This window comes from Serratia sp. CY44782 (genome assembly GCF_052168715.1).
Classification (GTDB): domain Bacteria; phylum Pseudomonadota; class Gammaproteobacteria; order Enterobacterales; family Enterobacteriaceae; genus Serratia; species Serratia nevei.
The window spans coordinates 169640-227060 of record NZ_JBJNME010000009.1; the positions used below are offsets into that span (position 1 = coordinate 169640).

Annotated in this window: 50 protein-coding genes, 1 tRNA gene and 2 pseudogenes (2 of these 53 cut by a window edge); 18 read left to right on the forward strand and 35 right to left on the reverse strand. The window is 59.3% G+C overall.

Annotated features, from left to right (window positions below; genetic code table 11):
* Positions 1-665 carry the 3' portion of a DUF6216 family protein gene (locus ACJ8HT_RS18305; RefSeq protein ID WP_159318811.1) on the forward strand. It extends 73 nt beyond the left edge of the window, so only the last 665 of its 738 coding nucleotides appear in the window; the start codon falls outside the window, past its left edge; the stop codon is at positions 663-665.
* A gap of 35 nt (positions 666-700) precedes the next feature.
* Here the strand turns inward: ACJ8HT_RS18305 and ACJ8HT_RS18310 are convergent.
* The 8 genes and pseudogenes from ACJ8HT_RS18310 to ACJ8HT_RS18345 all read right to left on the reverse strand — a co-directional run.
* A pseudogene (locus ACJ8HT_RS18310) lies at positions 701-946 on the reverse strand (hydroxyacid dehydrogenase); the annotation flags it as partial.
* A 327-nt stretch (positions 947-1273) separates the two neighbouring features.
* Positions 1274-2797, reverse strand: a complete 1524-nt coding sequence (locus ACJ8HT_RS18315; protein ID WP_197653145.1) for an SIR2 family protein — start codon at positions 2795-2797, stop codon at positions 1274-1276.
* A 321-nt stretch (positions 2798-3118) separates the two neighbouring features.
* Positions 3119-5434: a primase-helicase zinc-binding domain-containing protein gene (locus tag ACJ8HT_RS18320; protein ID WP_197653146.1), complete on the reverse strand. Its 2316-nt coding sequence runs from the start codon at positions 5432-5434 to the stop codon at positions 3119-3121.
* A 14-nt stretch (positions 5435-5448) separates the two neighbouring features.
* Positions 5449-5790 carry a DUF5375 family protein gene (locus tag ACJ8HT_RS18325; protein WP_197653147.1) on the reverse strand — a complete coding sequence of 114 codons (342 nt, stop codon included), beginning with the start codon at positions 5788-5790 and terminating at the stop codon, positions 5449-5451.
* Entirely contained in the window at positions 5777-6043 is a 267-nt protein-coding gene (locus ACJ8HT_RS18330; protein ID WP_085286554.1) for a hypothetical protein, read from the reverse strand. The genes ACJ8HT_RS18325 and ACJ8HT_RS18330 overlap by 14 nt, the downstream gene beginning before the upstream one ends.
* Entirely contained in the window at positions 6040-6567 is a 528-nt protein-coding gene (locus ACJ8HT_RS18335) for a host cell division inhibitor Icd-like protein (RefSeq protein ID WP_197653148.1), read from the reverse strand. The genes ACJ8HT_RS18330 and ACJ8HT_RS18335 overlap by 4 nt, the downstream gene beginning before the upstream one ends.
* Positions 6568-6580: 13 nt before the next feature.
* Positions 6581-6829 (reverse strand): hypothetical protein, encoded by a 249-nt coding sequence (locus tag ACJ8HT_RS18340; protein WP_197653149.1) that lies wholly within the window; start codon positions 6827-6829, stop codon positions 6581-6583.
* Positions 6826-7083: a helix-turn-helix transcriptional regulator gene (locus tag ACJ8HT_RS18345; RefSeq protein ID WP_197653150.1), complete on the reverse strand. Its 258-nt coding sequence runs from the start codon at positions 7081-7083 to the stop codon at positions 6826-6828. Before ACJ8HT_RS18345 ends, ACJ8HT_RS18340 begins: the two co-directional genes overlap by 4 nt.
* A 510-nt stretch (positions 7084-7593) precedes the next feature.
* Here ACJ8HT_RS18345 and ACJ8HT_RS18350 point away from each other — a divergent pair.
* Both ACJ8HT_RS18350 and ACJ8HT_RS18355 read left to right on the forward strand, forming a co-directional pair.
* Positions 7594-8310, forward strand: coding sequence for a hypothetical protein (locus ACJ8HT_RS18350; protein ID WP_197653151.1), 717 nt, complete (start codon positions 7594-7596; stop codon positions 8308-8310).
* On the forward strand, positions 8307-8558 hold the full coding sequence (locus ACJ8HT_RS18355; protein ID WP_085286549.1) for an ogr/Delta-like zinc finger family protein: 252 nt from the start codon (positions 8307-8309) through the stop codon (positions 8556-8558). Before ACJ8HT_RS18350 ends, ACJ8HT_RS18355 begins: the two co-directional genes overlap by 4 nt.
* Positions 8559-8810: 252 nt before the next feature.
* On the opposite strand, the gene ACJ8HT_RS18360 is transcribed toward ACJ8HT_RS18355, so the two are convergent.
* From ACJ8HT_RS18360 to ACJ8HT_RS18380, 5 genes and pseudogenes are all read right to left on the reverse strand, one after another.
* The gene (locus tag ACJ8HT_RS18360) at positions 8811-10193 is read right to left on the reverse strand and encodes a hypothetical protein (protein WP_197653152.1); all 1383 of its coding nucleotides are present in this window, start codon (positions 10191-10193) and stop codon (positions 8811-8813) included.
* A gap of 9 nt (positions 10194-10202) precedes the next feature.
* A pseudogene (locus ACJ8HT_RS18365) lies at positions 10203-11367 on the reverse strand (tyrosine-type recombinase/integrase).
* A gap of 161 nt (positions 11368-11528) precedes the next feature.
* Positions 11529-11623, reverse strand: a tRNA-Sec gene (locus ACJ8HT_RS18370).
* A 98-nt stretch (positions 11624-11721) separates the two neighbouring features.
* Positions 11722-13065: an esterase-like activity of phytase family protein gene (locus ACJ8HT_RS18375; RefSeq protein WP_197653153.1), complete on the reverse strand. Its 1344-nt coding sequence runs from the start codon at positions 13063-13065 to the stop codon at positions 11722-11724.
* A gap of 75 nt (positions 13066-13140) precedes the next feature.
* Positions 13141-14340: a cyanate transporter gene (locus ACJ8HT_RS18380; RefSeq protein WP_194571908.1), complete on the reverse strand. Its 1200-nt coding sequence runs from the start codon at positions 14338-14340 to the stop codon at positions 13141-13143.
* Positions 14341-14466: 126 nt separating this feature from the next.
* Between ACJ8HT_RS18380 and ACJ8HT_RS18385 the strand changes: the two genes are divergently transcribed.
* On the forward strand, positions 14467-15321 hold the full coding sequence (locus ACJ8HT_RS18385) for a LysR family transcriptional regulator (protein ID WP_194571907.1): 855 nt from the start codon (positions 14467-14469) through the stop codon (positions 15319-15321).
* A 6-nt stretch (positions 15322-15327) separates the two neighbouring features.
* Here the strand turns inward: ACJ8HT_RS18385 and xylR are convergent, their stop codons facing one another.
* Positions 15328-16506 (reverse strand): D-xylose utilization transcriptional activator XylR, encoded by a 1179-nt coding sequence (xylR, locus tag ACJ8HT_RS18390; RefSeq protein WP_049274343.1) that lies wholly within the window; start codon positions 16504-16506, stop codon positions 15328-15330.
* Positions 16507-16716: 210 nt separating this feature from the next.
* On the opposite strand from xylR, the gene ACJ8HT_RS18395 reads away from it, so the two are divergent.
* The 7 genes from ACJ8HT_RS18395 (at position 16717) to ACJ8HT_RS18425 (ending at position 25264) form a co-directional block, all read left to right on the forward strand.
* The gene (locus ACJ8HT_RS18395; RefSeq protein ID WP_197653154.1) at positions 16717-17895 is read left to right on the forward strand and encodes a MalY/PatB family protein; all 1179 of its coding nucleotides are present in this window, start codon (positions 16717-16719) and stop codon (positions 17893-17895) included.
* A gap of 5 nt (positions 17896-17900) precedes the next feature.
* The gene (gene nhaC, locus ACJ8HT_RS18400) at positions 17901-19352 is read left to right on the forward strand and encodes a Na+/H+ antiporter NhaC (protein WP_049274339.1); all 1452 of its coding nucleotides are present in this window, start codon (positions 17901-17903) and stop codon (positions 19350-19352) included.
* Between the two features lie 12 nt (positions 19353-19364).
* Positions 19365-20681: a xylose isomerase gene (xylA, locus tag ACJ8HT_RS18405; RefSeq protein WP_049202583.1), complete on the forward strand. Its 1317-nt coding sequence runs from the start codon at positions 19365-19367 to the stop codon at positions 20679-20681.
* 46 nt (positions 20682-20727) lie between these two features.
* Positions 20728-22179, forward strand: a complete 1452-nt coding sequence (gene xylB, locus ACJ8HT_RS18410) for a xylulokinase (protein WP_197653155.1) — start codon at positions 20728-20730, stop codon at positions 22177-22179.
* A gap of 118 nt (positions 22180-22297) precedes the next feature.
* The gene (locus tag ACJ8HT_RS18415; protein WP_197653156.1) at positions 22298-23686 is read left to right on the forward strand and encodes an amidohydrolase; all 1389 of its coding nucleotides are present in this window, start codon (positions 22298-22300) and stop codon (positions 23684-23686) included.
* 100 nt (positions 23687-23786) lie between these two features.
* On the forward strand, positions 23787-24338 hold the full coding sequence (locus ACJ8HT_RS18420) for a cysteine hydrolase family protein (RefSeq protein WP_197653157.1): 552 nt from the start codon (positions 23787-23789) through the stop codon (positions 24336-24338).
* A 2-nt stretch (positions 24339-24340) separates the two neighbouring features.
* Positions 24341-25264, forward strand: a complete 924-nt coding sequence (locus tag ACJ8HT_RS18425; RefSeq protein ID WP_072626480.1) for a GlxA family transcriptional regulator — start codon at positions 24341-24343, stop codon at positions 25262-25264.
* On the opposite strand, the gene ACJ8HT_RS18430 is transcribed toward ACJ8HT_RS18425, so the two are convergent.
* On the reverse strand, positions 25259-26251 hold the full coding sequence (locus ACJ8HT_RS18430; RefSeq protein ID WP_197653158.1) for an acyltransferase: 993 nt from the start codon (positions 26249-26251) through the stop codon (positions 25259-25261). The two genes, ACJ8HT_RS18425 and ACJ8HT_RS18430, sit on opposite strands and share 6 nt — an antisense overlap.
* Positions 26252-26468: 217 nt before the next feature.
* Between ACJ8HT_RS18430 and ACJ8HT_RS18435 the strand changes: the two genes are divergently transcribed.
* Positions 26469-27716: an MFS transporter gene (locus tag ACJ8HT_RS18435; RefSeq protein ID WP_197653159.1), complete on the forward strand. Its 1248-nt coding sequence runs from the start codon at positions 26469-26471 to the stop codon at positions 27714-27716.
* 53 nt (positions 27717-27769) lie between these two features.
* Here ACJ8HT_RS18435 and ACJ8HT_RS18440 read toward each other — a convergent pair whose 3' ends face one another.
* Positions 27770-28396: a LysE family translocator gene (locus tag ACJ8HT_RS18440; RefSeq protein WP_197653160.1), complete on the reverse strand. Its 627-nt coding sequence runs from the start codon at positions 28394-28396 to the stop codon at positions 27770-27772.
* A 121-nt stretch (positions 28397-28517) separates the two neighbouring features.
* Here ACJ8HT_RS18440 and ACJ8HT_RS18445 point away from each other — a divergent pair, with 121 nt between their 5' ends.
* A complete protein-coding gene (locus ACJ8HT_RS18445) occupies positions 28518-29429 on the forward strand; it encodes a LysR family transcriptional regulator (protein WP_197653161.1) in 912 nt (303 codons plus the stop codon).
* Positions 29430-29440: 11 nt separating this feature from the next.
* On the opposite strand, the gene ACJ8HT_RS18450 is transcribed toward ACJ8HT_RS18445, so the two are convergent.
* From ACJ8HT_RS18450 to fdnG, 10 genes are all read right to left on the reverse strand, one after another.
* Positions 29441-29716 carry a type II toxin-antitoxin system RelE/ParE family toxin gene (locus tag ACJ8HT_RS18450; protein ID WP_197653162.1) on the reverse strand — a complete coding sequence of 92 codons (276 nt, stop codon included), beginning with the start codon at positions 29714-29716 and terminating at the stop codon, positions 29441-29443.
* Positions 29716-29976: a CopG family ribbon-helix-helix protein gene (locus ACJ8HT_RS18455; RefSeq protein WP_047025978.1), complete on the reverse strand. Its 261-nt coding sequence runs from the start codon at positions 29974-29976 to the stop codon at positions 29716-29718. The genes ACJ8HT_RS18450 and ACJ8HT_RS18455 overlap by 1 nt, the downstream gene beginning before the upstream one ends.
* 82 nt (positions 29977-30058) lie before the next feature.
* Positions 30059-31900, reverse strand: coding sequence for a selenocysteine-specific translation elongation factor (selB, locus tag ACJ8HT_RS18460; protein ID WP_197653163.1), 1842 nt, complete (start codon positions 31898-31900; stop codon positions 30059-30061).
* Positions 31897-33291: an L-seryl-tRNA(Sec) selenium transferase gene (gene selA / locus ACJ8HT_RS18465; RefSeq protein WP_197653164.1), complete on the reverse strand. Its 1395-nt coding sequence runs from the start codon at positions 33289-33291 to the stop codon at positions 31897-31899. Before selA ends, selB begins: the two co-directional genes overlap by 4 nt.
* A 67-nt stretch (positions 33292-33358) precedes the next feature.
* Positions 33359-33964 (reverse strand): glutathione S-transferase, encoded by a 606-nt coding sequence (locus tag ACJ8HT_RS18470; RefSeq protein WP_038875954.1) that lies wholly within the window; start codon positions 33962-33964, stop codon positions 33359-33361.
* Positions 33965-34004: 40 nt separating this feature from the next.
* Positions 34005-34655: a DcrB-related protein gene (locus tag ACJ8HT_RS18475; RefSeq protein WP_049202570.1), complete on the reverse strand. Its 651-nt coding sequence runs from the start codon at positions 34653-34655 to the stop codon at positions 34005-34007.
* Positions 34656-34769: 114 nt separating this feature from the next.
* Entirely contained in the window at positions 34770-35699 is a 930-nt protein-coding gene (fdhE, locus tag ACJ8HT_RS18480; protein WP_038875958.1) for a formate dehydrogenase accessory protein FdhE, read from the reverse strand.
* On the reverse strand, positions 35699-36334 hold the full coding sequence (gene fdoI, locus ACJ8HT_RS18485; RefSeq protein ID WP_004934017.1) for a formate dehydrogenase cytochrome b556 subunit: 636 nt from the start codon (positions 36332-36334) through the stop codon (positions 35699-35701). The genes fdhE and fdoI overlap by 1 nt, the downstream gene beginning before the upstream one ends.
* Entirely contained in the window at positions 36331-37233 is a 903-nt protein-coding gene (fdxH, locus tag ACJ8HT_RS18490; RefSeq protein WP_033649532.1) for a formate dehydrogenase subunit beta, read from the reverse strand. The genes fdoI and fdxH overlap by 4 nt, the downstream gene beginning before the upstream one ends.
* 12 nt (positions 37234-37245) lie before the next feature.
* A complete protein-coding gene (gene fdnG / locus ACJ8HT_RS18495) occupies positions 37246-40293 on the reverse strand; it encodes a formate dehydrogenase-N subunit alpha (protein WP_100396610.1) in 3048 nt (1015 codons plus the stop codon).
* Positions 40294-40711: 418 nt separating this feature from the next.
* Between fdnG and sodA the strand changes: the two genes are divergently transcribed.
* The 4 genes from sodA (at position 40712) to ACJ8HT_RS18515 (ending at position 45038) form a co-directional block, all read left to right on the forward strand.
* Entirely contained in the window at positions 40712-41332 is a 621-nt protein-coding gene (gene sodA / locus ACJ8HT_RS18500; protein WP_004934003.1) for a superoxide dismutase [Mn], read from the forward strand.
* 125 nt (positions 41333-41457) lie between these two features.
* Positions 41458-43386, forward strand: a complete 1929-nt coding sequence (locus ACJ8HT_RS18505) for a methyl-accepting chemotaxis protein (RefSeq protein WP_060424318.1) — start codon at positions 41458-41460, stop codon at positions 43384-43386.
* A gap of 99 nt (positions 43387-43485) precedes the next feature.
* Positions 43486-44157 carry a 6-hydroxyaminopurine reductase gene (yiiM, locus tag ACJ8HT_RS18510; RefSeq protein WP_025304787.1) on the forward strand — a complete coding sequence of 224 codons (672 nt, stop codon included), beginning with the start codon at positions 43486-43488 and terminating at the stop codon, positions 44155-44157.
* A 101-nt stretch (positions 44158-44258) separates the two neighbouring features.
* Positions 44259-45038 carry a class I SAM-dependent methyltransferase gene (locus ACJ8HT_RS18515; RefSeq protein WP_197653165.1) on the forward strand — a complete coding sequence of 260 codons (780 nt, stop codon included), beginning with the start codon at positions 44259-44261 and terminating at the stop codon, positions 45036-45038.
* 11 nt (positions 45039-45049) lie between these two features.
* On the opposite strand, the gene ACJ8HT_RS18520 is transcribed toward ACJ8HT_RS18515, so the two are convergent.
* Together ACJ8HT_RS18520 and ACJ8HT_RS18525 are read right to left on the reverse strand one after the other, a co-directional pair.
* Positions 45050-45412, reverse strand: a complete 363-nt coding sequence (locus ACJ8HT_RS18520; RefSeq protein ID WP_025304785.1) for a YibL family ribosome-associated protein — start codon at positions 45410-45412, stop codon at positions 45050-45052.
* A gap of 73 nt (positions 45413-45485) precedes the next feature.
* Positions 45486-46952: an aminotransferase-like domain-containing protein gene (locus ACJ8HT_RS18525; protein WP_064290633.1), complete on the reverse strand. Its 1467-nt coding sequence runs from the start codon at positions 46950-46952 to the stop codon at positions 45486-45488.
* A 142-nt stretch (positions 46953-47094) separates the two neighbouring features.
* Here ACJ8HT_RS18525 and ACJ8HT_RS18530 point away from each other — a divergent pair, with 142 nt between their 5' ends.
* A complete protein-coding gene (locus ACJ8HT_RS18530) occupies positions 47095-47703 on the forward strand; it encodes a LysE family translocator (protein WP_025304783.1) in 609 nt (202 codons plus the stop codon).
* On the opposite strand, the gene ACJ8HT_RS18535 is transcribed toward ACJ8HT_RS18530, so the two are convergent.
* The 7 genes from ACJ8HT_RS18535 to ACJ8HT_RS18565 all read right to left on the reverse strand — a co-directional run.
* On the reverse strand, positions 47700-48251 hold the full coding sequence (locus ACJ8HT_RS18535) for an MltR family transcriptional regulator (protein ID WP_016929575.1): 552 nt from the start codon (positions 48249-48251) through the stop codon (positions 47700-47702). The two genes, ACJ8HT_RS18530 and ACJ8HT_RS18535, sit on opposite strands and share 4 nt — an antisense overlap.
* 94 nt (positions 48252-48345) lie before the next feature.
* Positions 48346-49491, reverse strand: coding sequence for a mannitol-1-phosphate 5-dehydrogenase (locus ACJ8HT_RS18540; RefSeq protein WP_197653166.1), 1146 nt, complete (start codon positions 49489-49491; stop codon positions 48346-48348).
* A gap of 58 nt (positions 49492-49549) precedes the next feature.
* Positions 49550-51469 carry a PTS mannitol transporter subunit IICBA gene (locus ACJ8HT_RS18545; protein WP_194571995.1) on the reverse strand — a complete coding sequence of 640 codons (1920 nt, stop codon included), beginning with the start codon at positions 51467-51469 and terminating at the stop codon, positions 49550-49552.
* Positions 51470-52009: 540 nt separating this feature from the next.
* A complete protein-coding gene (locus ACJ8HT_RS18550) occupies positions 52010-52729 on the reverse strand; it encodes a DUF3053 domain-containing protein (RefSeq protein ID WP_016929578.1) in 720 nt (239 codons plus the stop codon).
* A gap of 319 nt (positions 52730-53048) precedes the next feature.
* Entirely contained in the window at positions 53049-55118 is a 2070-nt protein-coding gene (gene glyS / locus ACJ8HT_RS18555) for a glycine--tRNA ligase subunit beta (RefSeq protein WP_038875981.1), read from the reverse strand.
* A 9-nt stretch (positions 55119-55127) separates the two neighbouring features.
* The gene (glyQ, locus tag ACJ8HT_RS18560) at positions 55128-56045 is read right to left on the reverse strand and encodes a glycine--tRNA ligase subunit alpha (protein ID WP_004933966.1); all 918 of its coding nucleotides are present in this window, start codon (positions 56043-56045) and stop codon (positions 55128-55130) included.
* Between the two features lie 733 nt (positions 56046-56778).
* Positions 56779-57421, reverse strand: partial view of an autotransporter outer membrane beta-barrel domain-containing protein gene (locus ACJ8HT_RS18565; RefSeq protein WP_197653167.1) — the 3' end only. 1346 nt of this gene lie beyond the right edge of the window; 643 of the gene's 1989 nt are visible here — the last part of the coding sequence; the start codon falls outside the window, past its right edge; the stop codon is at positions 56779-56781.

Consider the following 57421-nt stretch of genomic DNA (forward strand, 5'->3'; position numbering starts at 1 on the left):
GCATCCTTGGAATATTAGGGAGTATATTCGCGGCAGGAATGATAATACTTAAATATTTAAACAAACCATTAAACGGCGAATCTGAATACTTGAGTAAAGCAGGCATCCCCAATTGGACAATTAGATTGTTCTCCATATCTATTCCTCTAAAAAAAACACCCCAGAACACGTTCATTGATAAAATACTGTCTGGCTTTATTATTTTTTCAGTGACCATTGGGCTTTTATTTGTTTTTCACATGCACATACAAACATTGCGCATTCAAAATGGGTGGACTCTTTTGACGTTAAAAACAACAAATGAAAGCTTCTTTATCACCAACCATTCCGCCAAGGAATCATCTTTGTTTTCCCGTCACCCTTGGTCTATTGACAAAAAACAATGCATTGGAAATAGCAATCAACTAAAAAGAATAAAAAACATCTCTCCAGAGTTGTCATCATTGATTTGCGAAATATTTAATGATGAAAAAAACCAGATTGAACTAAATAAATACATAGATGAAGTAAAAAAAGACAAGATAATTATATACCCAATACTGACCATCATAGAAATCATTCTTTTCTGGTTAATAATCAGTATTTCTCTTACTCTTTCCCTTAAGAGAAAAGTAAGGAACTACATCATCAAACAACAAGAAAGAGCGTATTACTATATCACATAATCGCTTAGATTAAATATTGCGACTTTTCTGGCGCCCCCCTCCTCTTGAACCTGTAAGTAAGACTTACAGGTTGCGTTTTGTTCAAGTTCCGCTTCTTCGTAGATCGCTTTGATGTGTTGCGTAATCGCCTGGGGAGTCACTTGATAAAGATTCGCGATGGTCGCCTGGGGCAACCACAGCGTTTCTTGCTCAAGACGACATTCAACGCGCACTTCGCCATCATCGCTGGCAAACATAACAAACTCACCTGCCGGTGATTGGGTTAAGTGTTTGTCTGCCATGTCACCTCCGCTTTAATCTGACTTACAACGCTGTAATTCGCTTAGTATGCCAGAGAAGCTCATCGAAGCTCATTACTCGAACAACGGTTATTTTCTCAAAAAAATGTCTGCGAGGTGATTCGCTTGGATAGGATTTTTTTGAACTCAAGAAAGTGTGGGAAACAATAATTTGGCGGAAGATCACAGGAGTCCACATTGAATCATAACTATATGATTTAAAATTGGTTAAATATTTTCACTATATTTAATTATACATTTTCATATACACATCTTACCTGCTGTGGGGTGTTAATGACTTGCTAACACCCCCTAATCAGCTACTTGAAGTCAAATAAATCCATATTTAAGCCAATCATAGAAAGAGATTAATTTTCTGAAGAAATATTTATTATTAGAAGATATAAGTCTATCATAATTTTCTCGGATGAATTGCGCAATAAACTCAGCATCAGGCTCAGGATGTAATGGGGCCAGTGATAAAAATGCGGATTCACTTGCTGCATCGTAAAAATCATTAAATGTCATACCCTGATACTTAACGAAGTCTCTGGCCTTTCTGCTCGCGAAGACATCTGGAAAATCTCTTTGGATATATTGGTCTAGCTTTAAGCCAGATTTCTTATAATCCTCTAATGTTCCTATATTCATTTTTGATAGATATTTGAATACTGGGATGAACTTGTAGTTATATTGTGTTACAGTGATTGTTAGGATTTTCTCAGGTGAGAAGTTCTTATTATTTAATGCGACGTCCTCGAATAAATCTTGCACGGTTATAGCCCTATAACCAGTATCTCCTAGCTTTCCAATAACACCTATCCCAAAGACGATCTCAATATCCTTTTTATCTTTTATGTTATCGTAGTCAACTACAGCTATCTTATTCTGTGGGTCTTGACTTTGGACTATTTCGTACACTTGTTCTTTACAAAATCTAAGCACACGTGCCGGTAATTTTCGTTCGAAATTATGAATGGCTTGATAAACCAATGAAAAATTCTTTGTCTTAACTATTTTGACTGGAACCTGAACGTCATTAAAATGAAGATATGACGTCTCGATTACGGCCCCTGTAGCAGGTTCATCTTTATCAATAAATATTAGATTACTTCTTAATTTTTCTAACTTTTCCGTGCCAATGCATAATGATATTGATTTAAGTAATGCGCGAATATTTTCATCTGTTATTGAATATCCAATGAATACAACAGGGTGCTCAACAAAAATTGTTATTAACTTAGAGGCCAGATAAGCATTTTTACTATTATAATCTCTATAGTCAGCGTCAGTAAGAATCATTGATTCAGGCTTTGAACCACATCCATGTATTTTATATATTTCACCAATGCTATAGGTGTTTGAAAAAAGTAGTTCCTCTTGACCAATGTACGTTGTGTAGTCAGGGAATAAATGTTCAATCAAAAGATCCCAGTTTGTAGTAATTATCCCGTCAACATCACAGGATTTTAGTATTTCAAGTTCATCGTTAAGATCAAGATCTTCTTTTCGATCTTCTGTTTTTTCTACTAGATACCTACTTATTTCTATTCTTAAAGGAGATGATTTATCTTTGACTATATTTGAATGCTTTTCTCTGCTTTCTTTATAGTTGTCGCTACTCCACCATAGGTCATGGAAATCTTCTGCGATTAATAATGCAGAACGTGCTATGTCACCGTTCGCGCTGCTTTTATAGTATTCATACGGCTTACCCATAACACAAAATTTATTGAGTAAACCTTGCCAGTCTTCAAGCCCCATATATCTTCTGGAAAAGCCTGAACCTAGAAACAAGAATGGTCCCGAAGCTCTGTTTATAAATAATTGGTTAAGTTCATTTTCAATATCCATGTGTATTCACCTTAAATATAAACAAAGACACACTAACTGACGAACATTATCTATGTTGAACGATTATCCTTAATTTGTACTTTTTTACAATGATATCCCTCTTAGCTTATGTAGCTTTTGGTCTGGATGATTTCTCAGAATGGGAAAAAAGATTTAAGTAAAAAGTGTTCACACTGTTCACTTTTGATTTTAATCATTTTAAATCAGGTAGTTATACGGTGAAGAGCTAAGGGCTGCGTGTACACTTGTGTTCATATGAAGTGATCACTCCGGGCTGAAACGTAAAAAAACCGGCCTGAGCCGGTTCGTTTACTGCGGGGTTTACTGACTACACGCGGGCAGCCAGTCGGCCTCGCTGTCCTCGTGCAGCGTGAGATTGGTCTGGACGCCGTTATTGGTCCTGCGCTTCAGCAGGGTGCGCTCATACTCTTTCAGCGTCTGCGGAACCGCCTGGCCGAACGCGGTCAGGCTCAGCGGGTGCTGATGGCCGCGTGACTCCATAAACGACAGGTAGGCATGATAGAGGTAACGCTTCGGGTTCAGCGGGCGGATATTGGCGTTACCCATAAACAGGCCGGTCGCGGTGCTTATCGGCATCAGGTAGGCGCAGAAATCAACCAGCGGGTCAGCCTGGCGTTTGATCTCCAGCGCCTCGCCGGACGACTGCTGCGCCTGTAACAGCGCGCGGGCCTCCTCCGGCTGACTGAAGCGCTGCATCAGGTGGCGCACGATAACGGCCAGTTCGGTGCTGATTTTGTCCAGCAGCTGCGGGTCACGCTCCTTTGCCGGTATCACCTCCGGGAACGTCAGGATTACCCGGCGGCGCGACACGCCGCCGCTGCGGTCGCTGAAGCGCATCGGGTTGTTGTTCACCGCCAGAATCACCGCCGGGATGTGTGCCGAGTAGGCGTCACGGTATTTCGGGTCGATTGCCACCGCATCGCCGCCGGTAATCGCCTTGATGCCCGCGCCGTCGCCGCTCCATTTCTCCTGGTCAGGCAGGATAATCAGCGAGAAGCCCACCACACTGGCGCGTTCGCGCGAAGATTCCAGCGTGTCGATTGTGGCGGACGTTGTGTTATCGCGGCCAGCGAGCAGCGTGGCGATCGAGGCTAATACGCTTTTTCCGCTTCCACCGGGGCCGGTCACCTCAAGAAACATCTGCCAGTCGTAGCGGTTTGCCAGCACCATAAATAACGCCGCGAGGATGCGCTCCTGCTTGTCGTGATTATGTCCGGCTGCCCGCGTTAACCAGTGCCAGAAAGCCGGGGCGTGGTCTGCGAGGTTCTCACCTGGACGCGGGGCGGTGTAGTCCACGCTGTTGACGGTGCGCAGCCAGTGCTCGCGGCGATGCGGGCTGAACGTGCCGGTAGCGGTATCAAACACGCCGTTACGGAAGCCAATCAGGCGGCGGGACGGTTCGCCCATTTGCGGCACCATCAGCTTGAGCGTGTCCAGCACGCTGCCGATACCGGCAGCGGAGAACGGGGCACGCACTTTCTGAAACAGCGCGGCGATTTCCCGGCGCAGCGTCTTCGTCTCTATCACCTGCCATGCGCCGTTCTCATAGCGGCAGATTTCCTCCCCGACCGGCGGCACGGCCAGCGCCTCTCCGTAATGGGCGACCAGCAGCTCAGCTTTCTGGCTGGCGCTCATTGCTTTCAGGTCAGCCTCGCTGACGGATTCAAACGGGCTGAGCGGCTGCGGCTGCGTGAAGTCGGTGAGCTGCGCCAGCGTGGCGAAATCGCCCTGCGCCTGCCACACGTCGTTCCAGTCACCCGCAACCGGCGGCAGGGCGGCTTTCCCGCCACAGGCTTTAGCCGCTTCCTCTGCCTTTAACTGGCCGGTGCCGTTGTCGTCACGGTCGGCAGCAATCAGCATCATCGCATCAGGATGTGAATCACGCAGCCGTTTCGCCAGCGCGGGCAGGTTGTTGGCGCTCAGCGCCACGTAAACCGCCTGGCCGGTCAGCCGGTGCACGGTCAGGCCGGTGGCATATCCTTCAGTGAGCCACAGCGTTTTGCCGTCCGGCTCGCCTGCCAGCCAGTAGGTGCCTTTTACCTGCCCGCCGGGCAGGGTGCGCTTGTCGCCTGCGGCGCTGATGAGCTGCACGTTAACGGCCGTGCCGTCTTCACCGGTCAGCGGGATAAGTACATCCCCGGCGGCAAAGCGGATGCCGCCACAGCGCAGCGCATCAGAAAGCGTCAGCGCCTGCGTGCCGTGCAGCCCTTTCGCTGAAAGGTAGGCGTTGTCCGTGCGGCTGACGGCGGCGGCGATGAGTACCTGCGCCCGTGCGGCGGCATCGGCCTGCGCGCGGGTTCGGTCGGTGGCTTCATCAGGCATCACCGGGGCGGACTCCGGCAGCGTGCCGAGCATCCCGGCCACCTTCACGGCAGCCTCTTTAGCACTGACGTCAAGCGCCTTTTCCACCAGGTTGAGGCCGTCACCGGCCCCGCACTGGTTACACAGCCAGGTTCCGCGACCGCCCTGATTGTCAAAGCGGAAGCGGTCTTTGCCGCCACAAACCGGGCAGGCACCGTGTCGCCCCCCGGCGTGCACGCTGATGCCGAGGGCGGGCAGAAGCTGCGGCCACAGTCCGGTGGCCGCCTTTACGGTGGCAGAGACGATATGTTTCATGTGCGCATCCTCCCTCAGTGCAGCGTGGTGCGGCTGGCGGTCGCAAGCTGGCTGCGGAACAGCTCATCCATCATGGTGACGCCGAGCTGCGTCAGGCGCGGCGGCGCGGTCAGCAGGTCAGGCTCGACCATATCGCCCAGCATGGTGCAGGCCATCTCCATGCCCGCATCGGGGCCGTGACGGCGCACATAGAAGCCTTCCAGCTCAAGGGCAATCGTCATCTGCAACTCATCGAGCGTGGCGGATACGGTAATGCCGAGGTTTTTGCAGGCATTCAGGTAGCCCTGCGCCAGCGCGCGGCGGTAAACGGCGGTGCGTACCTCAACGGGCAGGCACGAGTGATTATCGGTCATCATGGCGGGCCTCCGTGGCGAACATGCGGGATTCACAGGTTTCAACGACTTTACCGAGCTGGTCGGTGAGCAGGGCGACGACCGAGGCCAGCGCCGCGCCATCCGGCACGCAGCCGCGCGCGCTCAGGCAGTTCACCGTGTCGAACATATCGAGCACGGTCACGCCGACCGTGTGCGCGTGCAGCAGGCGCAGGTAGTCAGCGTGAGGAATGAGGTAGGTGTCACTGTTATTCAGGCGTTTTGCAAGGGTGTTCATGCGGCCACCGCCTTAACCGGCAGACGACCAGCAAAGGACAGGACGTAATCGCGGGCGAGGCTGGCGCGGGCGCTGCGCTCATCGCCTGCCACGGTGCGCAGCATACAGGGACGTGCGGCGGCATCGGTGCGGCGCACGGCGGCAAAAATAAAGGTGAATTCGGGGTGAGCGGCAGTAAGGGCCGTTGTCATGAGGACAATCTCCATCGAGTAGCGGTTAACGCCACCACCGGAGCTGCAAATCTCATGGGTGGTGGCCCGAACGGGGTTTGCAGTACCGGCCTCAATGGATACCGGCCAGCCCGAAGGCTGCCCCGCCCGGGCCACCATTATTTGACGGCGGCTGCGGTCTAAGAACCACAGCCCGAAAAATGGGTATGCCAGAGCAATGACACAAAAAAACACGCGTGGCGCGTGTGGTGTCGCCATTGAGTTACACGGGCTGCAAATCCCGGCTGCCGATTTTGCGGCAGCGCGAAAACTGTATAACGGTCGCTCGCCAGAGGAAAGCCTTTTTTCACACATCGGGGCGTTTTCCTCAGCAATCGGTCAGGACGTGATCGGATTGCGGCGGATTTGATCGGAATTCACCGTCCTCTTTCTTTGCGCTTCGCTTTGCAGGCTTCGCTTTCTGACTCAGAACGGAGATATGGCCGTGCATCCCGCTGGTAAAAGCCGGTGCCGGGGCGGGTTTGCCGCTGACGGCTGCCGTCAGGCTTTCCGCGACAAAGGCGGCTTCTGCGCGGGTGAGGGGGTAAGTTTTAGTGCCGAAATTCAGCGTAATCATGCTGCACCACCGGGGCGCTGGGCGATGCGGGCCTGCATCCAGCCGTCAATCTCTGACGCCAGCCAGGCGACGTTTTTACCGCCGAGGGAAATCTGTGAGGGGAACTGCTCACGGCTGATTAAGTCGTAAATGGTCGAGCGTGACAGGCCACAGGTGCTGATGACTTCCGGCAGGCGCATAAAGCGGTCGCGGGGGAAAACGGCATCGCGGATTACGGGGATGGCGGGGGCCGGTACGGATGAAACTGCGTGCATGGTGTTACCTCATTATGAGTCCGGTCGGAGCTGTCCGGTTACGGTGGTGTCTTCAGGTAACCCGCTATTGTGAGAATATTTTTACTCATGTAAACAAGATGAGATTGGTCAAAAAGCAAGCGCTTCGTTTTCTATTGGCCTCTATTAGCCTCTGTTAGCCTTTAAAGGGACATTTGATTTAAGTATCAATTAATAATTGTTAATTAATAGCTAAAAACAATGAAGGTTCGCTCGCCAGAAAAAGGCCTGTTTATGAAAGGTGTGAACACCGGTGAACACTCAGTGAAGACTTTAAACTAAAGTGTTCACTGCTTTACTTACTGTATTTATTATCTTTTTTATCTCAGTGAATACTAGTGAACAGTTATGTAAGAAATATAATCTGTTAAGGAGTCGTCCCGCACCGGTTCTGCCCTTGTCTGCTCATCGACAGGCGGGAAGCAATGAAATGCGTTGTCCTGTGGTACACGACAGAATGGCCTCATCCTTTACAGACGATGAGAGACCACCATGACCATCCCGGAACAGAAACCTGCCTCACTGGTGCGCTTCGAGAAAGCCCGCGCTGAACATACGGAAAGAATGAAGACCTATAACGGCATCTGCGCCGATATCGCCCGCTGTGAGAAAGAGCAGCAGGCGGCCATTGAGGCAGGAAAAGAGGCCGAGAGCCACTGGCGCACGCGCTTCCGTAACCTGCGCGGCAATCTCACTGACGAGCTGCGCGCCGAACATTCTCAGCGCATCGCCAGCCGCGAGCTGGCCGATGAGTTTGGCGGGCTGCTGAAAGAGCTGGCGCTCGATAAGCAGGAGGCGATGCTTAAATGCTGCGGCAGTGGCAAAGAGTACGTGGAATCACACCGCGAGGCGTTTACCGGATTTGCGGATGCGCACTGGCAGTCGGCCCTGCGTAACGTGAGTCCGTCACTGCTGTGGGCCATTAAGCTGCGTCTCCGTCGTGAAGAACTTTCCCCGACGTTTGCCGGTGATGATCGGGACCGGATTAAGGACGTGGCCGGTCTGGTCGGTGATGCGCTGACGCGGGCAGCGGCGGCTCTGCCGGACAGTGTATTGAAAGATGCTCCGCTGCTGGAGATTATCGGCCTGCATCGTCCGGCGCTGACGGGGATTGATATGAAGCTGTATGGCAACCCTGCTTACCGCATGAAGTTTGTAAAGGCATTACAGCAGGAACGTGCGGCATTGCAGGAGGACAGCCAGAAATGATGCACTGCCCTTACTGCAGAAGCGCGGCACACACCAAATCGAGCCGCTATATGTCCGAACAGGTGAAAGAGCGTTATCACCAGTGCACTAACCTGGACTGTTCCTGCACCTTCAAGACGAATGAGAGCATCACCAAAGTCATCACCGCCCCACCACAGCCGGAAACAAAACTGGCAGCACCGCCGGAGCCGGTAAAGGAACGCCAGACGCTGGGCCGTTACGGTTCTTCATTCCGCCAGGTTCATTAACCCCGCACAGCCGCTGCCTGACCAGCGGCTTTTTTGTGCCTGTCCTTTGTTTTTCTGAAGCCCTTTTTCTGGCCAGCCGCTTTGTAAAGAGCAGTGCATGCATAGCGTGCATGAATCTGCATGCAAAATCATGCACTGCTTTCCCCCGTTCAGGCCATACCGGGCGCGGCCCGGCTCGCATCATGCAACTGCATCAAAAGCGGTGCACAAAGCGGGCAGGCGAGGGGGGGATAGCATTGCGCGCAATTGCAGCTAAGATTGTTTATTATCTATTTCAGACTCAGTTTGGGCTACAGGTTGTGATACTGATGTAGTTTCCGTCTGCTGCCCATCCTCTACCCCTTCCGCCTCTAAAGTCGCTTGTGCCTGTACTTGTGCTTCAGCTTCAGCTTCAGCTTCCTTCGATTGAATGTCCTCTTCACTTATTGTCACATTGATAGTTTCGTCCTTACCAAATAGTTCATCATAAAGACTTTTGAATTCATCGCTACTCTTGAAATGCATAAATAATGGCCATTGATCAATGTGTTCTTTCTTAAGAACATCCATTTGATACGCCTGCTTCATATACATCGTGGACCTTTTATAATCCTCTTTAAGAATTCTTTCAGCCATTTGTAAAATTGGACTAGATGCAGACCAATCATAACTATCAAGAAGCTTATCTGAGGCATCTTTCTGGCCTCTTTCTATTAAAGCGATGCAATGGTTTACTAGTAGAGCTCGTCTCGTAACTTCACCGATTGAACTAAAAGGTTTTGATAGAAATAGTGGGGACAGTGAGTTTAATAGCTCATACTTTTTTCTGGATAGCAGTTCATAAGATATATCATGTATGCTATCACCTATTTTTTCTGAATCCTCTTTAAAAACTTTATTCCAAAGTACATGCGTAAGTTTGATCGCCAGCTCAGAAAATACATCTATTGCATGAAGTATATAACTATTTGTTGCATATAATCTATTGCCAATCTTCAGGTCATTGAGTTTGACACCGTTTTCAGAACAGTTTTTTATATATTGGGATGAAACTATACCCTTACAATGAACAAATAAGTTTCGCCGTTCGGTTATTTCAATAAAATCAGGGAGTAAAGGCAGGTCTTTTGTAAGGTCTATAGTAAACTTTCGTTCTAGGGCATTTAACTGTTCAAGATGGCTTTTTCTCAAAGTAGTTTCAATATCTTTTTCAATCACAAAATCCTTAATTGATTCCATGCTCCCAAATTCAATTATCTCCTTAAATGTAAACTCCTTCTCTAAACTATTAACTTTTTCTGGTTTATTCTTGTATATTTCTCGAATAAGATCTCCAATAAAGGCATCATATTCACTAACAATTGCCACCAAGAAATTAGTAGGGATAACAAGAAGTAACTTTCTTGATTTATCTCTTTCTTTACGAAGTTTTCTTAGCTCAGGTGTCTTACTCCTATGCATTAAAAAACTTGATATTTTTCCATCTTCCTTTCTTTCGATTTCTTTAGCATGAGCCTCAATAAAACTTTCACACTCAGCTTTCTTATTGTTGAATTCGTCAAGAAGATTCTTTTTTAAAGATGGTAAAGCATCCTCAATACTCTCAAGAATATCTAAAAAATATACAAGTTTTCCGTTGATTTCAAAGTCGCTCATTTATTATTCCTAGGGGTATAAGTAATCGCTGTATGATTGCATCATTTTTTTCTTTGTTCAAAATATTGCGCATGATTATAAACTCCTCTAATAGAGTTTTTATCAACATGTGCTAACTGCATCTCAATCCATGCACTATCAAAACCTTGTTCATGCAAAATTGTCGACATTGTATGCCTAAAACCGTGACCGGTAGCACGTCCTTTATAGCCAAGTAATTCGATCACCTGTGATACGCTTTCTTTTGAAAGCGGTTTACTACGGTTATTCCTGCCAATAAAAATGTAGGGATAATAGCCAGTAATAGGCTTAAGCTGCTTGAAAAGATCAATTACCTGAGTAGATAGAGGCACAATGTGAGGTCTGCGCATTTTCATACGTTGCGCTGGTATCTCCCATACACCTTTTTCTAGGTCTACTTCTTCCCACGTAGCAAAGCGCATCTCTTGCGTTCTTACACCAGTCAGCATGACTATCTTCGTAGCATTTTTGGTGATGATGCTACCGGTATACGCTTCGAGATCCCGAATAAAATGAGGCAATTCCTCGGCAGATAGAAATGGATGATGTTTTGCTTCGGAACGGCCAAAGCTATTGCCAAATCAGGTGCTGGGTTGTATTCAGCGCGGCCAGTGATAATTGCGTAGCGATAGACCTCACCGCACCTCTGACGCACCTTACGTGTTTTCTCTAATACACCACGCTTCTCTATTCGTCGTAGCACCTCAAGCAGTTCCAGAGGTTTTATCTCACTGATAGGCCGCTTACCAATGTAGGGGAAAACATCTTGCTCAAATGTCTTAATGATTTCTTCACGGTAGGCCACTGTCCAGCGATCGGCTTTATTTGAATGCCACTCCCGGCATATGGCTTCGAATGAGTTTTCTGTTGAGAGCTGCTGTGCCAGCTTTTGGGCTTTACGTTCTTCAACTGGGTCTATGCCGTTTGCTACCTGCTTACGAGCTGTATCGCGTTTCTCACGTGCTTCTGCGAGGGTCACAAGGTCATAGCTGCCAAATGACATTAGCCGTGCTTTGCCGGCAAAACGAAAGCGAAAGCGCCAGCCCTTTGAGCCGTCTGGATTGATGAGTAGTGATAGGCCTTGTCCATCGTTCAATGTGTAGGGCTTGTCTTGGGGCTTTGCGCGTTTAATTTGTATGTCTGTTAGTGGCATGTGTATAAGTCAAAAATGTGTATAAAAAATCTATACACATTACTATACATATTTTTTACGGATTCAGGGAGAACTTGTCGGACGGTTACGGATGTGTGGTTTACTAACTATATTGAAAATAAGGAATTTTTAGACGTTCTTGGATGGTGGCGGAGGAACTTTGGCGGAAGATCACAGGAGTCGAACCTGCCCAGGACCGCTGGCGGCCCCAACCGGATTTGAAGTCCGGCCGCCCCACCGGGGACGAGGATCTTCCTTGGAGAAGAGAAGAAGCAAGGCGCTGATTATAGCGCAGTTTGTTCGCTGCGCTAAGCGGGAAATGGCGGCCGCCGGCGATTCGGCGGCCGGGGAGCGCTACTTCAGGAAATCCTTCACGTCCAGCAGGATGAACTCGTTGTCATCCGCCATATTGGGCTGGCGGCTGGAGGAGAACGGGAAGTTGTTGTCGTTGCCGACGATGATGTGGTTGGCGTCCACCACGTCCACGTTCTCGATGGTGAAGAACGGGAAGGTCAGCACGCCGTCGTTCAGCGGCTTGCGCGCCAGCTTGTTCGGATCCTGAATGTTCATCAGGTCGATATAGGCCAGTTTCTCGACCGGTTTGCCGACGTTGGCGTCCGAGAAGGCGATTTTATACACCCGTTTGAACTTGGCTACCTGGCTGAAGCAGTTGTCGGTCGGCGCACCGGCGGCGCAGGCTTTATCCGGCGTGCCTTCGCCGTTGTCGCGCTCGATCACCAGCCCGTGGGTGGCGTCGACCATGTTGAAGTCGCCGATGGCGTTCTGGTTGTCTTCCAGCACGTACTGCCAGCTGCGGCCGGTCCAGGCCTGCTGTTTCACGTCGAACTCCAGCACCCGCAGGTAGCGTTTGCCGCCGACGTTCTCGAACTGCTCGCCGTCCCACAGCGCCCCTTCCAGCAGCGGGTACAGCTTGCTGCCGTCCGGCGAGGCGGCCATACCTTCAAAGCCTTTGGAGCGCGCCACCTGGAAGTTCTGCTTGCCATCCGGCGCGCCCGGCAGGGTCAGCGTCGGGTTGTCCGGCGATTTCACCACCTTGCCGTCCACCTGGGTGTCGAACACCGCCAGCACTTTACCGTTCAGGTCGGCCTTGATCAGGTAAGGCCCAAACTCTTCGCCGATCCATAAGGCATCGTCGGCAAACTGGAAGCTTTCCGGATCGAAATCGCTGCCGGTCAGATAACGCTTCTCGGTGCTCTCGTTGATGATATGGAACGGCACCTTTTTATCCGGATCGTGCAGGAACACCGTCTTCAGCGGCGCGACCGTGCCGTCTTTGAAATCGATCTTATAGTGATTGAGATACAGCATGGCGTCCGGCGAGTTGGCCTTGCTGCCGAAGCCGTTGTCGGTCAGCACCCAGTAGGTGCCGTCGGGCATGTGTTTGATGCCGGAGTGGCCCTGCAGCGGCTGGCCGTCGATCGGCAAGCCGAGGCCGGTCAGGCGATCGGCGGATTTGCCCGCCACGCTGCCCAGCTCGGTGACGCGTTTGCCGCTGGTGTACTTACCGCTCTGCTGCAGATCGCTCGGCGCGTCTTTCGGTGTGGAAACGGCGGATTTCACCGGCAGCAGCGCATGCCCGGCCAGCGTCGCCTGCACCGGCTGCGCGTCGGCCCACAGGTTGGCGCTCAGCGCCATGCAGCCGACCAGCAGCGCCAGCCGGGTTTTGGTGTTGTGCATGTCATTGTCCCTTTTCGTTGTTATCGCCCAGAAGTAAAAGCAACGTCACTATAGGGAGCGGCAATGACAGAAATATTATTCGGCGAACGCCCGCCGGTAGCTGTGCGGATGGAAGCGCCAGGTGATGGCGATCAGCACCACCACCAGCAGCGCGTGGATCTGCCAGTCCAGCACGAAGCCGCCGCTGTAGTCGCGCAGCAGGCCGGAAAGGTAGGGCGTCACGCCCGCCAGCAGGAAGCCGACGCCCTGCATAAAGGCCACCAGTCGCCCGGCCGCCGCCGGCTGGTGCAGGTGATCGAGCGCCAGCACCAGGCACAGCGGGAACGCGCCGCCCAGCCCCAGCCCGGAGAGCAGTACCCACAGCCACGGCAGCGTCTGCGGCAGGTAAATCAGGCCGATAAAGCCGATCAATTGCATCATCAGCGCCAGCAGCAGCAGCGGCCGCCGGTCATGATTGCGCGCCAGCGCCGGCAGCAGCAGCGCGCCCACGACCTGGCCGAAGGTCATCAGCGCCAACAGCGAACCGCTGGCCTGCGGCTGCCAACCGAGCTGCATGTAATACGGCGGCAGCCACGCAATCAGGCTGGTATAGCCGCCGTTGATCAGGCCGAAATAGGCGCCGAGCAGCCAGGCGCGCCGGTTGCGCAGCAGGCTTGGCCCGCGGTTTTCACCCGCCGCGCTCAGGCGAGACAGCCCGCGGCTGACCGGCCACCAGGCCAGCAACGCCACCAGCGCCGGCAATGCCCACCAGGCCAGCGCGCTGTGCCAGTCGTGCCCCACACTCATCAACCACGGGGTGATCGCCGCGCCCAACCCGCCGCCACCCATCAGCGCCGCCGACCACAGCCCGGCCACCAGCGCCATGCTTTTGAGGAAATGATGCTTGATGATGCCGGGCATGACCGCCTGGATCACCCCGATGCCGAGCCCACCCAGCACCGCGCTCATCAGCAGCTGCACGCTGCCGGGGGCCAGTTCGCGCCAGAGCGCGCCCAGCCCGATCGCCAACAAACTTAACGCCACGGCGCTGCGTTCGCTGAACAGCCGATTGATGGCGCCACCCGCCAACGCCATCAGGCCCATCATCAGCACCGGCAGCGTGGTCAGCAGCGCCGCGCCGCCAAAGCTCAGCCCGGTGGCCTGGCGTAGCGTCGGCAGCAACGGGCCGATCGAGGTCAACAGCGGCCGCATGTTCAGGCCGATCAACACCAGCGCCAGCAGCAGGGGGTTGAACCAGCGGCGCGAGGAGGATGAATTAACAGAATGATTTAACACGATATATTCCTGGTACTGCAAAATGAAGAGTGCGGCGTCACAGCGCGATCGCCGCAGCGTTGCGTTACTGTAGGCAACGCCGCTAGTATTGGGAAATTAAATAATAAAATAGCCAACAGTGGGAAAATGAATCGCTACCCGATGTTCAATCCGCAGCTGCTGCTCAGCTTCGTCGCCGTATGCGACAGCAACAGCTTCACCCGCGCCGCAGAGCGGGTGTTTTTGTCGCAGTCCACTGTTAGCCAGCAGGTGCGCCGGCTGGAAGAGATGCTGGGCAAGCCGCTGTTTGAGCGCTCCTCGCATCAGGTGCTGCTGACCGAAGAAGGCGTGAAGCTATTGAGCTACGCGCGCCGCATCATCGCGCTGAATGAAGAAGCCCACGACGCGCTGACCGGCATCTGGCGCGACGGCGTGCTGCGGATCGGCATGCCGGAGGATTTCGCCGTACCCACCACCGAGCTGCTGGCCGACTTCAGCCGCGAGCACCCGCACCTGCGGCTGGACGTCGCCAGCGGCCTGAGCGCCGATCTGCACAGCGCCTACGCGCGTGAAGAGCTGGATCTGATCCTGGTGAAGCAGCGCCGCCAGCAACCGCCGCGCGCCGCGCGGCCGGAACCACTGCTGTGGCTGGACAGCCTGGCCTTCCCGGCCATCGAGCAATCGCCGGTGCCGCTGGCGGTGTTCCCGCTGAGCGGCCTGTACCGCGACGAGCTGTGCCAGGCGCTCGACAACCTCGGCAAACGCTGGCGCATCGGCTACAGCAGCGCCAGCCTGGCGGCGCTGACCGCCGCTTCCGCCGCCGGGCTGGGCGTCACCCTGCTGCCGGCCGGCTGCCGTCTGCCCACGCACCGGGTACTGGGCGTGGCCGAAGGATTGCCGCCGATCGACAGCTTCGAACTGGCGCTCTACTACCGCGACGGTGCCCCCGCCGCCACGCTGGCGCTGGCCCAGCGGCTAACGGCGTTTTGCGGGTTAAAGTGAGCCAGGCTAGTACCCGCTCTCGCCATGGTTTTGCCGATACTCTTTGGGCGTCATGTCGTAGCCCTTTTTGAATACCGAATAGAAGTACTGCAGCGACGGATAGCCGCACATCTGGGAAATTTCGTTGATGGTCAGCGAAGTCGCCGTCAGCAGATTACGGGCGCGGTCCAGCTTTTCCTGATGGATCACATGATGGATGGTTTGGCCGGTCTCATCCCGGAAGCGTTTTTCCAGATTGGAACGCGAGATGCCCACCGCATCCAGCACCTGTTCTACCTTGATGCCCTTGCAGGCATGGTGGCGAATATAGTGCATTGCCTGAATCACCGCCGGATCGCGCAGCGAGCGAAAATCGGTGGAGCGGCGTTCAATCACCTTCACCGGCGGCACCAGAATGCGCTGCAGCGGCAGATCGCGCCGATCGAGCAACTGATGCAGCAGTTTGGCGGCGCGATAGCCCATCTGCCGGGTACCCTGAGCCACTGACGAGAGCGCAACCCGCGACAGGTAACGCGTCAGCTCTTCATTGTCGATGCCGATCACGCACAGCTTTTCCGGCACGGCGATGTCCAGATGCTCGCACACCTGCAACAGATGGCGTGCCCGCGCATCGGTCACCGCGATGATCCCAGTCTGCTGCGGCAACGTCTGCACCCAATCCGCCAGCCGGTTCTGGGCATACTGCCAGTTCTCCGGTGCGGTCGCCATTCCCTGATACACCACGCCCTGGTACTGTTCCGCCGCCACCCTCTGGCGAAAAGCGTACTCACGCTCCTGCGCCCAGCGTTTGCCGCCTTCAATCGGCATGCCGTAAAAGGCGAAACGATTGATGCCCTTCTCCTTGAGGTGTGTAAACGCCGTTTCTACCAACGCCTGGTTGTCGGTGGCGATATAGTGCACCGGCGGATAGTCCTGCTCGCGATGATAAGAACCGCCAACGCCGACGATCGGCACCTGCACGTTGTGCAACAGCCGCTCAATCTCGCGATCGTCAAAGTCGGCGATCACCCCGTCCCCCAGCCACTCTCGGATATTGTCGATGCGGCAGCGAAAGTCCTCTTCGATAAAGATGTCCCAGTCACACTGCGATGCCTGCAGATACTCGCCGACCCCTTCAACCACCTGACGGTCATACACTTTATTGGCGTTGAACAGCAACGTAATGCGGTAACGTTTCTCAGACATACCAGCCTCAATTCACCCATTCACCCGCGCCCATATCGCGCTCGGTTACAGCATGCCCCATTATTCCCCGATCATTGTCATTCTTATTTGTGAGCGTCATCACGTTAGGCATTTTTCATAATCGTAAAAACAAAATGCAGAATAAAAGTGGCGCTGAAATAGCGCTACCTTAGCCCCATCATTATGAAATGCGTTAAATAGGGCGATGTGATGAGTCATTTTAATTTCGATAAACGAATATCTCGCACGGGAACCTACAGCGCAAAGTGGAATGGTGAACAGCACGCGCGGCAATACGCCACCATTCCGCTTTCCGTTGCCGATATGGATATTCCTTTACCAGAAAGAATAATAAGCGAGCTTTCACTATGCACGCAAAAAGGCATCTACGGTTACACGCTGCTCAGCGATGACTGGCAAACCACCGTCGCACGCTGGATGGCACGCCATTACCGGTGGACGATAGATCCTCGCCATGCGGTATTTTGTCCGCGAGTGATACAGGCCGTATCGCTTTACATTCAAAACTTTACCGCACCCGGTGACGCTATCGTCAGCCTGACACCGGCTTATCATCCAATCAGCCACGCCGTGACGATAAACCAGCGAACGTTGCTCGAGAGCGAACTGGTTTATCACGATGGTCGGTACGCCATAGATTTTGCCGATCTTGAGGACAAATTCCGGCGAGCATGCTGCTTCATTCTCTTATCACCGCATAACCCTACCGGCACGGTATGGGATGCGGCGTCATTAGAAAAAATAGCCGCACTCGCTGAAAAACATCAGGTTTTTATTATTTCCGACGACGTTCATGCGGATTTCATTTTTAATTATCGTCAACACCAGGTCATTTCCACTTTCAGTCATTACGTCGAACAAAATTCATTCATCTGCACCTCTCCCGCCAAGACGTTTAATATGGCCGGCCTTGAGGTGGCAAATATTATTATTGCTAATGATAAGTATCGCGAAAAATTTTGTCATTGCCTCGAAGCTGCCGGGATCCACAATCCCGGCTATTACGCCGTACCGGCCTTTTTGGCCGCCTATCGCGACTGCGATGACTGGTTGCTGGCGCTGAAAAGCTATCTGGCGGCAAACCGGGCATTGGCGATAGAGACCTTACGCGCTGCGTTCCCAGCCTGGCAAATCACCCGCAGCGAAGGCACCTACATGCTTTGGGTCGATTATCGGCCGAGCGGGCTGACCGAACCGCAACTAAAACACTGGTTCCTGAACCTGGCCGGCGTCGAAATGAGTTGGGGCTCCGGCTTCGGCGCAGCGGGCAACGGCTTTTTCCGTATCAATATCGCTACGCCCCGGGCCACGCTGATCGAAGCATTACACCGAATTGTCAGTACTTTCCCCTACGCACACCAGGAGTAGTACCCATGAACAGCATAATAAAACCCAGAACGCCCACGTTGGTCGAATCCTTACTGCCAATCCTCACCATGGTGCTGTTGCTCGGCGTCGGCTATGCCGCTTTCGATCTGCCGCCTGAACCGCTGATGGTGCTTTCCACCGTGATTGCTGCCCTGTTGGTCAAACGTCTGGGGCACAGCTACAGCGATATTTTGGCCTCGATTTCCCAGAAGATCGCCAAAACCATGCCCGCCTTACTGATTCTGATCTGCGTTGGCCTGCTAATCGGCACCTGGATGGCCGGCGGCACCATTCCGCTGATGATTTATTATGGCCTGAAGCTCATCGATCCGGCGATGCTGTACGTTACCGCTCTGTTGGTCACCTCGGTGGTTTCCGTCTGTACCGGTACCTCCTGGGGCTCGGCCGGCACGGTCGGCGTTGCCTTTATGGGCGTTGCCATCGGTATGGAAGCCAACCTGGCGGCCACCGCCGGCGCCGTGGTGGCGGGCGCCTATTTCGGCGACAAACTATCGCCGCTGTCCGGCGACACCAACCTGGCCGCAATGGCCGCTCAGGTCGATTTGTACGAACACATCGGCCACCTGCTCTACACCACGCTGCCATCGCTGCTCCTTTCGGCAGCCGTCATGCTGTTCTACGGCATGCACGGCGATCTCAGCGGCGCGGCAATGCCAGATAAAGTGCAGGTCATTATTCACGGGCTCAGCACTATCTATCACTTCAACCTCCTGCTGCTGGTGCCGATCGCCATCGTGCTGTACGGCTCCTTCACCAAAAAACCCACCATCCCGGTGATGCTGGTGTCGGCATTGGTGGCCATGCTGAACGCCGTCTGGATCCAGGGATTCGCTTTCCATGACGTAGTGAAAAGCGCCGTCGACGGCTTCAACGTCGCCATGTTGCCCAATAAAGACGTCAGCCCGCTGTTGAGCAATCTGCTCAACCGCGGCGGCATGAACTCCATGATGAGCACGCTGCTGATCTGCTTCTGCGCGCTCTCCTTTGCCGGCACCCTGGCGCTCAGCGGGGCATTGGAGGTGATCGTGCATAACCTGCTGAAGCTGGTGCACTCCACCGGCACCATGATCCTCGCTACGCTGGCCTGCGGCTTGACGATGATCAGCGTCACCTGCAACGGCCAAATCTCGATTCTTATTCCGATTGAAATGCTGCGCAACGCTTACATTGAGCGCGGTCTGCATCCGAAAAACCTTAGCCGCACCGTTGAAGATTCCGCCACCATCTTTGAACCCATTCTGCCCTGGACGGCCGCCGGCGCTTACATGGCGGGCACCCTGGGTGTCGCCACGCTCAGTTATCTGCCCTGGGCCATTCTGTGCTGGAGCGGGATATTTTTCGCCACGCTGTGGGGATTTACCGGCTTCGGCATCGCCCGGCTGGCAAAAGAAGAACAGGTTCAGTTACTGGCCCAAACGGCCGATACGTTAAAATAAGGGAGACCCCGCATGTCCTACTTTGATCAACTTGACCAGGTCCGCTACGAAGGCGTCGACAGCAACAATCCGCTGGCCTTTCGCCATTACAACCCCGACGAGCTGGTGCTCGGCAAACGCATGGCCGATCATCTGCGCTTCGCCGCCTGCTACTGGCACACCTTCTGCTGGAATGGTGCGGACATGTTCGGCCTGGGCGCTTTCGATCGCCCCTGGCAGCAGCCGGGCGATGCGTTGGCGCTGGCGAAACGCAAAGCCGACGTGGCGTTCGAGTTCTTTCACAAGCTGAATGTGCCCTACTACTGCTTCCATGACGTCGACGTTGCGCCGGAAGGCGCTTCGCTACAGGACTATCTGAATAACTTTGCGGCAATGACCGACGTGCTGGCAGAAAAACAGCAAAGCAGCGGCGTGAAACTGCTGTGGGGCACCGCCAACTGCTTCAGCCACCCGCGCTATGGCGCAGGCGCCGCCACCAATCCGGATCCGGAAGTGTTTGCCTGGGCGGCGACGCAGGTCTTCACCGCCATGAACGCCACCCACCAACTGGGGGGAGAAAACTACGTGCTGTGGGGGGGACGTGAAGGCTATGAAACCTTGCTGAACACCGATCTGCGCCAGGAGCGCGAACAGATCGGCCGTTTTATGCAGATGGTGGTGGAGCATAAACATAAGATTGGTTTCCAGGGCACATTGCTGATCGAACCCAAGCCCCAGGAGCCTACCAAGCACCAATACGACTACGACGTCGCCACGGTCTACGGCTTCCTGAAGCAGTTCGGGCTGGAAAAGGAAATTAAGGTCAACATCGAAGCCAACCACGCCACGCTGGCCGGCCACTCGTTCCATCATGAGATCGCCACCGCCATCGCGCTGGGCATTTTCGGTTCGGTCGACGCCAACCGCGGCGATCCGCAACTCGGCTGGGACACCGACCAATTCCCGAACAGCGTGGAGGAAAACGCGCTGGTGATGTTCGAGATCCTCAAAGCCGGCGGCTTCACGACCGGCGGCCTGAACTTCGACGCCAAAGTGCGCCGCCAAAGCACCGACAAATACGATCTGTTCTATGGTCATATCGGCGCGATGGATACGATGGCGCTGGCATTGAAAGTGGCGGCTAAAATGATCGTCGACGGTCAGCTGCACCAGCAGGTTGCCCAGCGCTACGCCGGCTGGAACGGTGAATTGGGCCAACAAATCTTGCAGGGCAAGCTGTCGCTGGAAACGCTGGCGCAGTACGCTGAACGCCGCGCCTTGGCGCCACAACACGTCAGCGGCCGCCAGGAGCGCCTGGAAAACCTGATGAATCGCTATCTGTTCGGCTAACTGAAGCGCGCGGCGTGTCCTCGCCGCGCTTTAAAGGAACCCTATCATGTACATCGGCATCGATCTCGGCACTTCCGGCGTTAAGGCCATCCTGCTTGGCGAACAGGGCCAGCTGCTCGCCAGCCAGAGTGAGCCGCTGCCCATTTCACGCCCGCAGCCGCTGTGGTCGGAACAGGCACCACAGGCGTGGTGGCACGCCACCGACCGCGCCATGCTGGCGTTGGGCAAGCAACACAGCCTACAACAGGTCAAGGCCATCGGCTTGAGCGGCCAGATGCACGGCGCCACGTTATTGGACGAACGCGGGCAGATCCTGCGCCCGGCCATTCTGTGGAACGACGGCCGCAGCTTCACCCAGTGCCGGGAGCTGGAACAAGCCGTGCCCCATTCACGCCAGATCACCGGCAACCTGATGATGCCCGGTTTTACCGCACCGAAGCTGCTATGGGTGAAACAACACGAACCGCAGCTGTTCAGCCGCATCAAAAAAGTGCTGTTGCCCAAGGATTATCTGCGTTGGTGCCTCACCGGCGAGTTCGCCAGCGACATGTCCGATGCGGCCGGCACCCTGTGGCTGGACGTCGCGCGACGCGACTGGAACGACGAGCTGCTGGCCGCCTGCGGCCTGTGCCGCAGCCAGATGCCGCAGCTGTTTGAAGGCAACCAGATCACCGGTCAAATCCATACCGAGCTGGCAACACGCTGGGGAATGCCGCCGGTGCCGGTGGTGGCCGGCGGTGGCGACAACGCGGCCGGCGCCATTGGCGTTGGGTTGTATCAGGCCGGGCAGGCGATGCTGTCGCTCGGCACCTCCGGCGTGTACTTCGCGGTCAGCGACGGCTTTCTCAGCAATCCGGCCGGAGCGGTACACAGCTTCTGCCATGCGCTGCCGAACAGTTGGCATCTGATGTCGGTCACGCTCAGCGCCGCCTCCTGCCTCGATTGGGTCTGCCAACTGACCAACGTCGACAGCGTCGCCACGCTGCTGCACAACGTCGAACAGGCCGAACCGGCGGCGGCGCCGCTGTGGTTCCTGCCTTATCTGTCCGGCGAACGCACACCGCATAATAATCCCAACGCCAAAGGCGCGTTCTGGGGGCTCACTCACCAACACGGGCCAAACGATCTGGCGCGCGCGGTGCTGGAAGGCGTTGGCTTCGCGCTCGCCGACGGCATGGATGCGCTGCACGCCGGCGGTTTGCAACCCACCACCATTCGGCTGATCGGCGGTGGCGCACGCAGCCCGTTCTGGCGCCAGATGTTGGCGGACATCAGCGGCTACACGCTGGAATACCGTACCGGCGGCGATGTCGGCCCGGCGCTGGGTGCCGCGCGCCTGGCGCAGATCGCACTCAATCCACAGCGGCCGCTGGCCGAGCTGCTGCCAGAACTGCCGCTGGAGCAGCTGCATGTACCGGACGCCGAACGCCACCGGCAATACGCCGTACAACGCAGCACTTTCCGCGAGCTGTACCGCTGCCTGCTGCCGTTGATGTGATGGGGGTCATTACCAAATCGAATAGTCACCAGTGGCAAATGTCGCTGCCAACCGATCGGTTCCTCTCCTAAATTGGGGGATGTTTTCACCCCCTCACCTCTGGATTAAGGAACCGAACGTGGAAAGCCCTCAGCAACCGGGCCGCAGAGCCTTCCTCAGCCAAACCGGCAAACTTACCACCGCCTGCGCGGTGATCGGCCTGACGGGCGGCATGGCGCAGGCCGCGTCACCGGGCGACGGGCAGTGCGCGCCCGCACCGATGACACTGACCGATCGCCACTACTGCCTGAGCGAGGTGCGGCTGGAAGACGGCTTTGAATACGACGGCGAAACGGTGATCGGCACCCGCACCGCGCTGTACACACTCGAGATCAAAGACGGCAAGATCGCCGCCATTCACGCCGCCAACGCCCCCCTGCCCGCCGGTTTACCCCGTTATAAGGCGCAGGGTCAACTGCTGCTGCCGGCGTTCCGCGACATGCACATCCACCTGGACAAAACCTTCTACAGCGGCCCGTGGCAGGCGCCGCGCCCGCGCCAGGGCAAGACCATCATGGACATGATCGCGCTGGAGCAGACGCTGATCCCGAAACTGCTGCCCACCTCGCAGCAGCGGGCGGAAAACCTGATCGCCCTGCTGCAGTCCAAAGGCAGCACCGTGGCGCGCAGCCACTGCAATATCGATCCGGTCAGCGGCCTGAAAAGCCTGGAGCACCTGCAGCGCGCGCTGGAAAACCACCGGGCGGACTTCAGCTGTGAAATCGTCGCCTTCCCGCAGCACGGCCAGTTGCACTCCAAGGTCGATGCGCTGATGCGCGAAGCGATGCAGATGGGCGTGCAGTACGTCGGCGGGCTCGATCCGACCAACGTCGACGGCGCGATGGAGAAATCGCTGGACGCCATGTTCCAGATCGCCCTCGATACCGGCAAAGGCGTGGATATCCACCTGCATGAGACCAGCCCGGCCGGGGTCGCCGCCATTAACTACATGATCGCCACCGTGGAGCAAAACCCGGCGCTGCGCGGCAAGGTCACCATCAGCCACGCTTTCGCCCTGACCACGCTGACGCCGGGCGAACTGGCGGAAACCGCCACCCGGCTGGCGGCGCAGCAGATCACCATCGCCTCCACGGTGCCGATCGGCGGCCTGATGATGCCGCTGCCGCAGCTCAGCGAGAAAGGGGTGTTCGTGATGACCGGTACCGATAGCGTGATCGACCACTGGTCGCCGTTCGGCACCGGCGACATTCTGGAGAAGGCGAATCTGTATGCCCAGCTGTACCGCGGCTCCGACGAGTATCACCTGTCGCGCGCCATGGCCATCTCCACCGGCGGCGTGCTGCCGCTGGACGATAAGGGCCAGCGCGCCTGGCCGAAAGCCGGCGACGCCGCCGAGTTCGTGCTGGTCAACGCCAGCTGTTCCGCCGAGGCGGTCGCCCGCCTGCCGGCGCGCAGCGCCACCTTCCATCAGGGGCGTCTGGTGGCCGGCCAGGTGAGCAAAGCCTAAGGTCGGTCCGCTGTTGTCATCATGATGGCCGTTTTTGGCCTTCTGCCAGAGTAAGGCGCGGCGCAAGATGGTCGCTACACACACTGGCGGAGGGCCGAAAATGTCACAGAGCGCGTTATTGATCATCGATGTCCAGCAATCATTCCAGCATCGTCCATTCTGGCAGGAGGACGATCTGCCGGCGTTCCAACAGGCGCTGACGCGCCTGATCGCGGGCTGCCGGCAACGCGGCACGGCGCTGGTCGATGTGCTGCACGTTTCGCCGCAGGGGCCGTTCTCGCTGGCATCAGGCCACGTGCAGCGCCTGCCGTTCCTCACCCACCAGGCGGATATCACCGTGCATAAGCATGTGCACAATGCGCTGACCGAATCCGGCCTCGACGCCTGGCTGCGCGAGCGGGATATCAACCACCTGATCGTCTCCGGCATCCGTACCGAGCAGTGCTGCGAAACCACCACCCGGGTGGCGTCCGATCTCGGTTATCGGGTGACTTTCGTCACCGAGGCAACGCTGACCTTCCCAATGCGCCATCCCGACGGCGAAGTCTTTACCCCCGCGCAGCTGAAGCGGCATACTGAAACCGTACTGGTCGATCGTTTCGCCCGCATCGCCAGCGTGGATGAGGCGCTGGCGCAACTCGCACAGGAGTAACCATGTCGCAGGCCGTCTATTTTCTGCTGTTGCCCAACGTGCTGTCGCTGGACGTCAGCGGCCCGGCGGAAACCCTGCGCCTCGCGGGGCAGTTCAGCCTGCGTTATCTCAGCCCGGCGCCGCAGATCGTCTGCTCCATCGGCATGACGCTGAGCGGCCTGCAGCCGTTGCCCGAACGCCTGGAAGACGGCGCCATCCTGGTGCTGCCGGGCGTCGGCGATTCGCAGCGCTATTTCGCCGGGGAAGAAGCCGAGCAGGCGCGTCGCTGGCTGGCGACGCTGCGGCCCGATCTGCAGCGGCAGCGCATCACCCTGGTGTGCATCTGCTCCGGCGCGCTGCTGGCGGCGCAGGCCGGGCTGCTCGACGGCTATCAGTGCACCACCCACCACGACGTCATCGAACGTATCCGCCTGCAGGCGCCGGCGGCGCAGGTGAAAGAGAATCGTATCTTCGTCGAAGATCGCGGCGTCTACACCAGCGCGGGCATCACCACCGGCATCGATTTGGCGCTGCACCTGGTCCACCGCCATTGCGGCTCCGGCCGGGCGCGCGACGTCGCCCGCGATATGGTGGTCTATTTCCGCCGCGCCGGGGACGATCCGCAGCTGTCGCCCTGGCTGCGCTACCGCAACCACCTGCACCCGGCGGTGCACCGCGCGCAGGACGTGATGGCCGCCGAGCCGGAGGCCGACTGGTCGGTGCCGCAGGTGGCGGAAAAAGCGCACGTCAGCAGCCGCCACCTGGCGCGGCTGTTTCGCAGCCACGTCGGCATCAGCGTGCGGGAGTATCATGAACAGCTGCGGTTGGCGGTGGCGCAACAGCGCCTGCAGCAAGGGTATGGGTTGGAGAAGGCCGCGTTGGCGGCCGGCTTTTCTTCCGGGCGGCAGCTGCGCCGCGCCCAGCAGCGCCAGCGCTCGCCGCTATGACACCAGCCGGCGGGTATCCAGCCGCTGCAGGCCGACAGACAGCAACAGGCTGAGCCCCAGCGCCACGCCGAACACCCAGAAGATATCCAGCAGCGGGTGGCCGGTGAAATCCAGGTGCCGGCTGCGCATCACGTTGACGATCAGGGCGTGAAAACCGTAGATCGCCAGCGAATGGCGGGAAAACACGCTCAGCCAGCCGATCGGCTGCGGCAAACAGTGTTTCACCCACACCAGCAGCGCCACCGCCGCCATAAACACCAGTGGGCCGCTGTAGATGTAGTAGGTATCGGCGAAGTTGCCGTTGATGAACAGCTGATGCTTGGTCCCGCGCGCGATCAGCGCTACGCACAGCGCAAACCCCAGCGCCGCCAGCCAGCCCACGGCGCGCCCGCGCGCCTCCATCATGCCAATCGCCCGTCCGGCCAACGCGTACAACAGGTAGTAGAAAGTATCGCCGTAGATATACAGGTTAACCGGCAGCAGGTGCGCGTTACCGAGGGCCAGTTTGTCGGTATTCGGGTTGGCGAGCACCGCCAACACCACCAGCGCGGCGGCCAGGTAACGGCGCGACACTGGCTTGACGCTGATCAGCGGCGACAGCAGGTAAATCACCGCAATGGCGTAGAAAAACCACAGATGATAGAACACCGGCTTTTGCAGGATGGCGCGCAGCGACGGCCAGAAGCCGATTTTGGTAAAGGCCGCGATATAGATCAGCGCAATGGCGCTGTAGAACAGAATGCAGCAGGCGATACGGGTGAAATGCCGCCGGCCGGCGCTCTTGTCGCCGAAGAACAGGTAGCCGGAAATCATGAAGAACAGCGGCACCGACACGCGCGACAGCGAGTTCAGCACGTTGGCGATATCCCAGTTGTGCAGCCCTATCGCCGCGCCGTTGGTGACGTAATAGGTGGTGGCGTGGATCATCACCACCATCATGCACGCCATCGCTCGCAGGTTGTCTATCCAGCCGATTTTCTCGCTCAAACGCTCGCCCGATCTTGTGTCACATTGATATGTTAAGAAGAGGTTAACGGGCACGACGTTCGGCGACAACCCAAAAGCGAAATATCAGAATGCACTTAAACAACACCTTATGATTGCGAAGGTGAACAATTGGCGGCAAAATAGCCGCCACAACTCGCTCAGTTTGCGCTTCCCGCCCTGGCAGTTCCTTTTTCTCTTTTACTATCAGTACAATAATATGAAAACGACATTACCACCTGCGGCACGCTTGGGCCGACAGGCGCTTTTATTCCCTCTTTGTCTGGTGCTGTTCGAGTTCGCCACCTATATCGGCAACGATATGATTCAGCCGGGCATGCTGGCCGTCGTGGCGGATTTCAACGCCGGCGAAGAGTGGGTACCCACCTCGATGACCGCCTATCTGGCCGGCGGCATCTTCCTGCAGTGGCTGCTCGGGCCGCTGTCGGATCGTCGCGGCCGCCGCCCGGTGATGCTGGCCGGGGTGGCGTTCTTTATCGTCGCCTGTTTGGCGATCCTGCTGGTCACCACCATCGAACAGTTCATCGCCATGCGTTTCCTGCAGGGCATCGGCCTGTGCTTTATCGGCGCCGTCGGCTACGCCACCATTCAGGAGTCGTTTGAAGAATCGGTGTGCATCAAGATCACCGCGCTGATGGCCAACGTGGCGCTGATCGCCCCGCTGCTCGGGCCGCTGGCCGGCGCGGCACTGATCCACGTCGCGCCGTGGCAGAGCATGTTCGTGCTGTTCGCCGCGCTGGCGGCCATCGCCTTCTACGGCCTGTGGAAAGCGATGCCGGAAACCGCCACGCTGCAGGGCGAGGCGTTTTCCGCCGCCAACCTGTGGCGCGACTACCGCCAGGTGCTGGGCAACCGCCGCTTCCTGTGCGGCGCGCTGGCGATCGGTTTCGCCAGCCTGCCGCTGCTGGCCTGGATCGCCCAGTCGCCGGTGATCCTGATCAGCGGTGAGTCGCTGTCGACGCTGGATTACGGCCTGCTGCAGATCCCGGTGTTCGGCGCGCTGATCCTCGGCAACCTGACGCTGGCGCGCCTGACCGGCAAAAACAGCGTGGAGCGCCTGATCAAGCTGGGCGCAAGCCCGATGCTGCTGGGGTTGCTGATCGCCGCGCTGGCAACCCAGTTCTCCAGCCACGCCTACCTGTGGATGACCGCCGGCCTGAGCCTGTACGCCTTCGGCATTGGCCTCGCCAACGCCGGGCTGTACCGCCTGACGCTGTTCTCCAGCAACGTCAGCAAGGGCACGGTGTCGGCCACCATGGGCATGCTGAGCATGATGGTGTTCACCGTCGGCATCGAGCTGGCCAAGGTCGCCTACGTCTGGGGCGGCAGCGGGCTGTTCAACCTGTTCAACCTCATCAGCGGCCTGTGCTGGCTGACGCTGGTGGCGCTGTTCCTCGGCAAACGCCGCAACGGCGACCCCACGCCGCAGCCGACCGGCGCGGCTTAAACGCCACGATAAAACGCCGGTCCGGTTTCCCGACCGGCGTTTTTTATGCGGCTTCAGCCGAGCAGCCCCCACAGCGCATACCCCGCTCCCACCACCGCCACCCCCAACAGCAGCGACGCCGACAGGACAGAGATCGCCCGCCGCGCGCGCTGCAGCGCCGTTCCCGACAGCAGGGTGATATAGGCCAGCAAGATGGCGAAGTCCGCCAGCACCCACAGCGCGGTCAGCAGCGTCAGGCTGGCGCCGATCGAGGGGGTGACGGCGATGAACTGCGGGAAAAAGGCGACGAAGAAGACAATGTCTTTGGGGTTGGCGATGCCCACCAGAAAACCGTTCAGGATCGCCGAGCGTTTTTGCGGCGGCGCAACGAGCTGCGCATCGGGGGTTCGCGCGGATAAATCCTCATACAGCGAGACGATCGCCATACGGCCGATAAACAGGCAACCCAGCAGGCCTGCCCACTGCAGCATGCGCATATCCACGGCGAACAGGCCGGTGATAATCAGTGCGGCGATGCCGATCAGCAACAAGGAGGCCCCATTGCTGCCCAGCGCGGTCAACAGCGCACGCCGGGCGCCAAAGCGCGCTGCGGTGTTGGCCACCATCGCCACCACCGGCCCCGGCGTGGCGATCAGCAAGAAAATGGCGGCGAAATACGCCGCCAGTAACGACAGGTTCATCTTTATTTCACTCACATTCAGTCAGTTGGCGTTGCGCCATTATCATGCCGCCGCCCCCGCCTTGAAAAAGGAGTAATCCTGTCGTTTACTGTGAATCAGACTCATTATTAGAGACGCCGCGATGGCCAGTTCCCTTCCGCCGCTTTACGCCCTGCGCGCCTTCGAAAGCGCCGCCCGCACCGGCTCGTTCACGCTGGCCGCCGAGGAGCTGCATCTCACCCCGAGCGCGGTCAGCAAGCACATCAAAACGCTGGAGCAGCACTTCGGCTGCCGGCTGTTCCAGCGCAACGGCCCGCGTATCGAGGTCACGCCGCAGGGGAAAATCTTCGCCGCCGAGCTGCAACAAGGGTTTGGCCGCATCGAGCAAGCCTGCGAGCTGTTCAGAAGCCACCGCGATCTGCTGCGGCTGAAGGCACCCTCCACCCTGACCATGCGCTGGCTGCTGGACTGCCTAAGCCGGTTCCGGCAAACGGCGCAGGCGTTCGACGTGCAGGCAGCCAGCGTCTGGATGGACATCGACAGCGTGGATTTTTTCAGCGAACCCTACGACTGCGCCATCCTGCTCGGCAACGGCCATTTCGGCGCCAATACCGCCGCCGCCAAGCTGTTCGACGAATGGCTAATCCCGATTTGCGCCCCCGCGCTGCTCGCCAACGGGCAGCGCGATCTCGCCGCCTGCCCGCTGATCCACCCTTCGCCCGATCGGCGCGACTGGCGGCGCTGGCTGCAAAAAAGCGGCATCGCGGCCCCGCTCGATCTTGCACGCGGCCAGGTATTTGATTCGCTGGAACAGGGCAATGCGGCGGCCATCGCCGGGCACGGCATCTCGATCGGCGATTTGGCGCTGAGCCTGCGAACCATTGAGGAGGGGTTATTGGCGCTGCCTTGTGACGCCGCCGTGCGCACCGGCGACGGCTATTATCTGGTTTGGCCGGCGGAGTCGGCGAAACGGCCGCTGATCGAACGCTTACAGGCGTTTCTCGCCGCCCAAACGCCCGACGTCAGCCGGGCCGCCGTCAGATTTATCGGGTAGGTGAGTTCGGCCTATCGCTCTTCGCGCGTATGCCAAATACGCAGAACATAAATTGTTGCCGGCCTCACCTGGTAACGTATCTCATAGCGGCCGACCAGAATACGCCTCACTTCCTGCGGTAAAAACTCACCCAGTCTTTCACCCAAGCGAGGATTATCGAGCAACGCTTTAGGCGCGGCGACCAAGGCCTTCACCGAATTCGCTGCCGCAGTGCGGTTAGCCAAAGCAAGAAACTCAAACAAACGCGCCAAATCCGATAGCGCCTTACTCGTCCATTTTAACTCCATCAGCGCGGTACCGGCAGCGGCTCGTCACTGTCCAGGCTGGCCGCCCAGGCTTCTACCGACTCATGATCGATAACGTTTTGCTGTTCGACATCGGCCAGCGCCGCCAGCGTTAATCGACGGCGCTCTTCCTCTTGCTCAAGCCAGGCGGCGAGGGCTTGCTTCACTATCCATCCCCGTGAGCGGTCAAGTTTGGCGGCCATTTCATCCACCTTTTCAGCCAAAGGCAGCGGCACATGAGCGGTGATGACTTTCGTATTCATCGTCTTGCTCCTCAATACAATCGACATCAATCAAAGTGATTAAAGCTGATTATACCGCCATCAGAGAACAAAAAACACGCAATCAGTTGCCGAACAACCCGCCGTCGCGCAGCAGATGCTCGTTACCCTTGCGGCGGGTAAAGCCGCTGCGATCGAAGAACTCCAGCACCTGGATCGCCAGCTTGCGCCCGACGCCGAGCCGATCGCGGAAGTCGGCGGCGTTGGCGCCGCCCCGCACCGCATCCAGCTCGCGGATCAGCGCCGCGAACTGATCGATGCGTCGGCTGAGGTAGTAGCGATCCACCACCACCGCCGTCACATGGCCCAGCTGGGCCGCCTTGCGCAGCAGCGCCCGTACCCGGCTCTCTTCCTCGCCCAACTCGCTCGCCAGATCGCGCACCCACCACGGCTCGTCGCCGAACAGCAGTTCGATGCGCGCCCACAGCGGCGCCTCTTCGGCGCTGAATGCCAGACCGTGTTCCGGCAGGTGCAGCCAGCCGCGCGTGTTGCGCAGCGCACCGGCTTTCAGCAGCCGATCGATCATCATAAACACCAACGCTTCCGGCTGCTGAGGCAGGGCCATACGCCGCAGGCGGGCGCGCCCTAACCCCAGCTGGTCGGCGTGCTGTTGGTGGTACTCCGCCAGCACCTGCAGCAGCCGGCTCTCCGCCTGTTGCACCTGATCCTGCGCGAGCACCCGGTCACCGACGATCAGCAGATCGCGATCCGCCAGCAGTGCCGCCAGGCCGTCGTCGGTCAACTGACGCGCCCAGGCGAACGCCGCCAGCGACAGCGCGCCCTGCGGCAGCTCAAGCGCCAGCACCTGCGCATCGTCTTGCGCCTGCGCCAGAGCCTGCAGCCATGCCAGGTAGTCCGGCTGGCGCTTGCCGCGCTTGGGCGCGCTCAGCCTGAGCACCCGAGCCGCGCCCAGCGTTTGCCGTGCGCCGATATCGCGCAGCACCAGCCGATCGTTCTCCGCCAGCCACAGCGGGCGATCGAGGATCAGTTCCGCCAGCCCGTCGTTCAGCAGCGAAATGCGCCCGGTGATGTGGCTGGCGGCATGGTGCAGATGCAGCGGCTGCCAATGGCGGATCGGCCGATCCGCTTCCAGCGCCACCAGAATGCGTTCCGCCGCCTCCGGCGGACGCTGCGCCAGCAGCCAGTCGCCGCGCGCGATCCGGTCTTTATCGGCATCGCCGCTGATGTTCAACGCGATGCGTTGCCCGGCCTGCGCCTGTTCTACGGTCTGATTTTGGGCGTGCAGGCCACGCACCCGCACCGGCGCGTCGGCGCCGGTCAGCCACAGCGTATCCCCCACCTGCACCCGGCCACCGAGCGCGGTGCCGGTCACCACCAGCCCCGCCCCTTTGACGCTGAACGCACGGTCTACCGCCAGGCGAAAACGGCGCGTCAGCGCGTGCTCGCCGGAGGGCAGCGCCAGCAAATGCGCGCGCAGCGCCTCGATGCCCTCTCCCGCCGCCGCCGCGGTAACAAACAGCGGCGCATCGGGCCAGCCCTGGCGCGCCAGTTCGTCGCGCACCTGGCGGCGTACCTCGTCGACACGCGCCGCGTCCACCCGGTCGGCCTTGGTCAACGCCACCGTCAGCGCCGGACGCCCGCTCAGGCGCAGGATCGCCAAATGCTCGCGGGTTTGCGCCATCACGCCGTCGTCGCAGGCCACCACCAGCAATGCATGGTCGATGCCGCCGACGCCCGCCAGCATGTTGGCGAGGAATTTCTCGTGGCCGGGCACGTCGATAAAGCCCAGCACCCGGCCGTCCGGCTGCGGCCAGTAGGCGTAACCCAGATCGATGGTCATGCCGCGGCGCTTTTCTTCCGGCAGGCGATCCGCATTGATCCCGGAGATCGCCTGCAGCAGGGTGGTTTTGCCATGATCGACATGGCCGGCGGTGGCGATGATCATGAGGTGCTCAGCGCTTCGATCAGCGCCTCTTCCTGTTCCAGACAGCGCAGATCCAGCCACAGCCGGCCGTCGCCGAGGCGGCCGATCACCGGCTGCGGCAGGCGGCGCCAGCGTTCAGCCAGCGCCTCCAGCGTGGCGCCGCGGCCGTCGCGCGGCGTGAAGGTCAGCGCATAGCTGGGCAGGCGATCCACCGGCAGCGAGCCGCTGCCAATCTGCGACCAGCACGGTTCGGCACGCAGGGCGAAATCGGCGGTGAACCGTGGCGTCAGCGCCGCCAGCAGCCGCTCGGCCGCCTGTTGCATCTCCAGCTGCGGGCGGGTCAGCAGCCGCAGCGTCGGCAGCTGCTCAGCCAGTTTTTCCGGCTGCAGATAGAGCCGCAGCGTGGCCTCCAGGGCCGCCAGCGTCAGCTTGCCGACGCGCAGCGCGCGTTTGAGCGGATGCTGCTGCAGGCGAGCGATCAGCGCCTTTTTGCCGACGATGATGCCGGCCTGCGGGCCGCCCAGCAGCTTATCGCCGGAGAACGTCACCAGATCGACGCCGGCGGCCAGCAGCCGCTGCGGCATCGGTTCGGCGGGCAGGCCGTACTGCGCCATGTCGATCAGCGAGCCGCTGCCCAGATCGGTGGCGGTCGGCACGCCCTGTTCGGCCCCGAGCTGCGCCAGTTCGGCCTCGTCGACCGCCGCGGTAAAGCCCTGAATGCTGTAGTTGCTGGTGTGCACCTTCATCAACAGGCCGGTCTGCTCGTTGATGGCTTGGCGGTAATCTTTCAGATGGGTGCGGTTGGTGGTGCCGACCTCCACCAGTTGGCAGCCCGCCTGGCGCATCACGTCGGGTATGCGGAACGCGCCGCCGATCTCCACCAGCTCGCCGCGCGACACCACCACCTCTTTGCCGGGGGCGATCGCCGCCAGCATCAGCAGCACCGCCGCCGCGTTGTTATTGACGATGCAGGCGTCCTCCGCGCCGGTCAGCCGGCACAGCAGATCCGCCACCGCCCGATCGCGATGGCCGCGCCCGGCGCCGTCCAGATCGTACTCCAGCGTCACCGCCTCCCCCATCACCGCGCTTACCGCGTCCTTCACCGGCTGCGCCAGCAGGGCGCGCCCAAGGTTGGTGTGCAGCACGGTGCCGCTGAGGTTGAACACCGGCAGCAAAGCCGGGCGTTGCTGCCGGGACAGCTCCGCCCGCAGCGCCTGCGGCCAGTCGTCGCACCAGGCGGGTAAACGTTGCTGTTGCTTGATAGCGGCGCGCGCCTCGGCCTGCAGCCGGCGCAGCAGTTCGCCGATCAGCGTCTGGCCATGCTGCGCCACCAGCGGTTCAATCGCGGGTTCTCGCAGCAGGCGGTCGATGGCGGGCAGTTGGCTGTAAAGAAGGTGGGATTCAGTGCTCATGGTCGCTCGGTTTTCAGTTTAGACGTATCGGCATAGCAAAACCCCGCCGCGGCGGGGAGAAAAAAGCTCAGGGAGGCGAGGTGCGGGCGAAGCTTTCTCGGGCGAACAGGCGTTCGGCCAGCTTGACCAGCGCCGGGCGCTCGACGCACCAGTTGGGAAGGATGCGGCGGAAATTGAGGTAGCCCAGCGCGCAGCCGGTGGCGATATCCGCCAGCGTCAGCCGCTCGGCATTGAGCCACGTTTTTTCCCGCGCCAGCGCCTCCAGCGCATCCAACCCCTGCGTCAGTTTGTCACGCTGGCGCAGCATCCAGTTTTCGTCCTGTTTTTCCGGCGCGCGCCGGCTTTCGCGAAACAGGGTCGCCGCCGCTTCGGTCACGCCGTCCGCCAGCGCCGCCACCTGGCGGACGCGCAACGCGGCGGCGCGATCGGCCGGCAAGAACGCCGGTTCCACCGCCAGCAGCTCAAGGTATTCGGCCACCACCGGCGAGTCGTAAAACACCTCGCCGTCATCGGCGATCAGCACCGGCACCTTGGCGAGCGGGTTCAGCTCCTTCACCCGGCTGCCGGGCTCATACGGCGGATCGTTGACGAATTCGAACGCGATCCCCTTCTCCAGCAGCATCACGGAAATCTTGCGCACAAAGGGACTGGTGTAACTGCCGATAAGCTTCATCCGTTCTCCTCCGCTTCGTCCTGGCCGCGGCGCGGCGCCCTTACTTCACCGCCAGGGTATCGATAATCCGCTGCACCAGCGCCTGGTGCACTTCCGGCGTTTTGGCCGGCGACAGCATTTGCAGCGTCACCACCCGCTTGTTGAACACCGTCAGCACCAGCGTGGACACCACCTTCTGCCCGTTGACGGTCTGCTCGGTATCCACCCGGCGAAACTTCTGTTTGCCGACGGTGAAGTTCTCTTCTTTGGTGGTCTGGATATTCTGATAGCGCTCGGCCAGCACCGTGATGGCGCTCTGCGCCAGCTCTTTCAGCATTTTGTCGCTGGTGTTGAGCTTCATGTCGTCCGGCGGGATCACCTCGGACGAAACCGCGCTCTGGCGCGACTTGCCGTCGAGGAAGCGCTGAATGGTGGAGGTGCTGTCGTTGATGATGCCGCTGTTCAGCGTCTGATCGCTAAAGCCCGGCGGCAGCTCAAAGGTGATTTTGCCCTTCTGCAGCGACACGCTCAGCCCCGGCGGCGCGGGCGGGGTTTCTGCCGGCGCAGGCGGCGGCGGTGGCGCGGGCTGCGTCACGGTCGGCTTGGTGTCCGGTGGCGGTACCGCCGGTTTGGTGTCGTCTTTGTTGTCGCAGGCCGCCAGTCCCATCGCCAGCACGGCGACCGCGGTCAATTTTGCCAGGGTGTTTAACATCGTGGTTCCTTTCGCTTGGCGCGTTATGGCCTAAACGTAGCAACTCGCCCGGGCGAATGCCAGAAGCCCGTTCTGAAATTGCTGGTCCGGCCCCGCGCGAACGGGGCCGGGCGGTTACTCCGCCGGGAACAGGAACGGATTGATGCTGCTGCGGCCGAAGCCTTCTTCTTCCATGCGGGCGTCCAGCACCAGCGAAGCCAGATCGTCGGCCACCGCTTCGACCTGCGGGTCTTTTTCCTGATAGAGGATCTTCAGGTAAGTGCCGCAGTCGCCGCAGCTCTCCGCCTTCACCGCCGCCTGCTCGCTGTCCAGCGACCAGTAGTTGAGATCGCGGGTCTGCTCGCAGTTGCTGCACTTCACCCGCACCACGTGCCATTCGCTTTCGCACAGGTTGCAGTGCAGGTAGCGCAGGCCGTTGACGGTGCCGATGTGCACCATGCTGGAGACCGGGATGCTGCCGCACACCGGGCAGAACTGGCGCTGCTCGCCGTATTCGGCGCGCGCCTTGCCGGGGATCAGGCTGGCCATCTGCGCCCAGTAGAGCGACAGCGCGGCCCAGAGGAACGGCGCCTTCTCGCTGCCCACCTTGCCGAACTCGCGGTTGAGCAAGGCGTCGGCCATCAGCTCCAGCTCGTGCGCCGAGGCTTTCTCCAGGTTGTCCAGCACCGCCAGGATATGCTCCGGCGCCTGCGGGCGCAGCTCGGCGATCAGCGACGTCAGCAGCTTGCGCCAGTGCTCGCTGCGCGGGAACACGCTCAGATCGAGCGGCGGTTTGCCGCTGGCGGCGCCCTGCGCCAGCGCTTCGCTCAGATCGAGCTCCAGCGGGTTATCGTGCAGCGCATGCTGCTGCGCCTGCGCCAGCTCGGCGGCGAAGTTCAGGTAGTCGCCCAGCGGATTATCGACGGCCAGTTGACGCAGACGATCGGCGCGGCGGCTGTACAGGCTTTTCAGGTTGGCGAAAAGTAACGGCGGGATGTTCTCCGCCGTTGTGGACTTCTCACGCTGTGCCCCTAACTGCTCTTTAGGAACGATGCGGATACTCATCAGGGTTTATCTTCCTGTCGTTTCTCGCGGACCTCACGGTACCAGCGCGGATGATGTTTCTTGGCCCAGGCCGCCGGCACCCAGCCTTCCACCATCGCGGTAATGGTGCCTTTTACCCACAATGCGGCGTAAATGTGCACCATAATCACGATAATCAGGCCGACCGCGGCCAGCGAATGCACCAGCAGCGCGATGCGGATCAGCGGGATGGAGAACGACGGCGCAAAATACGGCCGCCAGATCACCACGCCGCTGGCCAGCAGCAGCACCAGGCTGATAATCGCCGCCCAGAACACGCACTTCTGGCCGAAATTATAGCGCCCGGTGTCACCCACTTCCTCGTTCATGGCGATTTTGTGGATGTTCTTGGCCCAGACGATATCTTCCCGGTTGATCAGGTTATGCTTCCAGTAGCGCAGGAACATCAGCAGGAACGCGGCAAACATGATCACCCCGACAAACGGGTGCAGAATGCGCGCCAGCTGCGGCGTCCCGAAGATGTTCATCAGCCAGTTGAAGGAGGGGAAGAAGAACCCCAGCCCGCTGATGGCGGCGAACACGAAGCAGAACGCCACGATCCAGTGGTTGATGCGCTCCGGTGCGCTATAACGCTGAATGGGCTTTTCCTTTCTCATTTGCGCGTCTCCTCGTCATGCGACTCGTCGTGCTCGTCCTCATCGTCGACGCGGTTAGGCCCGACGCCGACATAGTGGAACACGCTGGCCGCGAAGGTGGCGGCAAAGCCGATGGCCGCCAGGGGTTTCCACACGCCCTTCCAGAAGGTCACCGCCGGGCTGATGCTCGGATTGTCCGGCAAACCGTGGTACAGCTGCGGTTTGTCGGCGTGGTGCAGCACGTACATCACGTGCGTGCCGCCCACCCCTGCCGGATCGTACAGACCGGCGTTCTGGTAACCGCGGGTGTTCAGCTCGCTGACGCGATCTGCCGCCACCTGCTTCATCGCTTCCTTGGTGCCGAAGTGAATGGCGCCGGTCGGGCAGGTTTTCACGCAGGCCGGTTCCTGGCCGACGTCCACGCGGTCGACGCACAGGGTGCACTTGTACACCCGGTTGTCGTCCTTGTTCATGCGCGGTACGTCGAACGGGCAGCCGGCGATGCAGTAGCCGCAGCCGATGCAGTGCTCGGACTGGAAGTCGACGATGCCGTTGGCATACTGAATGATCGCGCCTTCCGACGGGCAGGCCTTCAGGCAGCCCGGATCGGCGCAGTGCATGCAGCCATCCTTGCGGATCAGCCATTCCAGCTTGCCGTTTTCCTCCACCTCGGAGAAGCGCATCACCGTCCACGACTTGGCGGTCAGATCGGCGGGGTTATCGTACACCCCGACGTTGTGCCCCACCTCGTCGCGGATGTCGTTCCATTCGGAACAGGCCACCTGACAGGCCTTGCAGCCGATACAGGTGGTGACATCGATCAGTTTGGCCACTTCTTCCTGGTGGTCACGGGCGCGCGGCGCCGGCGTGAAACCATTGGTGGCGGATTTACGAATGATGTCTTGAGATTGCATGGCCATAATTCGTCTCCGTTACACCTTTTCCACGTTGACCAGGAACGCCTTGAACTCCGGCGTTTGCGTATTGGCGTCGCCGACGAACGGCGTCAGCGTGTTGGCGATAAAGCCTTTCTTCGCCACCCCTTCGTAACCCCAGTGGATCGGGATACCGATGGTGTCGACTTCCTGGCCGTGCACCTGCAGCGTGCGAATACGCTTGGTCACCACCGCCTTGGCCTTGATGTAGCCGCGGTTGGAACTGACCTTCACGGTGTCGCCCTGCTTGATGCCTTTCTTCTCCGCCAGCTTCTCGCCGATCTCCACAAACTGCTCCGGCTGCGCGATGGCGTTCAGCCGCGCGTGCTTGGTCCAGTAGTGGAAGTGCTCGGTCAGACGATAAGTGGTACCGACGTAAGGGAACTTGTCGGATTTGCCCATCGCCGCCAGATCGTCCTTGAACACGCGCGCCGCCGGGTTGGAGACCACGTTCGGGTGCAGCGGGTTGGTGCCGAGCGGCGTTTCGAACGGCTCGTAGTGTTCAGGGAACGGCCCTTCCGCCATCTTGTCGGTGGCGAACAGGCGGCCCATGCCCTCCGGCTGCATGATGAACGGCCCGACGTCGCTGCCCGGCGCGGCGGTGCTGTAGTCCGGGATATCGGCCCCGACCCACTTGGCGCCGTCCCACTCCAGCAGTTGGCGTTTCGGATCCCACGGTTTACCCTGCGGATCCGCCGAGGCGCGGTTGTACAGGATGCGGCGGTTGAGCGGCCATGCCCAGGCCCAGCCCAGCGTATTGCCGAGGCCGGACGGATCGGCGTTGTCGCGCCGCGCCATCTGGTTGCCGGCCGGCGTCCAGCTGCCGGCGAAGATCCAGCAGCCGCTGGCGGTGGTGCCGTCGTCGCGCAGCTGCGCGAACGAGCTGAGCAGCTCGCCTTTTTTCACCAGCACTTTGCCGTCGGCATCCAGCAGATCCGCCAGCGCCTTGCCGTTGTTTTCCTGCGCCACCTCTTCCGGCGACGGGTTGTCCGGCGTCAGGTAGTCCCAGCGCATGTTCAGCACCTGCTCCGGCACCGCACCGCCGTCGCGCGCATACATCTCGCGCAGGCGGCTGAAGATGCCCGCCAGGATCTCGCCGTCGTTCAGCGCTTCGCCCGGGGCATCTGCGCCTTTCCAGTGCCACTGCAGCCAGCGGCCGGAGTTGACGATCGAGCCGTTTTCTTCGGCGAAGCAGGTAGACGGCAGGCGGAACACTTCGGTCTGGATCTGCGAAGGATCCACCTCGTTGAACTCGCCGTGGTTCTGCCAGAAGTTGGAGGTCTCGGTGTTCAACGGATCGATGGTCACCAGGAACTTCAGCTTGGACAGCGAAGCCACTACCTTGTTTTTGTTCGGGAACGACGCCACCGGGTTAAAGCCCTGGCAGAAGTAGCCGTTGACCTTGCCCTGCGCCATCATTTCGAAGTACTGCAGCACGTCGTAGCCTTTGTCCCACTTCGGCAACCAGTCAAAGCCCCAGCTGTTGTCCTTCTGCGCCTTGTCGCCGTAGAAGGTCTTCATCATGCTGACGAAGAATTTCGGGTAGTTGCCCCAGTAGTTCACCTGGCCCGGCAGCAGCGCCTTCGGCGTGTTGGCCTTCAGGTAGGTCTCGAGATCGGTCTGTTTCTCCGACGGCAGCGTCATGTAGCCCGGCAGGCTCTGCGACAGCAGGCCGAGATCGGTCAGCCCCTGGATGTTGGAGTGGCCGCGCAGCGCGTTGACGCCGCCGCCCGCCATGCCCATGTTGCCGAGCAGCAGCTGGATCATCGCCATGGTACGGATGTTCTGCGCGCCAACCGAGTGCTGAGTCCAGCCCAGGGCGTACAGGAACGAAGCGGTTTTATCCGCGACGCAGGTTTCGGCGATGTATTCGCACACCTTGAGGAAATCGTCCTTCGGCGTGCCGCAGATGTTGGTCACCACGTCCGGCGTGTAGCGGCTCACGTGCTGTTTCAGCATGTTCCACACGCAGCGCGGATCCTGCAGCGTGACGTCGCGCTTGGCGAAGCCGTTCTCGTCGAACTGGTAGTTCCAGGTGGTTTTGTCGTACTTGCGATTTTCCGCGTCGTAGCCGCTGAACAAGCCGTCTTCGAAGGCAAAGTCTTCCCGCACCAGCAGGCTGGCGTTGGTGTAGGCCTCGACGTATTCGCGGTTGAACTTGTTGTTGGTCATCAGATACAGCAACACGCCCGACAGGAAAGCGATGTCGGTCCCGGAGCGGATCGGCGTGTAGAAGTCCGCCACCGATGCGGTTCGGGTAAAGCGCGGATCGATCACGATCAGCTTGGCATTGTTGTGTATTTTGGCTTCCATCGCCCAGCGGAACCCCACCGGATGCGCTTCCGCCGCATTACCGCCCATGACGATAATCAAATTCGCGTTCTTGATATCAACCCAGTGGTTGGTCATCGCACCGCGACCAAATGTTGGAGCAAGACTTGCTACCGTTGGTCCGTGTCAGACACGCGCCTGGTTGTCTACGGCAAGCATGCCGAGAGCGCGACTAAATTTTTGCGACAGAAAACCGGTTTCGTTGCTGGCGGCCGAGGCGCACAGCATGCCGGTGGTCAGCCAACGGTTGACGGTAACGCCCTGGTCGTTGGTTTTGATGAAGTTGGCGTCACGGTCTTCTTTCACCAGCTTGGCGATGCGGGTAAAGGCGTCGTCCCAGCTGATGCGTTGCCATTTGTCCGACCCTGGCGCCCGGTATTCCGGGTACTTGAGGCGGCTTTCGCTGTGGATGAAGTCAACCAGGCCGGCGCCTTTCGGGCAAAGCGCGCCGCGGTTTACCGGATGATCCGGATCCCCTTCGATATGGAAAATGCTTTCTTTGGCGTTCTTGGCGCCATCACCAAGGCTGTACATCAACAGCCCACAGCCGACGGAACAATACGTACAGGTATTACGGGTCTCGCGGGCGCGCAGCAGTTTGTACTGCCGGGTTTCCGCCAACGCCACTTCGGGGGCAAAGCCCAGCGCGGCCACCGTCGTTCCTGCCATACCGCCAGCGCAGATCTTAAAGAACTGCCTTCTGCTGACCTGCATGGGGGTCTCCTTTCACTCTCGATTGTCACATTGTTCAAATGCGCCTGCCCCGCTAGCGCGGCAAACGCGAATGTCACTGTTGTTATGCTTGCTACGAACGCCGGCCATATTACCACAGCGTGCTTGTGGTTGTTACACACTCGTGCTCATTCAGTGAACGCATTGGCACATTTCGATACATTTCGGCGTGGGTGCTCCCTACAGTATAGAGAGTAACCCACGCGCCGGATCGACGGCTTGAGGCGGCCATCCGCCGCCCTCTTCTATCAGTATGTTAGCGCAGCGATTTGTTCATTAACCACACAGTTCACAGGGCATTGATAATCATTTTCAATATCATTTAATTAACTATAATGATCCGACTGCTTACGCGGTGCTCGCCCTTTGCGCCGCCCATACACCACTGGAGATGATGATTATGAGTTATTCACTGCCATCCCTGCCGTACGCTTACGACGCACTGGAACCGCATTTCGACAAGCAGACGATGGAAATCCATCACACCAAACACCACCAGACCTACGTCAACAACGCCAACACCGTGCTGGAAGCCTACCCAGAGCTGGCCAAATACAGCGTTGAAGAGCTGATCCAGGATCTGGATAAAGTGCCTGCCGACAAACGCACCTTCATGCGCAACAACGCCGGCGGCCACGCCAACCACAGCTTCTTCTGGAAAAACCTGAAAACCGGCACCACGCTGGGCGGCGATTTGAAAGCGGCCATCGAGCGCGATTTCGGCAGCGTTGAGAAATTCCAGGAAGAGTTCGAGAAAGCCGCAGCCACCCGCTTCGGTTCCGGTTGGGCCTGGCTGGTGCTGAAAGACGGCAAACTGGCCGTGGTGTCTACCGCTAACCAGGACAGCCCGCTGATGGGCGAAGCCGTCGCCGGCGCTTCCGGTTTCCCAATCATCGGTCTGGACGTGTGGGAACACGCTTACTACCTGAAATATCAGAACAAACGCCCTGACTACATCAAGGCGTTCTGGAACGTGGTCAACTGGGATGAAGCCGCCGCACGCTTCGCCGCGAAGAAGTAATTCGCTCCCGTTGATGAAGATGCCCGCCACCGGCGGGTATTTTTTTGCCTGAAATCCGCTAAAGTTTGACCACTTCTTGCCGATGGTTTGTTCAATTGACGTTCGCCCGGAGAAGGAAAAACGCTATGGCGGCATTGCAAGCATTGGCAGGAAAGTTCACTCATCTCACCGTAGGTAAAAAGCTCGGTCTCGGCTTCGCGCTGTTGCTGCTGTTGGCGGTCGTCATCGCCGGCACCGGGGCGCAATATCTGCACATCATCGAATCCCGCGCCGATCGCATCGACTTCAGCAACCGGCTGAACGAGGAGATCAACCAGGCCAAATACAACCGCGCCATGTACGGCCAGACCTACCGGCCGGAGTACATTCAGAACAACCGCGCCAATATTGAGAACGCCGTCAAACTGATAGACCAGGGGCAAGCGCTGGACTGGGACGCCCAAAGCCGCAAGGATCTGCAGCGTCTGGTGACGCTGATCGGGGAATATCAACAGCAGCAAAAAGTCTTTGAGCAGGCGGTCACGGCGAAAGACGCGGTGCGCCAGAGCTGGAACATGTCGGAAGTGCAGGCCAGCCTGAGCCAGGTGGAACGCCAGCTGACCAACGGCGATCTGCAACTGGCCTTCATCCAGCTGAACCAGAAGCTGACCCAGGTGCGCTACGGCGCGCGCGGCCTGCTGCTGAGCCTGAACAAGGAAACCGAAGCCCCGCTGATGGCGGCCATCGACGACGCGCGCGACGCGGCCAACGCTCTGAGCCGCCGGGTCAGCGACGCGCAGCGCCCGCAGCTGCAGCCGCTGCTGGCCGCCCTGGACGATTACAAAAACCGCATCGCGGCCTACCTGCCGGCCTATGAGCACGAGCAGCAGATCAGCCGGCAGCTCGGCGAACGCGCACAAGCGATCGGCATGCTGGTCAACGCCTTTATGCAGGACGAGCTGGTGCAGACGCGCAACAACATCAATCTGGCGCAGCTGCAGATGGGCATCACCACCCTGATCGCCATCATCGCCGGGGTGCTTATCGCCTGGCGCATCACGCTGCAGATCACCCGTCCGCTGCACAGCACGCTGGCCATGGCGGAACGCATCGCCGGCGGCGACCTGCGCCAGGCGCAGACCAGCACCCGCCGCGACGAGCTGGGGCAGCTGCTGAACGCGGTGGCGGCCATGAGCCAAAACCTGCGCACCATGATTGAGAAGATCCAGATGGGGGTCAGCCAGGTTTCTACCGCCTCTGCGGAAATCGCCGCCGGCAACACCGATCTCTCTTCCCGCACCGAGCAGCAGGCGGCGGCGGTCGAGGAAACCGCCGCCAGCATGGAGCAGCTGACCGCCACGGTGAAACAGAACGCCGACAACGCCCATCACGCCAATCAGCTGGCCACCGACGCCTCGCAGACCGCGCAGCAGGGCGGCAAGCTGGTGGAAAACGTGGTCAGCACCATGCGCGATATCTCCAGCAGTTCGCAGCGTATCGCCGAAATTACCACCCTGATCAACGGCATTGCCTTCCAGACCAACATCCTGGCACTCAACGCCGCGGTCGAAGCGGCGCGCGCCGGCGAACAGGGCCGGGGCTTCTCGGTGGTTGCCAGCGAAGTGCGCAGCCTGGCGAGCCGCAGCGCCCAAGCGGCTAAGGAGATCGAAGGGCTGATCGCCGAATCGGTCAGCCGGGTGAAAACCGGCACCGAGCTGGTGGAAAGCACCGGCAACACCATGGAACAGATCGTCCGCTCGGTCACCCACGTGCGCGACATCATGGCCGAGATCGCCGCCGCCTCCGATGAGCAAACGCGCGGCATCGCCCAGATTGGCCAGGCGATCGTCGAGATGGACCACACCACCCAGCAGAACGCCGCGCTGGTGGAAGAGTCCGCCGCCGCCGCCGATTCGCTGGAAGAACAGGCCGACATGCTGCTGCAGAGCGTCTCGGTGTTCCGTTTGGCGGAGCAGACCGAACCCGCCGCAGTGAAAGCCGCCGCGCCGAAAGCGCCGGCGGTAAAACCCGCGGCCGCCAACGCCGCAGCGGAAGAGAACTGGACCACCTTCTGATGCCCCGCCGCCCGCCCGAGGATTTTCGGGCGGGTTGTTATGTCCCCCCGGCACAACTCAGGCTATGCTGAGCCCTCGACGCGAGACACGGAGGCGCACATGCATCACCCAGACGTTTACATCGGCAATATTCAACCCTACGAAGGCGGGCGCCCCAGCGCCATCGCCAAACGCCAGGTGGATGGCGCCATCCGGCTCACGCCGCTCGGCCTGGAAGGCGACGAACAGGCGGAAAAAAGCTACCACGGCGGGCCGGATCGCGCGCTGTGCCACTACCCGCGCGAACATTACGCCCACTGGCGCGAGCAGTTTCCGGCGCAGGCAGAGCAGTTTTGCGCCCCGGCCTTCGGCGAGAATATCTCCACCGAAGGGCTGACCGAACACAATGTGTTTATGGGCGACATCTTCCGCTGGGGCGAAGCGCTGATCCAGGTCACCCAGCCGCGCTCACCGTGCTTCAAGCTCAATTATCACTTCGCCATCGAGGATATTTCGGTGCTGATGCAGCAAAGCGGCCGCTGCGGCTGGCTGTATCGGGTGGTGTCACCCGGCGCGGTCAGCGGCGATCGTCCGCTGGAGCTGGCAGCGCGCAACAGCGACGTGTCGGTCGCCGAAGCCATCGCCATCGCCTGGCACATGCCGTTCGACGCGGAACAGTATCGCCGCCTGTTGGCGGTGGCCGGCCTCTCCGCCAGCTGGAGCAAGACCATGCTTACGCGGCTTGCCGAAGGGCGCCTCGAGGACTTCAACCGCCGCCTGCTCGGCCGTTGAAATCGCGGGCGGAAAAGATGAAAAACGTGCGCCGAATGCCGCGTTAACCCTATTCTTCCGCCTATACTGTAGCCGCACGTTTTTCAGCCAGGAGCCAGGTAATGACCACCCCGATCCATTCGATTCATCACGCCGCCGCCGAAGGCTATCAGGCCAACGCCGATCGCTATGTGAAAGGCCGGCCGGATTACCCGCCGGACATCGCCGTCTGGCTGCGTGAAACTATCGGCCTGCACGCCGGCATGACGGTCATCGATCTCGGCGCCGGTACCGGCAAGTTCACTCCGCGCCTGCTGGAAACCGGCGCGCAGGTGATCGCCGTCGAACCGGTGCCACAAATGCTGGAAAAACTGTCGGCGGCGCTGCCGCAGGTGAAAACGCTGGCGGGCACCGCCGAGGCGATCCCGTTGCCGGACGAGTCGGTCGATGCGGTAGTGTGCGCCCAATCCTTCCACTGGTTCGCCACGCCGCAGGCGCTGGCGGAAATCCAGCGCATCCTCAAGCCCGGCGGCAAACTCGGTCTGGTGTGGAACATGCGCGATGCGCGCGTCGGTTGGGTGCGTAAATTGAATCAGATCGTCGATAGCCACGAAGGCGATGCGCCGCGTTTCTATACCGGCGAATGGCGCAAGTTCTTCCCGTTCAAAGGCTTTGAACCGCTGCAGGAGCAGGTGTTTATGCTGGGTCACCGCGGCGCGGTGGAGGACGTGATCTACAACCGGGTGCGTTCAACCAGCTTTATCGCCGCGCTGCCGCAGCCGCAACAGGATCAGGTTATCGAGCGGTTGCGCCAGCTGGTGGCGGAAGAAGAGGAACTGCGGGGCCAGGACACGGTCACCGTGCCCTATCAGACCAAGGCGTATTTCACCACCAAGGTCTGACGCCCGGGGGTTCAGAACGCTTTCTTGGCGTAACCGGTGACCGCTTTCAGGCCCATCTCGCGGCCCAGCGCGGTCATCGGGTGCACCACGATCAGCCCGCGCGCGCTTTTCTTCAGCGCACCCATATCGGCCTGCTCTTTCTTGGTGATCTCGCGGCTGAACGGCAGCTTGCTCAGCTTCTGCGCTTCGGCGCTCAGCTTCTCGCCACGTACGTCTTTCAGGCGCTCGATCTCCGTCGCCAGTTTCTCTTTTTCTTTGGTGTGCTGCGCGATCAACTCAGGGTTGCCCTGTTGGATCACGGTGGCGTCTTTGTGGTTCAAGGCGTCCAGCAGGTCGCTCAGGCGCTTGATCTCTGCCTTTTCTTTCTCTTTCATGGTCTCTGGCCCGTTGTGCCCAAAATGGCACGCTAATCAATGATACCGGCATTGTAGCAAAAGGCGCGCGCCGTTACCCGTCTTGCGCAATGCCGGGCGGCAGGCCGCTCATCTCGCAGGCCCTGGCGCCGAGCCGGGCCAACGCCTGGGTGTAGCGCGCGTTGAACGGGTAGCAGCAGGAGAGCCGCAGCGCGTTGCGGTAGCGCCCGCTGGGCGAATACAAAGTGCCCGGCGTCAAACAAATCTGCTCCTCCAGCAGCTGATGGAACAGTGCCACGCTGTCCACGCCGGGGGGAAATTCAACCCAAAACACGAATCCGCCCGCCGGCTGCGTGGCCAGCGTGCCGCGCGGGAAATGCCGGGCGATCAGCGCCCGCGCCTCGTCCACCTGCGCCGCATAGCGCTTGCGCAGGTTGCGCAAATGGTGATCGTAGCCGCCGCTCTCGAGGAAGGTCGCCAGCGTTTCCGACAGCAGCTGCGACTCGGACATCGATGACACCGCCTTCAGCTTGCGCAACGCCTCGTGGAAACGGCCGCCGCAGATCCAGCCGACGCGAAAGTCCGGCGCCAGCGTTTTGGTAAAGCTGGAGCAAAACAGCACCCAGCCGTCGCGATCGAACGCCTTCACCGCCGGCGACAGCGCGCCGCCGAACTGGATCTCGGCATACAGCCCGTCTTCAATCAACGGCACCTGATGATCGTTCATCAGCCGCGCCAGCCGCTTTTTCGCCGCCAGCGGCATAGTGCAGCCCAGCGGGTTTTGCACCGTCGGCATGGCGATCACCGCGTTCAGCCGCTTCTCGTTCAATAGCAGTTCCAGCGCGTCCAGCGACAGTCCCCGCTGCGGATCGGTGGGGATTTCCAGCGCTTTCAGCCCCAGGCTGGCCAGCAGCGGCAGCAGATAGAAATAGGTTGGCGACTCCAGCCCGACGCAGTCGCCCGGTTTGGTGGTGACGCGCAGCGCCAGCTGCAGCGCTTCCATACAGCCGTGGGTCAGCACCACGTCGCCCGGCTCCAGCAGCATGCCCAGCGTCATCGAGCGGCGGGCGATCTGCTGACGCAGCCGCAGGCTGCCGGGCGGCAACGGGTACTGCCCGATCAGATCCGGCTGGCGGCGCAGCTGAGAGGACAGCATTCGCCCCAGCTTGCCGCCGGGATAAAAATCGCTGGTCTGCGGGCAGGCCAGCGCAATGTTGGTGAAAGCCGGGTTTTGCTGGGCGGCAAACACGGTGTCGATCAGCGCCAGCACGTCGTCCGCCGGCGGTTCGATGCGCCCGCTGGGCGCCGAGGCCATCTTCAGCGCCGGCAGCGTGCTGCGAACGTAAAACCCGGACTGCGGCCGCGCTTCGATCAGCCCGCGATCCTCCAGCGTGCGGTAAGCCGACACCACCGTATTGATGCTGACGCGATGGGTTTGCGCACAGCGCCGCACCGACGGCAGGCGGTCGCCGGGCCGCAGCGTGCCGCGGCGAATGGCCTCGGCCAGCGTATCCGCCAGCTGCAGGTAACGGGTATCCGGGGTTTCATCGAGCAGGGTCACAGTTTCTCTCCAGGCAATGGGTACAGTTTACATTTTGCACAACTGTAACCATGACAATATCCGATTTGTGGTTCTGTCACCATCCCATCGCAGCGATTATGCTGATCCTCTCGTGATTACCGCCATTTTCAAGGAACCTGCCATGTTGGACTCCGCCTTTGTCAGCTACGTCACCGTCATGTCGATTACCCCCGGCCCCAACAACCTGCTGCTGGCCTCGTCGGGCGTCAACTTCGGCCTGCGCCGCACCCTGCCGATGCTGTTCGGCATCTGCGTCGGCTGTGCGGTGCAGTTGGCGATCATTATTCCACTGCTGGCGCTGGCGCTGAGCTGGGCCGGCGTCATCCGCCTCCCGCTGGCGGTGATCGGCTGCGCCTATCTGCTGTGGCTGTCATGGAAACTGTTCCAGGCGGCCTCACCGGACGCCAAAGAGCAGGCGCAGCCGATGAGCCTGCTCAACGGCGCGCTGTTTCAGGCGGTCAACCCCAAGGCCTGGCTGATGGTGATCAACGTGGCGATCCTGTTCACCCCGCGCGAAGGCGCCACCTTTGTCCATACGCTGTCGGTCATCGCCGGCTTCGCGCTGCTGAACCTGCCGTGCGTGCTGCTGTGGGCGGTGCTGGGCGACCGGTTGCGCAACGCGCTGCGGGTCACCTGGAAGCTGCGCGCCTTCAACGGCGTGATGTCCGGCCTGATGGCCGCCACCGCGCTGTGGTTGTTGTTCGACGAGTGGCGCGCGGCCTTTGCTTAGCCGCGGCCGAGAGGAGAGAGTCGGGAAGGTTGTTTGGCGCCGATGCCGGCGATCAGATCGGTAATGGACAGCACCATGGTGGAGCGCACCATCTGCTGATAGCGCTGGCGCTGCATGGCGATCAGCGCTTCATCCGCTTCGCCCGGCTGCAGGAAGGTCGGCACCGGCGGCAGCGCGGCTACGCAGTGCAGCTCGCCGAACGGCCCGAGGATTTCGTCGTCGACGAAACGGTATTCCGAGCCGTCGTGGTTCAGCTCTTCGCGCATCGCCATCAGCAGTTCGGCGTCTTCATATTCGTGGCGGGAGATCACCCCCAGCCCGTACATCAGCTTCAGGCGCACCGACAGCTCCCCGAGCGGGCCGCTGCCGGACAATAGCGGTTCGACGGCATATTTCACCGCGTAGTCATCCTTGCGGAATACCTGCACCACCAGCACGTTGAGCGCTTCCGCCAGCAGCTCTACCGCCGCGATCAGGAAGCTGCGCACCGTTTTGCCCGCGTTCAGCTTTTCCAGAACCTGGTTTTCAAATGCCTGTGCTTCTTCCATCGTCGCTTTTCGAAAGGCGTGGGGAGGGCCGTCGATGCCGAACTCGGGTTGCAGGAGCGCAGCAAGCTGCGCTCGGGTGTTCATCATCACGATTCTACTTGTGCATGGCGTTATACACAGCAACGGCCTCTTCTACAACCTCGCTTTCCGCCGGCAGGCCGGAAATTTGCGCCAGCGCGGCTTTCGGCCCGAGCGTGCTCAGCAATTCCGCCAATTCCAACGCCTGCGGATCCTGTTCGCTGCGGTAGCTCATGGCGGCGGCGATGCCCTGGATCAGGTTGGCGTGCGGCAGGCCGTATTCCAGCGTGCCCAGCAGCGGTTTGATCAGGCGATCGCCGGCGCTCAGTTTGCGCAGCGGCTGGCGGCCCACGCGCTCGACGTCGTCGTGCAGATAAGGGTTTTCGAAGCGGCCGAGGATTTTGTTGATGTAGACGGCGTGCTTGTCGGCGTCGAACCCGTAGCGCTTGATCAGCACCGCGCCGCTCTCTTCCATCGCCCCTTTCACCACGCGGCGGATCGCCGGGTCGAGAATGGCGTCACGAATGGTTTGCAGCCCGGCCTGTTGGCCGAGGTAGGCGGTGATGGCGTGACCGGTATTGAGGGTGAACAGCTTGCGCTCGACGAACGCCATCAGGTTATCAGTCAGCTCCATGCCGGCGATCGCCGGAGGCTGGCCTTTGAACTGGGTCTGATCGACGATCCATTCGCTGAAGGTTTCCACCGTCACTTCCAGCGGATCGCTGCTGTCCGCCGGCGGTACGATGCGGTCGACCGCCGAATCGACGAAGCCGACGTGCTGCTCAACCCATGCCTGCTCGTCCTGCGGCAGCGCGGCGAACACATGCTGCTTCAGCTGGCTGGTGCCGCGCACCATATTCTCGCAGGCGATGATGTTCAGCGGCTGCACATTGCCCTGCTGATGACGCAGCACCAGCCCTTTAGCGATCGTGCCGGCGATTTTGCCGAGAATTTGCGGGCCAACGGCGGTGGTCACCAGATCCGCCTCGGCGATCAGCGCCACTGCCGCCTCGCTGCCGCTGTTGACGGCGCTGACGTTGTTGACGTTCTCCACGCGTTCTTGCTCGCCCACCACGTGCACCGCGTAGCTTTTACGGCTGTTCAGCAAATCCAGCACCGTTTGATTGACGTCGGCGAAGGTCAGCTCAACCCCTGCGTCCGCCAGCAGCTTGCCGATAAAACCGCGGCCGATGTTCCCTGCGCCAAAATGTAATGCTTTCATAACTCTACCTTCTTAATGTCGAAGGGTGCAGCAAGCTGCACCCTTTAAAATGATTCTGTTATCCGGCTTTTTTGCCGCCGAGCAGGTCCAACACTTCCTGCACGCTGGTGGTATTCGCCAGCCGCTCGATCACGCTCTCGTCATCCAGCGCGTTGGTCAGGCTGGTGATCACCTGGATATGCTCGTTGTTGCGCGCAGCGATGCCGATCACCAGGCGGGCCACTTCATCCTCTTCCTCGCCGAAGCGCACGCCCTGCGGGTACTGGCAGAACACCACGCCGGTGCGCAGCACCCGGTCTTTGGCCTCGATGGTGCCGTGCGGCACGGCGATCGACTCGCCCAGGTAGGTGGAGGTGAGTTTCTCGCGCTCCAGCATCGCCGGCACGTACTCCGCCTCGACGTAGCCGCCTTTCACCAGCTGCTCGCCGGCGAAGCGGATCGCCTGCTCTTTGTCGCTGGCCTGCAGGTTGAGGAACACGTTGCTCTCGCTCAGCTTGAACAGGTTCGGCTCACCGGCTTCGAAACTGTCGTCCAGCGCGCCCAGCACCTTCTGCTGGTTGTCGGTGGTTTTGTTGGCCGCCAGCAAGCGGTCAACCAGATCGCTGTACAGCTTGCTGTCGAGGAAGTTGGTCAGCGAGATGTGCTGGGCCTGCGGCGCGTGGCGCATCGCGCGCTCGGTCAGATCGCGGTGGGTGATCACCAGATCCACGTCGTCCGGCAGGCTGTTGATGGCGCTGTTGGTCACCGAGATGTTCTTCAGCCCGGCGTCGGCCACTTTCTTGCGCAGCACCCCGGCGCCCATGGCGCTGGAGCCCATGCCCGCATCGCAGGCGACGATGATTTTGCGCACGGTGCTCAGATCGCCGTCGACCGATGCCGGCGCCGCTGCGCCGCCTTTGGACTGTGATTTCATCTCCTGCACGCGGCGGGTTGCGGCTTCCAGATCGTCATCCTCTTTCACCTTGGAGGTTTTCAGCAGGAAAGCGGACACCACGAAGGAGACGGCAAAGGCAGCGCACACTGCCGCAATGTTGGCGAAGTAGGCACCTTTCGGCGTCATCGCCAGCACCGCCAGGATCGAACCCGGAGAAGCCGGAGAAACCAGGCCGCCGTTCAGCATCGTCAGGGTGAAGACGCCGGTCATGCCGCCCAGGATCACCGCCAGCAGCAGGCGTGGGTTCATCAGCACGTAAGGGAAGTAGATTTCGTGGATGCCGCCCAGGAAGTGAATGATTGCCGCACCGCCGGCGGATTGCTTGGCGCTGCCGCGGCCGAAGAACATGTAGGCCATCAGTACGCCCATGCCCGGGCCTGGGTTGGCTTCAATCAGGAAGAACACCGACTTACCTGCTTCCGTAGCCTGCTGGATACCCAGCGGCGAGAAGATGCCGTGGTTGATGGCGTTATTCAGGAACAGGATTTTCGCCGGTTCAACGAAGATGGACGCCAATGGCAGCAGGTTGTTCGTCACCATGACGTGTACGCCCGCCGCCAGCAGCTTGGAAAGCACCTCCACCAGCGGCCCGATGCCGAGGAAGGCCAGGATCGCCAGCAGCATGCCGATGATGCCGGCGGAGAAGTTGTTCACCAGCATTTCAAAGCCGCTTTTGATCTTGCCGTCCACCCAGCGGTCAAAGTGCTTGATAGCCCAGCCGCCCAGCGGGCCGGCGATCATCGCGCCGAGGAACATCGGCATGTCGGCGCCGACGATGACGCCCATGGTGGTGATGGCGCCGACGACGCCGCCGCGATCGCCGCCCACCAGCCGCCCGCCGGTATAACCGATCAGCAGCGGCAGCAGGTAGGTGATCATCGGGCCGACCAGCTTGGCTAAGGTTTCATTCGGCAGCCAGCCGGTTGGAATGAATAGCGCGGTGATAATCCCCCAGGCGATAAAAGCGCCGATGTTGGGCATCACCATGTTGCTCAGGAAGCGGCCAAAGTTTTGTACTTTAACCTTGATGTCTGGTGAAAACATAAAACACACCCCTATTGTTACGCGCTGACAATAGAGCGCGTGATTATTGTTGTGACGATCCAGCCGTGTTGCCGCTGTATGCGAAACGGACTCTATCACGCTGTTTTTGTCACGCGAACTTCACGGATTTTTTGTGATACAAATCACATACAACACCCCAACAAACCACCCTTTATAGTGACAGAGATCACATTTATGGCGTGTAAAAAAAGCACAGTGAGAAAAAAACCGCCTTAAAACCCATCACAACGTGACATTTGTCACATTTTTAAATTGGTGGTTTGTTTTTAAATTGTGACAAACATCACAATTTATTTTTAGCTGCAGCGCCCGATCGCGACGCTCTGTTTGATCTTCCCTGTGAGCACTCATCCCGCCGGGAACTAGCGAAGTGATGAATGAAAGAAAACTACATTGCCGAATGAATGGATTAATTGAAGTGTAGTACAGAAGCCTGCGCAATAAACCAGCAAGCTATTGGAAACGCTGAGGGGAAATAAAACAGGCCGGCAATGCCGGCCTGCTGCGTGCGTGGAGGCGTTATTGCGTCACGCTTTGAATGGCTTTCTGCGCATTCACCAGGTTCTGCTGTTTGGCCACCAGATTCGACATCATGGTGTTGTACTGCGCCACCTGCTGTGCGGTACGGAACTGCACGCCGTTGTTGTTGAAGCTGACCTGATTGCCCTGGCTCTGCAGGAAATCACCAACCTGCACCAGATCCTGCACGAAGCTGGCAGTGGTCGGGATCGCCGGCATCAGGGCGTTGGCCGGTGCGGTGACAATCTTGTCATAGGCCTGGTTGTACACCGCCTTCAGATCGTCGGGCTGCTTCAGCGCCGCGCGGGCGGTATCCGCCTGTGATTTGGCAGACTGGATCTGCTGGCCCAGCAGGTTCAACGCCCCGACCGATTGCTGCAGCGCATCGCGTTTGTTCAGGTAATCCTGCGCGGTGCGGATCTGGTTAATCTGATCCAGCGCCGGCGTCAGGCTGGCGCCGACCGACTTGGACAACTGCTGAGAAAAACCGACCAAAATCGCGTAATCACCGGCATAGTTGCCGAACTTCTGCTTCTGATCTTCGCTCAGCGTGGGGATGTTCGCCCCGCTGCGCATCACGGTATTCTGTAAGTAGTCGATAAATGCTTTGCGCTGTTCCGGCTCTTTATCGCCGCAGGCGGTCAATTGCATGACCACCAACAATGCCAATACCGGTGCCAACCAACGCGCGAAACCTCTGCTCTGGATCCCTACCGCCATGTGACATAACTCCTGTTATAAACCTGCTTTTTCATTGGACTCCGCCCCTTTTTCCGCACTCCGTGCGCCTATAAGAATAGATCAACTGGCGGCGTTCCGATACGCGATTCCGCTTGCGATGAGCATTGCACCGGCCGGATGCGGTTGAAAATCGTGCGCAAAACGCACTGAGGTTCATTGCCGTCGGCGACCGGACGCTTCAATTTCCCCAAGTCGCCCCCCAAGTCGCCCCCCAAGTCGCCAGGCGACCTTGCCTTTGCGCCCAGGAAACGGAAATAAAAAAGGCGCCCGCAGGCGCCTTTTCACTGCAGAGAATCGCTTACTGCAGCACGGAGATGTCCGCCACCTGCAGGAACAGTTCGCGCAGCTTGCTCAGCAGCGTCAGGCGGTTCACGCGCACTTCCGCATCGTCCGCCATCACCATCACGTTATCGAAGAACGCATCCACCGGCTCGCGCAGCGCAGCCAGCTCCACCAGCGCTTCCTGGTAGTTGCCCGCCGCGAAGTACGGCTGCAGCTTGTCGCGCAGCACCACCAGATGAGTCGCCAGCTGGATCTCCGCCGCGTCCTTCAGCACCGAGGCGCGCACGCTGTCGTTCAGCGTTTCGGTAGACTTGGCCAAGATGTTGGAGACGCGTTTGTTGGCCGCTGCCAGCGCCGCCGCCGCTTCCAGCGTACGGAAGTGAGACACCGCCTTGACGCGTGCGTCGAAGTCGGCCGGCTTGGTCGGACGGCGCGCCAGCACCGCTTGAATGGTATCGACCGCGTGGCCTTCTTCCTGATACCAGGCGCGGAAGCGGCCCAGCATGAATTCCACCACCTCGTCGACCACCTTGGCGTTGGTCAGCTTGCTGCCGTACAGGCGCACGGCCTCTTCGGTCAGGGTCTGCAGATCCAGCGGCAGGTTTTTCTCGACGATGATGCGCAACACGCCCAGTGCGGCGCGGCGCAGCGCGAACGGGTCTTTATCGCCTTTCGGATGCTGCCCGATGCCGAAGATGCCGGCCAGGGTGTCCATCTTGTCGGCGATCGCCAGGGAACAGGCCACCAGCGACTGCGGCAGCGCATCGCCGGCGTAGCGCGGCTGATACTGCTCGTTCAGCGCAACGGCGACGTCTTCCGCCTCACCGTCGTGGCGCGCGTAGTGCATGCCCATCACGCCCTGGGTATCGGTGAATTCGAACACCATGTTGGTCATCAGGTCGCACTTCGACAGCAGGCCCGCGCGGGTGGCGTGGTTGACGTCGGCGCCAATCTGGCCGGCAACCCAGCCCGCCAGCGCCTGAATGCGGTCGGTTTTGTCGCGCAGGGTGCCCAGCTGCTGTTGGAACAGCACGGTTTCCAGGCGCGGCAGGTTGTCTTCCAGGCGTTTCTTGCGGTCGGTGTTGAAGAAGAACTCGGCGTCGGCCAGGCGCGGACGCACCACCTTCTCGTTACCGGAGATGATCTGTTGCGGGTCTTTCGACTCGATGTTGGCCACGAAGATAAAGTTCGGCAGCAGTTTGCCCGCGGCGTCATACACCGGGAAATACTTCTGGTCGCCCTTCATGGTGTACACCAGCGCTTCCGCCGGCACCGCCAGGAATTTCTCTTCGAATTTGGCGGTCAGCACCACCGGCCATTCCACCAGCGAGGCCACTTCTTCCAGCAGGCTGTCGCTCAAATCGGCCTTGCCGCCAATCTTCTGCGCCGCCAGCTCGGCATCGCGCTTGATGAGGGCTTTACGCGCTTCATAGTCGGCAACCACTTTGCCGCGCTCCAGCAGGATCTGCGGGTATTGGTCGGCGTTGTCGAGAGTGAACTCGGCTTCGCCCATGAAGCGGTGGCCGCGCACGGTGCGCGCAGAGTCGATGCCCAGCACGGTGCCTGGGATCAGATCGGCACCCAGCAGCATCGTGACGGTATGTACCGGACGCACGAACTGCACGTCGGAGTCGCCCCAACGCATCAGTTTCGGAATCGGCAGCTTAGCCAGCGCGGTGCTGACCATGCCGGCCAGCAGTTGCTGTGCCGACTGGCCTTTGACGTGGGCGCGATACATCAACCATTCGCCCTTGTCGGTCACCAGACGTTCAGCCTGATCAACGGTGATGCCACAGCCGCGCGCCCAACCTTCGGCCGCTTTGCTCGGTTTGCCTTCGGCGTCGAACGCCTGGGCGATCGCCGGGCCGCGTTTTTCAATTTCGCGATCGGCCTGCGCCGCGCTCAGGTTGGCCACTTTCAGCGCCAGGCGGCGCGGTGCGGCGAACCAGCTAACGTCACCGTGTTCCAGGCCGGCATTGTCCAGCTCGGCGGTGAAGTTGGCGGCGAAAGATTCCGCCAGGGAACGAAGAGCCTTCGGCGGCAGCTCTTCCGTGCCGATTTCCACCAGGAAAGTCTGTTGAGTCATGGCTGCCTCTTAGTTCTCGTTCTTCTTGTTGCACATCGGGAAGCCCAGCGCTTCGCGGGAAGCGTAGTAGGCTTCGGCAACGGCTTTGGTCAGCGTGCGGATGCGCAGAATGTAACGTTGGCGCTCGGTCACCGAAATCGCCTTGCGCGCGTCCAGCAGGTTGAAGGTATGGCCCGCCTTCAGGATGCGTTCGTAGGCCGGCAGTGGCAGCGGTTTTTCCAGCGCCAGCAGCGATTGAGCTTCTTTCTCGTACTGCTCGAAGCAGGAGAACAGGAAGTCGACGTCGGCGTATTCGAAGTTGTAGGTGGACTGCTCCACTTCGTTCTGGTGGAACACGTCGCCGTAGGTGGTAACGCCCAGCGGGCCGTTGCTCCACACCAGATCGTACACGCTGTCCACGCCCTGGATATACATCGCCAGACGCTCCAGACCGTAGGTGATCTCGCCGGTCACCGGCTTGCACTCCAGGCCACCGACCTGCTGGAAGTAGGTGAACTGCGTCACTTCCATGCCGTTCAGCCACACTTCCCAACCCAGGCCCCAGGCGCCGAGCGTCGGGTTTTCCCAGTTGTCTTCCACGAAGCGAATGTCGTGGATGGTCGGATCCAGACCCAGCTCTTTCAGCGAGCCCAGGTAGAGTTCCTGAATGTTGTCCGGCGATGGCTTAATCACCACCTGGAACTGATAGTAGTGCTGCAGACGGTTCGGGTTTTCGCCGTAGCGGCCGTCGGTCGGGCGGCGGGATGGCTGCACATAGGCGGCGGCCATCGGCTCCGGCCCCAGTGCGCGCAGGCACGTCATCGGGTGTGAGGTTCCCGCGCCGACTTCCATGTCCAATGGTTGAACGATGGTGCAGCCCTGGCGCGCCCAATAATCCTGCAGTGTCAGGATCAGGCCCTGGAAGGTCTTGGTATCAAACTTTTGCATGTTGAATTCGCACGCGATACAAGTGGATTTAGATGGAATGCGGCAGTATACCCTTTGACCGTAAGATATACAGCCAGAATCCGGCAACAAGTGCGAATCGGGGCGAGAAACGCTGGATTTTCACACGTCGGCCACAGTGGGAAGAGATGACGTTCCGGCCGGCTCCCGCTGTCCGCGAGCCGGCCGGAAAGGCGTGAACCGCCAAAATCATTAGAGTTATTTAACAAAAAGCCTCATTCTCCGCCGCTTAAATAGTCAATTAACTGAACGCTATTTCCCCTCCACCCACCCCAATTTATGCTGATTTAAGTACGAGCATCCTTATATTTCCCACAAGATAAAGTTGCGCCAATGTTATTTTTGTTAATTTTATCAACTAAAAAACTCCCCTCACCGAGAGATAATGTGATCAAGCGCCAGATTATTTCTTATTAACGTGAAAAATAAGGCGATACCGCGCGGCGGGACAACGTGCCGGGTGTGGAGGATGAAATACGGCACAAACGGGTCACAGAAACAAATTGACAGTTAATCTTTGGTTATACAATAATAAATAAAATTTTCCCTGGTGTTGGCCAAGTGGCTACCTGATCCTTTCATAGGATCAGTTTTTTTTTGTATTTCCGCCAACGTCATTGCGGCCCGCATAATTCCCCCCAGGCCGCCCTCCGCTTAAATCCCTTATCAGGCCTTATGGCTTTATCCTGCGCCACCGTACGCACCGGCGGCCAACTCAGAAACGCGCGCTGACGCCGACGTTATACATAAACTGCTCGCCGCTGCTCAGCCCGCCGGTTTGCGAGACGGTAGCAAAGGCCGATACCCTGTCCGTCAACGGCATGTTGGCCCCCAGCGTAATATCCACCCAGTTTTTGTCCTGGCCCGCACTGTCGCGGGTGAACGAGGTCTGCGTCGATTTCAGACCGCCGCCGGCGCGGTAAACGTCGTCGCCGAACTGATGCTGATAACTCACTTCCGCATAAGGGTTAAACACGCCGAATTGCGTATCCAGCCGCCAACCCAACGCGCCAATCTGCGAGTGGTAAGTTTGATCGTTGAAGCGCATGGCGGTGCTGTCATCGCCATCTTCGCTGTAGCCGGATACGCGGCTGTAATCCCAGGCGAACTGCGCGACCGGCCCGGTGGTCAGGTAAGAAGTAATCGGGAAGTCATAGCCGGCGGTCACGCGTGCGCCCCACTGCTTACCGGTGGTCGAACCGGTTTCGGTGCGCGTCAGCGGCCCCAGCTGCATGCTGCGGCGGATGTCGTCATAATCCATCGTCGCATAGTGCAGATCGGCGTTGACCCAGCCATGCTCGAATAGCGCCAGCGAACTGAAGGCCGACAGCAGCAGCCCGCGCGCCTTGTAATCAAAG

What these genes read in the sequence shown, in the direction of transcription:
- fdhE (WP_038875958.1), bottom strand. Translation starts at nt 35,699, where the DNA reads ATGAGTATCCGCATCGTTCCTAAAGAGCAGTTAGGGGCACAGCGTGAG.
- fdoI (WP_004934017.1), bottom strand. Translation starts at nt 36,334, where the DNA reads ATGAGAAAGGAAAAGCCCATTCAGCGTTATAGCGCACCGGAGCGCATC.
- ACJ8HT_RS18375 (WP_197653153.1), bottom strand. Translation starts at nt 13,065, where the DNA reads ATGCACAACACCAAAACCCGGCTGGCGCTGCTGGTCGGCTGCATGGCG.
- selB (WP_197653163.1), bottom strand. Translation starts at nt 31,900, where the DNA reads ATGATCATCGCCACCGCCGGCCATGTCGATCATGGCAAAACCACCCTG.
- ACJ8HT_RS18445 (WP_197653161.1), top strand. Translation starts at nt 28,518, where the DNA reads ATGGCCAGTTCCCTTCCGCCGCTTTACGCCCTGCGCGCCTTCGAAAGC.
- ACJ8HT_RS18420 (WP_197653157.1), top strand. Translation starts at nt 23,787, where the DNA reads ATGTCACAGAGCGCGTTATTGATCATCGATGTCCAGCAATCATTCCAG.
- ACJ8HT_RS18530 (WP_025304783.1), top strand. Translation starts at nt 47,095, where the DNA reads ATGTTGGACTCCGCCTTTGTCAGCTACGTCACCGTCATGTCGATTACC.
- selA (WP_197653164.1), bottom strand. Translation starts at nt 33,291, where the DNA reads ATGAGCACTGAATCCCACCTTCTTTACAGCCAACTGCCCGCCATCGAC.
- ACJ8HT_RS18335 (WP_197653148.1), bottom strand. Translation starts at nt 6,567, where the DNA reads ATGTGTGAAAAAAGGCTTTCCTCTGGCGAGCGACCGTTATACAGTTTT.
- ACJ8HT_RS18540 (WP_197653166.1), bottom strand. Translation starts at nt 49,491, where the DNA reads ATGAAAGCATTACATTTTGGCGCAGGGAACATCGGCCGCGGTTTTATC.
- ACJ8HT_RS18325 (WP_197653147.1), bottom strand. Translation starts at nt 5,790, where the DNA reads ATGATGACCGATAATCACTCGTGCCTGCCCGTTGAGGTACGCACCGCC.
- ACJ8HT_RS18330 (WP_085286554.1), bottom strand. Translation starts at nt 6,043, where the DNA reads ATGAACACCCTTGCAAAACGCCTGAATAACAGTGACACCTACCTCATT.
- ACJ8HT_RS18385 (WP_194571907.1), top strand. Translation starts at nt 14,467, where the DNA reads ATGAATCGCTACCCGATGTTCAATCCGCAGCTGCTGCTCAGCTTCGTC.
- ACJ8HT_RS18320 (WP_197653146.1), bottom strand. Translation starts at nt 5,434, where the DNA reads ATGAAACATATCGTCTCTGCCACCGTAAAGGCGGCCACCGGACTGTGG.
- nhaC (WP_049274339.1), top strand. Translation starts at nt 17,901, where the DNA reads ATGAACAGCATAATAAAACCCAGAACGCCCACGTTGGTCGAATCCTTA.
- sodA (WP_004934003.1), top strand. Translation starts at nt 40,712, where the DNA reads ATGAGTTATTCACTGCCATCCCTGCCGTACGCTTACGACGCACTGGAA.
- ACJ8HT_RS18435 (WP_197653159.1), top strand. Translation starts at nt 26,469, where the DNA reads ATGAAAACGACATTACCACCTGCGGCACGCTTGGGCCGACAGGCGCTT.
- ACJ8HT_RS18450 (WP_197653162.1), bottom strand. Translation starts at nt 29,716, where the DNA reads ATGGAGTTAAAATGGACGAGTAAGGCGCTATCGGATTTGGCGCGTTTG.
- xylR (WP_049274343.1), bottom strand. Translation starts at nt 16,506, where the DNA reads ATGTCTGAGAAACGTTACCGCATTACGTTGCTGTTCAACGCCAATAAA.
- ACJ8HT_RS18535 (WP_016929575.1), bottom strand. Translation starts at nt 48,251, where the DNA reads ATGGAAGAAGCACAGGCATTTGAAAACCAGGTTCTGGAAAAGCTGAAC.
- ACJ8HT_RS18520 (WP_025304785.1), bottom strand. Translation starts at nt 45,412, where the DNA reads ATGAAAGAGAAAGAAAAGGCAGAGATCAAGCGCCTGAGCGACCTGCTG.
- ACJ8HT_RS18345 (WP_197653150.1), bottom strand. Translation starts at nt 7,083, where the DNA reads ATGCACGCAGTTTCATCCGTACCGGCCCCCGCCATCCCCGTAATCCGC.
- ACJ8HT_RS18475 (WP_049202570.1), bottom strand. Translation starts at nt 34,655, where the DNA reads ATGTTAAACACCCTGGCAAAATTGACCGCGGTCGCCGTGCTGGCGATG.
- ACJ8HT_RS18315 (WP_197653145.1), bottom strand. Translation starts at nt 2,797, where the DNA reads ATGGATATTGAAAATGAACTTAACCAATTATTTATAAACAGAGCTTCG.
- glyS (WP_038875981.1), bottom strand. Translation starts at nt 55,118, where the DNA reads ATGACTCAACAGACTTTCCTGGTGGAAATCGGCACGGAAGAGCTGCCG.
- ACJ8HT_RS18350 (WP_197653151.1), top strand. Translation starts at nt 7,594, where the DNA reads ATGACCATCCCGGAACAGAAACCTGCCTCACTGGTGCGCTTCGAGAAA.
- yiiM (WP_025304787.1), top strand. Translation starts at nt 43,486, where the DNA reads ATGCATCACCCAGACGTTTACATCGGCAATATTCAACCCTACGAAGGC.
- ACJ8HT_RS18505 (WP_060424318.1), top strand. Translation starts at nt 41,458, where the DNA reads ATGGCGGCATTGCAAGCATTGGCAGGAAAGTTCACTCATCTCACCGTA.
- ACJ8HT_RS18545 (WP_194571995.1), bottom strand. Translation starts at nt 51,469, where the DNA reads ATGTTTTCACCAGACATCAAGGTTAAAGTACAAAACTTTGGCCGCTTC.
- glyQ (WP_004933966.1), bottom strand. Translation starts at nt 56,045, where the DNA reads ATGCAAAAGTTTGATACCAAGACCTTCCAGGGCCTGATCCTGACACTG.
- ACJ8HT_RS18455 (WP_047025978.1), bottom strand. Translation starts at nt 29,976, where the DNA reads ATGAATACGAAAGTCATCACCGCTCATGTGCCGCTGCCTTTGGCTGAA.
- ACJ8HT_RS18515 (WP_197653165.1), top strand. Translation starts at nt 44,259, where the DNA reads ATGACCACCCCGATCCATTCGATTCATCACGCCGCCGCCGAAGGCTAT.
- ACJ8HT_RS18440 (WP_197653160.1), bottom strand. Translation starts at nt 28,396, where the DNA reads ATGAACCTGTCGTTACTGGCGGCGTATTTCGCCGCCATTTTCTTGCTG.
- ACJ8HT_RS18550 (WP_016929578.1), bottom strand. Translation starts at nt 52,729, where the DNA reads ATGGCGGTAGGGATCCAGAGCAGAGGTTTCGCGCGTTGGTTGGCACCG.
- ACJ8HT_RS18360 (WP_197653152.1), bottom strand. Translation starts at nt 10,193, where the DNA reads ATGAGCGACTTTGAAATCAACGGAAAACTTGTATATTTTTTAGATATT.
- ACJ8HT_RS18340 (WP_197653149.1), bottom strand. Translation starts at nt 6,829, where the DNA reads ATGATTACGCTGAATTTCGGCACTAAAACTTACCCCCTCACCCGCGCA.
- ACJ8HT_RS18395 (WP_197653154.1), top strand. Translation starts at nt 16,717, where the DNA reads ATGAGTCATTTTAATTTCGATAAACGAATATCTCGCACGGGAACCTAC.
- ACJ8HT_RS18470 (WP_038875954.1), bottom strand. Translation starts at nt 33,964, where the DNA reads ATGAAGCTTATCGGCAGTTACACCAGTCCCTTTGTGCGCAAGATTTCC.
- xylA (WP_049202583.1), top strand. Translation starts at nt 19,365, where the DNA reads ATGTCCTACTTTGATCAACTTGACCAGGTCCGCTACGAAGGCGTCGAC.
- ACJ8HT_RS18425 (WP_072626480.1), top strand. Translation starts at nt 24,341, where the DNA reads ATGTCGCAGGCCGTCTATTTTCTGCTGTTGCCCAACGTGCTGTCGCTG.
- ACJ8HT_RS18355 (WP_085286549.1), top strand. Translation starts at nt 8,307, where the DNA reads ATGATGCACTGCCCTTACTGCAGAAGCGCGGCACACACCAAATCGAGC.
- fdxH (WP_033649532.1), bottom strand. Translation starts at nt 37,233, where the DNA reads ATGGCCATGCAATCTCAAGACATCATTCGTAAATCCGCCACCAATGGT.
- xylB (WP_197653155.1), top strand. Translation starts at nt 20,728, where the DNA reads ATGTACATCGGCATCGATCTCGGCACTTCCGGCGTTAAGGCCATCCTG.